The sequence below is a fragment of the Mycobacteriales bacterium genome (assembly GCA_036497565.1).
GTDB lineage: Bacteria > Actinomycetota > Actinomycetes > Mycobacteriales > QHCD01 > DASXJE01.
In genome coordinates, this window is the sequence record DASXJE010000306.1 from 1 (window position 1) to 42,850 (window position 42,850).

General features: G+C 69.5%; 42 protein-coding genes. 26 read left to right on the forward strand and 16 right to left on the reverse strand.

Annotation, left to right across the window (positions count from 1 at the left end; translation table 11 throughout):
• The 3 genes from VGH85_23345 to VGH85_23355 all read right to left on the reverse strand — a co-directional run.
• A partial coding sequence (locus tag VGH85_23345) for an SCO family protein (protein HEY2176757.1) occupies window positions 1-506 on the reverse strand: 506 nt, incomplete at its 3' end.
• A 277-nt stretch (window positions 507-783) separates the two neighbouring features.
• A complete protein-coding gene (bfr, locus tag VGH85_23350) occupies window positions 784-1,263 on the reverse strand; it encodes a bacterioferritin (GenBank protein ID HEY2176758.1) in 480 nt (159 codons plus the stop codon).
• Window positions 1,264-1,287: 24 nt separating this feature from the next.
• On the reverse strand, window positions 1,288-1,476 hold the full coding sequence (locus VGH85_23355; protein ID HEY2176759.1) for a (2Fe-2S)-binding protein: 189 nt from the start codon (window positions 1,474-1,476) through the stop codon (window positions 1,288-1,290).
• Between the two features lie 98 nt (window positions 1,477-1,574).
• Here VGH85_23355 and VGH85_23360 point away from each other — a divergent pair, with 98 nt between their 5' ends.
• A complete protein-coding gene (locus tag VGH85_23360) occupies window positions 1,575-1,913 on the forward strand; it encodes a hypothetical protein (protein HEY2176760.1) in 339 nt (112 codons plus the stop codon).
• On the opposite strand, the gene VGH85_23365 is transcribed toward VGH85_23360, so the two are convergent.
• The 3 genes from VGH85_23365 to VGH85_23375 all read right to left on the reverse strand — a co-directional run bounded on the left by VGH85_23365 (window position 1,910) and on the right by VGH85_23375 (window position 3,838).
• Window positions 1,910-2,443: a Type 1 glutamine amidotransferase-like domain-containing protein gene (locus tag VGH85_23365; protein HEY2176761.1), complete on the reverse strand. Its 534-nt coding sequence runs from the start codon at window positions 2,441-2,443 to the stop codon at window positions 1,910-1,912. The two genes, VGH85_23360 and VGH85_23365, sit on opposite strands and share 4 nt — an antisense overlap.
• Window positions 2,444-2,561: 118 nt before the next feature.
• Complete coding sequence (locus tag VGH85_23370) at window positions 2,562-3,236, reverse strand: acetolactate decarboxylase (GenBank protein HEY2176762.1); 675 nt, start codon at window positions 3,234-3,236, stop codon at window positions 2,562-2,564.
• A gap of 35 nt (window positions 3,237-3,271) precedes the next feature.
• Window positions 3,272-3,838, reverse strand: a complete 567-nt coding sequence (locus VGH85_23375; protein ID HEY2176763.1) for a phosphoglycerate mutase family protein — start codon at window positions 3,836-3,838, stop codon at window positions 3,272-3,274.
• 70 nt (window positions 3,839-3,908) lie between these two features.
• Here VGH85_23375 and VGH85_23380 point away from each other — a divergent pair, with 70 nt between their 5' ends.
• Genes VGH85_23380 through VGH85_23390 form a run of 3 tightly spaced genes read left to right on the forward strand, consistent with a single transcriptional unit; the run spans window position 3,909 to window position 6,277 of the window.
• Entirely contained in the window at window positions 3,909-4,301 is a 393-nt protein-coding gene (locus VGH85_23380) for a PPOX class F420-dependent oxidoreductase (GenBank protein ID HEY2176764.1), read from the forward strand.
• Between the two features lie 58 nt (window positions 4,302-4,359).
• On the forward strand, window positions 4,360-5,250 hold the full coding sequence (locus VGH85_23385; GenBank protein ID HEY2176765.1) for a bifunctional helix-turn-helix transcriptional regulator/GNAT family N-acetyltransferase: 891 nt from the start codon (window positions 4,360-4,362) through the stop codon (window positions 5,248-5,250).
• Between the two features lie 43 nt (window positions 5,251-5,293).
• Window positions 5,294-6,277, forward strand: a complete 984-nt coding sequence (locus tag VGH85_23390) for an ornithine cyclodeaminase family protein (protein ID HEY2176766.1) — start codon at window positions 5,294-5,296, stop codon at window positions 6,275-6,277.
• 1 nt (window position 6,278) lies between these two features.
• Here VGH85_23390 and VGH85_23395 read toward each other — a convergent pair whose 3' ends face one another.
• Complete coding sequence (locus VGH85_23395; protein ID HEY2176767.1) at window positions 6,279-7,019, reverse strand: tyrosine-protein phosphatase; 741 nt, start codon at window positions 7,017-7,019, stop codon at window positions 6,279-6,281.
• 99 nt (window positions 7,020-7,118) lie between these two features.
• Here VGH85_23395 and VGH85_23400 point away from each other — a divergent pair, with 99 nt between their 5' ends.
• Complete coding sequence (locus tag VGH85_23400) at window positions 7,119-8,309, forward strand: helix-turn-helix domain-containing protein (protein HEY2176768.1); 1,191 nt, start codon at window positions 7,119-7,121, stop codon at window positions 8,307-8,309.
• Here the strand turns inward: VGH85_23400 and VGH85_23405 are convergent.
• From VGH85_23405 to VGH85_23430, 6 genes are all read right to left on the reverse strand, one after another.
• Entirely contained in the window at window positions 8,266-9,675 is a 1,410-nt protein-coding gene (locus VGH85_23405; GenBank protein HEY2176769.1) for an FAD-dependent oxidoreductase, read from the reverse strand. The two genes, VGH85_23400 and VGH85_23405, sit on opposite strands and share 44 nt — an antisense overlap.
• Window positions 9,665-9,940 (reverse strand): (2Fe-2S)-binding protein, encoded by a 276-nt coding sequence (locus tag VGH85_23410; protein HEY2176770.1) that lies wholly within the window; start codon window positions 9,938-9,940, stop codon window positions 9,665-9,667. The genes VGH85_23405 and VGH85_23410 overlap by 11 nt, the downstream gene beginning before the upstream one ends.
• The gene (locus VGH85_23415; protein ID HEY2176771.1) at window positions 9,937-11,106 is read right to left on the reverse strand and encodes an FAD-dependent oxidoreductase; all 1,170 of its coding nucleotides are present in this window, start codon (window positions 11,104-11,106) and stop codon (window positions 9,937-9,939) included. Before VGH85_23415 ends, VGH85_23410 begins: the two co-directional genes overlap by 4 nt.
• On the reverse strand, window positions 11,103-12,116 hold the full coding sequence (locus VGH85_23420; GenBank protein ID HEY2176772.1) for a proline racemase family protein: 1,014 nt from the start codon (window positions 12,114-12,116) through the stop codon (window positions 11,103-11,105). The genes VGH85_23415 and VGH85_23420 overlap by 4 nt, the downstream gene beginning before the upstream one ends.
• The gene (locus VGH85_23425; protein HEY2176773.1) at window positions 12,113-13,009 is read right to left on the reverse strand and encodes a dihydrodipicolinate synthase family protein; all 897 of its coding nucleotides are present in this window, start codon (window positions 13,007-13,009) and stop codon (window positions 12,113-12,115) included. Before VGH85_23425 ends, VGH85_23420 begins: the two co-directional genes overlap by 4 nt.
• Before the next feature lie 62 nt (window positions 13,010-13,071).
• The gene (locus VGH85_23430; GenBank protein HEY2176774.1) at window positions 13,072-15,135 is read right to left on the reverse strand and encodes an ABC transporter ATP-binding protein; all 2,064 of its coding nucleotides are present in this window, start codon (window positions 15,133-15,135) and stop codon (window positions 13,072-13,074) included.
• 230 nt (window positions 15,136-15,365) lie between these two features.
• On the opposite strand from VGH85_23430, the gene VGH85_23435 reads away from it, so the two are divergent.
• The 9 genes from VGH85_23435 to VGH85_23475 all read left to right on the forward strand — a co-directional run bounded on the left by VGH85_23435 (window position 15,366) and on the right by VGH85_23475 (window position 26,034).
• Entirely contained in the window at window positions 15,366-17,123 is a 1,758-nt protein-coding gene (locus VGH85_23435) for a peptide ABC transporter substrate-binding protein (protein ID HEY2176775.1), read from the forward strand.
• Window positions 17,124-17,187: 64 nt separating this feature from the next.
• Window positions 17,188-18,909 (forward strand): DUF885 domain-containing protein, encoded by a 1,722-nt coding sequence (locus VGH85_23440; GenBank protein HEY2176776.1) that lies wholly within the window; start codon window positions 17,188-17,190, stop codon window positions 18,907-18,909.
• Complete coding sequence (locus tag VGH85_23445; protein HEY2176777.1) at window positions 18,906-19,793, forward strand: DUF1028 domain-containing protein; 888 nt, start codon at window positions 18,906-18,908, stop codon at window positions 19,791-19,793. The genes VGH85_23440 and VGH85_23445 overlap by 4 nt, the downstream gene beginning before the upstream one ends.
• Window positions 19,790-20,743: an ABC transporter permease gene (locus VGH85_23450; protein HEY2176778.1), complete on the forward strand. Its 954-nt coding sequence runs from the start codon at window positions 19,790-19,792 to the stop codon at window positions 20,741-20,743. Before VGH85_23445 ends, VGH85_23450 begins: the two co-directional genes overlap by 4 nt.
• Window positions 20,740-21,687, forward strand: a complete 948-nt coding sequence (locus VGH85_23455; protein HEY2176779.1) for an ABC transporter permease — start codon at window positions 20,740-20,742, stop codon at window positions 21,685-21,687. The genes VGH85_23450 and VGH85_23455 overlap by 4 nt, the downstream gene beginning before the upstream one ends.
• Window positions 21,688-21,709: 22 nt before the next feature.
• A complete protein-coding gene (locus VGH85_23460; protein ID HEY2176780.1) occupies window positions 21,710-22,939 on the forward strand; it encodes an amidohydrolase family protein in 1,230 nt (409 codons plus the stop codon).
• Between the two features lie 35 nt (window positions 22,940-22,974).
• Entirely contained in the window at window positions 22,975-24,453 is a 1,479-nt protein-coding gene (locus VGH85_23465) for a peptidase S10 (GenBank protein ID HEY2176781.1), read from the forward strand.
• Window positions 24,446-25,402 carry a D-2-hydroxyacid dehydrogenase gene (locus tag VGH85_23470; protein HEY2176782.1) on the forward strand — a complete coding sequence of 319 codons (957 nt, stop codon included), beginning with the start codon at window positions 24,446-24,448 and terminating at the stop codon, window positions 25,400-25,402. Before VGH85_23465 ends, VGH85_23470 begins: the two co-directional genes overlap by 8 nt.
• A gap of 50 nt (window positions 25,403-25,452) precedes the next feature.
• Window positions 25,453-26,034 (forward strand): TIGR00730 family Rossman fold protein, encoded by a 582-nt coding sequence (locus VGH85_23475; GenBank protein ID HEY2176783.1) that lies wholly within the window; start codon window positions 25,453-25,455, stop codon window positions 26,032-26,034.
• A gap of 9 nt (window positions 26,035-26,043) precedes the next feature.
• Here the strand turns inward: VGH85_23475 and VGH85_23480 are convergent, their stop codons facing one another.
• Both VGH85_23480 and VGH85_23485 read right to left on the reverse strand, forming a co-directional pair.
• Window positions 26,044-26,964, reverse strand: coding sequence for a ribokinase (locus VGH85_23480; GenBank protein ID HEY2176784.1), 921 nt, complete (start codon window positions 26,962-26,964; stop codon window positions 26,044-26,046).
• Entirely contained in the window at window positions 26,961-29,066 is a 2,106-nt protein-coding gene (locus VGH85_23485) for an ADP-ribosylglycohydrolase family protein (protein ID HEY2176785.1), read from the reverse strand. Before VGH85_23485 ends, VGH85_23480 begins: the two co-directional genes overlap by 4 nt.
• A 242-nt stretch (window positions 29,067-29,308) precedes the next feature.
• Here VGH85_23485 and VGH85_23490 point away from each other — a divergent pair, with 242 nt between their 5' ends.
• From VGH85_23490 to VGH85_23530, 9 genes are all read left to right on the forward strand, one after another.
• The gene (locus VGH85_23490) at window positions 29,309-30,334 is read left to right on the forward strand and encodes a LacI family DNA-binding transcriptional regulator (protein HEY2176786.1); all 1,026 of its coding nucleotides are present in this window, start codon (window positions 29,309-29,311) and stop codon (window positions 30,332-30,334) included.
• A gap of 195 nt (window positions 30,335-30,529) precedes the next feature.
• Complete coding sequence (locus VGH85_23495; protein ID HEY2176787.1) at window positions 30,530-31,894, forward strand: extracellular solute-binding protein; 1,365 nt, start codon at window positions 30,530-30,532, stop codon at window positions 31,892-31,894.
• A gap of 2 nt (window positions 31,895-31,896) precedes the next feature.
• The gene (locus VGH85_23500; GenBank protein HEY2176788.1) at window positions 31,897-32,832 is read left to right on the forward strand and encodes a sugar ABC transporter permease; all 936 of its coding nucleotides are present in this window, start codon (window positions 31,897-31,899) and stop codon (window positions 32,830-32,832) included.
• Window positions 32,829-33,704 carry a carbohydrate ABC transporter permease gene (locus VGH85_23505; protein HEY2176789.1) on the forward strand — a complete coding sequence of 292 codons (876 nt, stop codon included), beginning with the start codon at window positions 32,829-32,831 and terminating at the stop codon, window positions 33,702-33,704. Before VGH85_23500 ends, VGH85_23505 begins: the two co-directional genes overlap by 4 nt.
• Window positions 33,705-33,752: 48 nt before the next feature.
• Complete coding sequence (locus tag VGH85_23510) at window positions 33,753-34,163, forward strand: cupin domain-containing protein (protein ID HEY2176790.1); 411 nt, start codon at window positions 33,753-33,755, stop codon at window positions 34,161-34,163.
• The gene (locus VGH85_23515) at window positions 34,163-35,212 is read left to right on the forward strand and encodes a Gfo/Idh/MocA family oxidoreductase (GenBank protein HEY2176791.1); all 1,050 of its coding nucleotides are present in this window, start codon (window positions 34,163-34,165) and stop codon (window positions 35,210-35,212) included. Before VGH85_23510 ends, VGH85_23515 begins: the two co-directional genes overlap by 1 nt.
• Before the next feature lie 25 nt (window positions 35,213-35,237).
• The gene (locus VGH85_23520; protein ID HEY2176792.1) at window positions 35,238-36,302 is read left to right on the forward strand and encodes a Gfo/Idh/MocA family oxidoreductase; all 1,065 of its coding nucleotides are present in this window, start codon (window positions 35,238-35,240) and stop codon (window positions 36,300-36,302) included.
• Between the two features lie 43 nt (window positions 36,303-36,345).
• Complete coding sequence (locus VGH85_23525; GenBank protein HEY2176793.1) at window positions 36,346-37,605, forward strand: Tm-1-like ATP-binding domain-containing protein; 1,260 nt, start codon at window positions 36,346-36,348, stop codon at window positions 37,603-37,605.
• Window positions 37,583-38,407: a phosphoenolpyruvate hydrolase family protein gene (locus tag VGH85_23530; GenBank protein ID HEY2176794.1), complete on the forward strand. Its 825-nt coding sequence runs from the start codon at window positions 37,583-37,585 to the stop codon at window positions 38,405-38,407. The genes VGH85_23525 and VGH85_23530 overlap by 23 nt, the downstream gene beginning before the upstream one ends.
• A 9-nt stretch (window positions 38,408-38,416) precedes the next feature.
• Here VGH85_23530 and VGH85_23535 read toward each other — a convergent pair whose 3' ends face one another.
• On the reverse strand, window positions 38,417-39,721 hold the full coding sequence (locus VGH85_23535; GenBank protein HEY2176795.1) for an ADP-ribosylglycohydrolase family protein: 1,305 nt from the start codon (window positions 39,719-39,721) through the stop codon (window positions 38,417-38,419).
• A 178-nt stretch (window positions 39,722-39,899) separates the two neighbouring features.
• On the opposite strand from VGH85_23535, the gene VGH85_23540 reads away from it, so the two are divergent.
• The 3 genes from VGH85_23540 to VGH85_23550 all read left to right on the forward strand — a co-directional run.
• Window positions 39,900-41,042 (forward strand): ADP-ribosylglycohydrolase family protein, encoded by a 1,143-nt coding sequence (locus tag VGH85_23540; protein ID HEY2176796.1) that lies wholly within the window; start codon window positions 39,900-39,902, stop codon window positions 41,040-41,042.
• A gap of 76 nt (window positions 41,043-41,118) precedes the next feature.
• Window positions 41,119-42,417, forward strand: a complete 1,299-nt coding sequence (gene larA, locus VGH85_23545) for a nickel-dependent lactate racemase (protein HEY2176797.1) — start codon at window positions 41,119-41,121, stop codon at window positions 42,415-42,417.
• A 118-nt stretch (window positions 42,418-42,535) separates the two neighbouring features.
• Window positions 42,536-42,850, forward strand: a 315-nt coding sequence (locus VGH85_23550) for an SUMF1/EgtB/PvdO family nonheme iron enzyme (protein ID HEY2176798.1), incomplete at its 3' end; no start/stop codon positions are given.

The following is a 42,850-nucleotide window of genomic DNA, read 5'->3' on the forward strand; positions in this document are numbered from 1 at the left end:
GGAAGGGTCCACGCCGCCGGGTCGGGGTTCGTCACGTTTCGATGTCCGGCCGGATCCAGGAATCGGTCGAGCGTGCGGGGTAGCTTCGTGCCGGGCGCGAGGTGCGGGGCGCCGTCGAGCAGGAGACGTTCGTGCGTGCGCTGGTCGAGGAAGAACAGTTCGTCGGAGTGGGTGATGTCATAGGTCAGCGGCTTGCCTGTGAGCCAGTCCCTCGGGGCCGGCGGCTTGTCCGGCACCTTCTTGGTATAGACGCCGAGGTGCTTCCAGAGCGCGGCGAGCCCTGCCGGCGTTCCGGTGAGCGTGACCCAGTCCGCGGGTACGGGCGTGAACAGGCGGCGATAGGCGGCCAGCCGGGTCGGGGTGTCGCGAACCGGGTCGACCGTGATGCTGAGGAACTCCACCCTGCTCCCCAGCCCGGCCCGTTCGACGGCGCGGGCGGCTGCGACGACGTTCGCGGTGTCCAGCGGGCAGGTCTCCTGGCAGAGCGTCATGACGTCCGAGATCACGACCACCTTGCCGGCGAACAACCTCAGATTTACGTGCCTGCCGTTGTCCTCAACCAGGGTCTGATCCAGCAGCCGCGTCGGCAGCGGAGCGTCGAGGCGCTGGCCGACAGATGGCGCTGGCGCGGGTGGTGGCGCTGCCCGGGCAGGTCCGCCACACCCGGTCAATACGGCCGCGACGCCCACGACTGCAGCGACCAGCGCCCAGCAGCGCCGCCGCCGGCTACGGACCACCTGCACAGGACACCTCTCGCGCAGAACCACGCCGTCAGGCTTGGGATCAGTCTCCGGGTTGCTCGACGAGCTGGGCTAGGTACAGCGGCTCACCGAGCGAGCCGAGCAGACCAAGCTGGGTCTCAAGGTAGTCGACGTGTTCCTCTTCGTCGGCGAGGATGCGCTCGAAGAGTGTGGCGCTGGTGACGTCACCGACGCCGCGCATGTAGTCGATACCGCCGCGGAGCCGGTCGATGGCCTCGACTTCGACAGCCATGTCTGCCTCGAACATCTCCCCGATGGTCTGGCCGACGCGGACCCGGAAGAGCCGCTGGTAGTTGGGGAGACCGTCGAGGAAGAGGATGCGGTCGGTCAGCAACTCGGCGTGGCGCATCTCGTCGATCGACTCGTCGCGGGTGTGGGCGGCAAGCCGCACCCACCCGGCGTTCTTCTGCATCCTCGCGTGCAGGAAGTATTGGTTGATCGCGGTGAGCTCAGCGGTCAGTTGCTCGTTGAGCAACTCCAGCACTCGTTCGTCGCCACGCACGTCCGGCCGTCCCTTTCGCCGTTGTCAGGCGACGAGGCCGGCAATGGGACACGTCGCGCACGAGGTGATGATCTCTTCAATCGTGTCATGACACCCGCCGCACCCGGTGCCGGCGCGGGTTCTGTCACCCACCGCTTCCACCGTGGTCGCGCCGTCTTCGACGGCGGCGGTCACAGTCTCGTCGGTGACCGCGCGACAGATGCAGGCATACATGACGGCCCCTCCAGCCAGGATTAGGTTAGGCTACACTAAGTCCCGCGCCGCGGTGGCAGTGCGGGTTACCGGCCCACCCCCCGGGTAGGTTTCCATGCGTGAGCGATCCGACCCGGCCGGACGCGCGGGCGACCGCGACCGACGACTCAGCCGAGCGTCGAAGCGACGCCGGCCGGCCACGTCGGCGACGGAGCGGTCTCGGCGTACCGAGGTTGAGCCGATCATCAGCCAAGGGCGCCGCGTCGGGTCGCCGTCGACGGGATCGCGACGATGCGGCGTTGCCGGTGCATCCATGGATAGTGTGGCTTGTCGCGGTGCTGATGCTGGCCGGTGCGACGCTGCTGCTGGCCGGACTGTCGTGGATCGGTGCGGTGGTGGTCGCCAGTGCCGTGTTGTGCGTGGTCGCGTCGATCGTCCGGGCCCGTTCAGATACCTAGCCGGAGCAAGAGGCAAGGTAGAGCGGTTGGCCCCCGACCGACCGGACTTTGCGTCCGTGGACGACCAGCGCCATGGTGTCGTCGGGAATGCCGAGGACCACGCATTCAGGGAACGACCGTAGCCATGGCTCGATGTCGTAGCGGCCGAAATGCGGTGCGACAACGGTCCGCCGGATCAGCTCCCAGAATCGGCCTGGCCGTCGGTCATCCGCTGCGCCAACCGGCATTCCGGCACCGACGACGATCGCCCCGGCGCTGCAGCCTGCGATCACGGCGCCTCGGTCGGAGGCGACGCGTAATGCGTGAAGAGCTGGAGTATCGACGGTGCAGTCGTACAGACGTTCCGGTGACCCGCCCGTGATCAGAACGAGGTCGGCGGTCTCGAGTCGTCGAACCACACCCGGCTCGTACGCGTCCCGCCTGTTCACGAGGCCGGAGTCGTGCATCGCGATGTCGACGTCCTGTGTGCAGAAGTGTGCGTGGAGCGCGTCGACCTCGGCCTGGGAGGGGTCGCTCAGCGCTGTCTGCATCACGACGGCGGCGACTGGGCGACTCTGGTCCGGTTGGTGACACCGTGCCCACGCCAGAATCGTGCGTTCATGTGGCGACGGCGTGGTGCTGTAGAGAAACAGTGGACCGACCACGAGCTCAGTAGTACGGAGTGAGATCGAGGGCGCGGAATTCGTCGGTCCTCGGCACGTCGACCGCGTAGCCGGTCGCCTCGCAGACCTCGATGCTGGCGCGGAGGAGCCGGAAGTCAGCGACGTGGCCGCCTTGGCCATGGTCGTCGGAAAGCCAATGGTAGTGCGCGCCGACGAAGTCGGTGCCGGTCAGGAAGACCGGGCAGTGGAACGCGACGAGTGTTCCCGTCGTGTCGGTGTGGGTGAGGTTGTTGTACGTCGGCATGATCTCGGCGAGCGGCCGGTAGGGCGGGTGTTGTCGCGCGCTGGCCCCAGCGGTCACTCGCGAGAACTGGCCGTGGATGCGCAGCGCCCAGATCCGGTTGGCCAGCGGCAGCAGGCCGGCCAGCCGGCGTTCGAAGGCGGCTCTGTCGAGCGGATCGTCGATACCGAAGGTCTGCTCGACGCGGAACGGAATGACGGTCGCGTAGGGCGTGCCGACCACGCCGTCGAGTTCGGCGGTGGTCCCGTCTTCGGCGGTCCGGTAGGCGACACCACGATCGATGACGAGTTCCCCGTCGTTTCCGGCGAGCGCTCCGAGGCCGGTGTCACCGTGGGCCAGGACATCGGCGACCCGGTGGGACCCGGTGAAGTAGCCGGCCTGGTAAGCCGACCGGACGTTCGCGTTGAAGAGCACGGACACGCGGATCCTCGCTGTCGTTCTGCCGTTGTGGTCGGCTAGCCGGGCCAGGTCTGGGTGGCCGGTTCGGCCGGTCCGGAGAGCGAGAGCGCGGCCCGATGCGACGGCCCGTAGTGGGCCGTGGCGCGCGGGCCGGGATATCCGCTGAGGATCCACATCGCACCCTTGGCCGTCCGCGCGCCCACCGGGACGCGGGGAGAGCCGTCTGCGCGCCACCGATTGAGCAGACCGGTGAGCACCTCGCCATGCGTGCAGAGGGCGCAGCCGTCCGTCGACAGGTCGGTGATCAGGGCCAGCGTCTCCTCCAGAGTCGCATCCGGCGTCAGCGCCGCACTCAGCTCGATCGGCAGATCGAGGGCGGCCGCGATGGGCTCCAACGTCTGTCGGCACCGGATCAGTGGGCTGGAGATCAGCCGGTACGGCGGTTGCGCACGCATCCGCTGCGCGATCCCGTGCGCCTCAGCCAGACCACGTTCGGTGAGCGGGCGTTGCTCGTCCGGACCGGTCCAGCGCCGCTTGCTGCCGGCGTGTGCGTGACGTACCAAGGTGAGCACCATGGTCTCCCATGCAATCGCAGAGAGGTCATCGTCGACGTACGAGTTCATCCAGCATATTCGCCGCGGGTGCGTGCCGGAGCCGGCACCCTCGATTCCGATTGGACACCGGGAGGAACGGATGAGCGCCGAAGTCTCCGCCGAGGTCAACGACCTGTTGGCGAAGCCGCTGTTCGCGGTCGTCGGCCTGAATAGGCCGGATGCCGCGCCTCAACTCACCGTCGTCTGGTACGAGTGGGACGGCTCGACCTTCCGGTTCTCCACCACGCGATCGCGCGCGAAGTTCGCCAACATCCGGCGGGACCCGGCAATCTCGCTGCTGATCAACGACCCTGAGTCGACGTCCTACGTCGTGGCCTACGGCAGGGCGGAGGCCGAGGAGTCCGGCCATGCCGAGTTGAGCCGTCGCCTCTTCGCCAGATACCTGCCCGGAACGGATCCCGGGGGCCGCCCGACGGATCCCGATCGGGTCGTCATCGCCGTCACCCCCGAACGGATACTCGCCGGCCGGTAGCCCCGACCCGACGGCCGGTCCGACGTTGACCACCCGGCAGACCTCTGACTAAAGTCAGATGATGGACGCAGGGTTGGTCGGGCAGGTCCGTCGCTTCGACCGCATCGTCACCCAGCGGATCGGCGCTCTCGACGACGGATTCCTGGCCCGTAGTCGGCCGCTCGGGCAGGCCCGAGTGCTGTGGGAGATCGGTGCCGAGGGGACCGAGGTGCGGTCACTCCGCTCGCGGCTGGATCTCGATTCCGGCTATCTGAGCCGGCTGCTGCGCTCTCTGGAGTCCGACGGCCTGGTCGCGGTCGCGGCCGACGGGACCGACGCTCGGGTGCGAACGGTGCGGCTGACCCGGGCGGGTCGGGCCGAGCGGGACGAACTCGACCGGCGCTCCGACGACCTGGCCACCTCGATCCTCACACCGCTGAGCGATCAGCAGCGCAGCCGCCTGGTCGCGGCGATGGGTGAGGTCGAGCGTCTGCTGGTTGCCTCGATGGTGCAGATCGCCGTGGTCGATCCCCGCGAGGCGGCGGCCCGTCGTTGCATCCGGGCGTACGTCGACGAACTCGCGCGGCGGTTCGACTCGGGCTTCGATCCGGCCCGCAGTCTGTCCGCCGAAGACGCCGAGCTGACACCACCATCGGGACTGCTGCTGGTCGCCACCCTGCACTCGGACCCGGTCGGGTGCGGCGCGCTGAAGTTCCATGACCACGCCCCGGCAGAGCTCAAGCGGATGTGGGTGGCACCCGCGGCCCGTGGCCTGGGCCTGGGGCGGCGGCTGCTCGCCGAACTCGAAACCCGCGCGGCCGCCCACGGCGTACACACCCTGCACCTCGAGACCAACCGCGCACTCACCGAAGCAATCGGCCTCTACCGGTCGGCCGGTTACCGCCAGGTCGAGCCGTTCAACAACGAGCCCTACGCACACCACTGGTTCGAGAAGTCGATCGATCCCTGAGGTCGCGGCCGCTCCTCGCCGGTCCCGGTGCAGACTGGTGGGCGTGCTCGTGTTGACCGGAGCCGAGACCCGCGCGTTGCTCGACCTTGACGAGCTGCGCGCCGGACTTGCTACGGCGATGCGGGAGGTGAGTGAGGGACGGGCATCGATGCCGGCCCGGATCGCCGCGCTGGTGCCCGAGCGTGGCATGCTCGCCGCGATGCCGGCCTATGTCCAGGGCAACGGTGGGCTCGCCGCGAAGCTGGTGAGCCTGTTTCCCGGCAACGCCGGCACCGCGGTCCCGACCCACCAGGCAGTCGTCGTCGTCTTCGACCCGGACACGGGACAGCCGCTCGCGCTGCTCGACGGCACGTCGATCACCACAGTCCGGACCGCCGCCGGGTCGGCGCTTTCCGCCGATCTGCTGGCAGTTCCGAACGCAGCGATCATGGCAATTCTCGGCACCGGAGTGCAGGCCCGCGCCCACGCACACGCGATGGTCCGGGTACGGCCGATTCGCCAGATCCGGATCGCCGGACGGGATCGGGAGCGGGCAGCTGCGCTCGCCGCCGACCTACAGGCGGAGCTGCACATCGACGTGGAAGCACGGGACAGTTACGTCGCCGCGTGTGCGGACGCTGACATCGTCTGCGCCGCCACGCATTCGCCGACGCCCGTCGTACACCGCGATGCGCTCCGGCCCGGGGTGCACGTGACCTCGGTCGGCTACAACACGGCCGGGCATGAGCTCGACACGGCGACCGTGGCTGACTCCGTGCTCGTCGTCGAATCCCGCGACGCCGTCCTCGCACCACCACCGGCGGGCGCCCAGGATCTGCTTGTGCCGATCGAGCAGGGCCTCATCGGGCCCGGGCACATCCACGCCGAGATCGGAGAGCTGCTCTCCGGCGCCAGACCGGGGCGCACCTCCGCCGACCAGATCACGCTGTACAAATCGGTCGGGATCGCCGCGCAGGACGTCGTGGCCGCGAACCTCGTCCTGACCGCCGCCAGGTCCGCCGGGGTCGGCGTCGAGGTGGACCTCTAAGTCAAACGGCCAGGCGGTCGTGGACCGCGGCGAGCTGGCTGTCGTTCACCCCGGCGGCCACCAGGTAGGCCCGCACCCCGCCGTGCCGTTCGCGTATGTGGGCGAGGGTGTCGAGCATGACGGTCGGCGGAGTCGGCTGCAGGCCGGCGACGATGGTGCGCAGCTTCGGATCATCGATCAATTCGAGATACGCGGCACTGTCCTCGCGCAGCCGCTCCTCGGTCAGCGCGTAGTCGGCGGCGATGACGTCGTCGGCGACACCGGCGACGGACAGCGCGAACGCGGTGATGATCCCGGTGCGGTCCTTGCCGCCGGCGCAATGCACGACGACCGCTCCGGGCGGCGCATCCGCCACCGCCGCGAATGCCTGCGCAAACAGGTCCGGGCGCAGGTCGAGCATGGTGCAGTAGATCTCGGTGAGGGTCAGCCACTGGTGGTCCGGGTCGGCCGGGTTCTGGACCGGTATGTTGCGATAGACCGGGTCGGCGCCGAACGGGTGGGCCGCGCTCCCCGCCTCGGCCGGGCGCCGGAGGTCGATGATCCGGCTCACGCCGGCCGCCCGCGCCGCCGCCACACCGTCGTCGGTCAGCCGGCTCAACGCATCGGCCCGGATGAGTGCACCGCGCCGGATCACGCCGCCGTCCTGCGTCGGCAGGCCACCGAGGTCGCGGACGTTGAGGCAATCCGGCCAGTGCAGGTCGCGCTCGGCGTGCTCGACGATCTCGCGCCCGGTGTCCGTCACGGCGAGTCAGTCTACGGGTCGGCGGGAGCGGGGAGCAGGGCAGCAAAAACGTGCTCTCTCCGTAACGTCACCGACTCGATTCGCAGGTATCTTCCGGCGATGTTCTCCGGAGACCTGCAGGTGCTGGTGGACGACCTGGCCGAGCGGCTGGGCCGCTCGGCGACCATCGAGGACGACAATCACCGGGTCATCGTCTACTCGTCCCAGCAGCACCAGATCGACGACGTACGCCGTGATTCGATCCTGCAACGCAGGACCAGCCCCGAAGTCCGGACGTGGTTCCGGAAGTTCGGCATCGTGTCGTGCAACGACCCGGTGCGGATCCCGCCCGACCGGGCGCGCGGCATTCTGGGGCGGCTGTGCATCCCGGTCCGGCATCGTGACCGGCTGGACGGGTTCTTGTGGCTCATCGACGACGACGAGTCGTTGACGGCGCCCCAGGTCACCGTCGCCGAGACAACGGCCCGGCACGCCGCGATCCTGATGCACGAAGAGATGCTCGCCGAGCGGCTCGCGAGCACAGCCCTGGCCCATCTGTTGGTCCAGTCGGAGGAGGTCCGCACCCTCGCCGCCGCGCAGGTGGTCGACGACGGAATCGTTCCGGCGGGCTCGCCGGTCGTCGTCAGCGTTCTCGTTCCGGAGTCGACCGACGCCGGGACCAGGACGCTCATCGGCGACTGCATCCGCGATGTCAGCCGCCTGCATGTCCGCGGGGAGGTCCTCGGGGTCGCACACGCCGACCACGGCGCGGTGCTGACCTTCGCACCCGGGGGTGATCGTGCCGGGCACGCGATGCGGATCGCGCGGGAGCTGCGGGACTGCATGCGCCGGCGGACGGGCGACGTGCGGACCGTCGTCGGGATCGGCGAGGTGAAGGAACGGCTCGTGGACGCCCAGGTCTCCTACCGCCAGGCTCGGCTCAGCGCCCGGGCGGCGACGCGGCTGCCCGGTGTCGGCGACATCGCGGCGTGGTCCGCGCTGGGTGCGCTCCGTGCCGTCGTCCAGCTGCCGATCGAGGCGATGGTCGACTCGATCGACCCGAGGATGGCTGCACTCTTCGCAGCCGGAGACGATCGGATCCTCGACACGCTCGAGTGCTATCTCGACGGTGGCTGTGATGCGCAGGTGACGGCGGGCAAGCTGCACCTGCACCGCGGCACCCTCTACTACCGGCTACAGAAGGCGCAGGAGGCCGCCGACATCGACCTCCGCAACGGCGAGGACCGGCTGTCTGCGCACGTGGGTTTCAAGCTGGCTCGTCTGGCCGGCCGCTATCCGCTGCAGGCCTGACAGCGGCGCCGGCGATCACACCGAGCGGTGTCGGCGTCACGACGGTCCGCCATTGCAGGTCGCCGACGGCCGGCGAGGCCGCGCCGCGGTCCCGGGCGAGGGCGGCCTGCAGGGCGGGGCCGCAGATCCGGCCCTGGCAGTAGCCCATGCCGCACCGGGTGATGGCGCGGATCGCGCGGGCGGTCGCCGTGCCGGTGGCGGCGGACGTGACGGTGGCCCAGGACACCTCCTCGCAGCGGCAGAACGTCGTCTCGGGGTCGAGCCAGTCCAGCCAGCCGGTCCGCATGGGGTAGAGCCGGTCGAGTAGGTCGGCGAACCGGCGCCGCCGCCGGAGCGCGGGTCGCAGCGGACGTACGGCGGCGGCGTGGTCGCGGTTCGATATCGCTTCGAGCAGCCGGGCCGCGGAGAGGCCGGCGAGTCGTCCCTCGAGTTCGGCGATCTCGGCGCCGCCGACGCCGGTCGCCTCGCCGGCGGCGAAGACCCCGGCGACGCTCGTAGCCTGGTCGGCGTCGTGCCACACCGCGCCGGTCGGCCGCGCCGGGTGCGGGACGTCGCGGCAGCCGAGGTTGCGCGACACGTCCAGTGCGGGAGCGAAGCCGAAGGAGACGCAGACCGCATCGGCGGCGATCGTGCGCTCGGTGCCGGGGATCGGGCGCCATTCGGGATCGACCTCGGCGACCACAGCCGCCTCCACCCGGTCCGCCCCTTCGCACCGGATCACCACGCGACCACCCCGCGGGCGTACGCCGGCCCGGGCCAGTCGCCGTAGATACCCCGCCGCCTCACGGATCCGCGCCGGATGCGACAGCGTGGGAAGTGCCGCGCCGAGGACCGAACGCGGCCGGGTCGCCTCGACCAGCGCCTCGATCCGAGCGCCCGCGCCGGCCAGCCCGGCGGCCACCGGCAACAGGAACGGGCCCGAGCCGCCGACCACCACGCGTCGACCCACCCGCAGGTCGTGACCCTTCAGCAGCGCCTGCGCCGCGCCCGGGGTGAGCACGCCGGGCAGCGTCCAGCCGGGGAAGGGCAGCGCCAACTCCGCCGAGCCGGTGGCGACCACCGCGGCTGCGGCAGTGACTGTGTCGGCCCGCGGACCACCGACGTACACCTGCACCCGGCCACCGGCCCGCGCGGCATGCCAGACCCAGCTGTGCGCGACGACGGTCACCTTCGGGTGGGTGGCGACCCGGGCGAGGCGATCGGGCGGCCCGCTCGACCCGGTCCCGTCCAGTCGTCGGCGGTAGTACTGGCCACCGACCGCGGCGTTCCCGTCCACCAGGACGACGTGCAGCCCGGCGTCGGCGGCCGCTGCGGCGGCGGCCATTCCGGCCGGCCCGCCGCCGATCACGACGACGTCAGCGCGCACGACGCCCGCCTACCGAGCCCGACCGGCGTACGTCGGCGCCGGCCGCGAGCGGGGTGATGCAGGCGCGCACCGAGGTCTCCTCGTCGACGTCGACGAGACAGTCGAAGCACCACCCGATGCCGCAGAAGATGCCCCGCGGCCGATCGTCTGCGCGGGTCGTCCGGAACGCGGACACCCCGTTGGTGATCAGTCCCGTGGCGACGGTCGACCCTCGGGGGGCGGTCATCGGCACGCCGTCGAAGCGGAAGGACACCGGTTCGCTCACGCAGGCTCACCGACCGCAGTGGTCCGCGTGAACCGGGCCGGGGCGAAGGCCGCGGGATCGACGGCGTGCCGTGCGCCGGTGACGAACGCAGTGACGAGTTCGGCCGTCGCGGGGGCGAGGCCGATGCCGGCGCCTTCGTGTCCGCTGGCGTAGAGCAGGCCGGCCACTTCGGGATCGGGCCCGATGAGCGGAAGGTTGTCCGGGGTCGCCGGCCGGAATCCGGTGTAGGAACGGATCGCCCGGACGCCGTACAGCGCGGGGAACAGCGCGATCGCCCGCCGGGCCAGCTCGCCGAGCACCGCGACGTCGGGGGAGGAGTCGAAGCCGACGAACTCCCGACTTGACCCGATCAGCACGGTGCCGCTCAGCGTCGACTCGACGACCGCCGAGCACGACCTACCCTCCGGTGTGGCGATGGTGTCGACGTAGCCGGCTTCGTAGACCTTGTGTCGCACGATCGGGCGCACCGGCTCGGTGACGAGAATGTGGCCGCGGCGGGGGGCGACCGGGGCGTGACGTCCCAGCCGTTGCGCGAGCTCGCCGGTCCAGGCGCCGGTAGCGAGGACGACCGTGCCGGTGTCGATCGTCCCCTTGCCGGTGCGCACCGCCGTACATCGACCGGAGCGCACCTCGAGCCCGAGCACCGGCGCATCACTCACCACCGTCGCGCCGCGGTCGACGGCTCGGCCGAGGTACGCCGTCGCGGCGGCCATGGGCTGCACCTGGCTGTCCTGTGGAAACCACATCCCCCCGGGCAGATCGGGGGAGAGGTCCGGTTCGAGAGCCCGCAACGCGTCGGCGTCGCACGGCTCCGCACGGACCCCGCCGGCCCGTAGCCCTGCGGCGGCGGCGTCGAGGGCACCAAACTGCGTCTGGTCGGCCGCCACCACCAGACCGCCCTTGCCTTCGAACTCGATGCCGGGTCCCAGCTCCTCGGCCGCCGTGTGCCACAAGTCGAGGCTGCGCAGCGCCAGCTCCAGCTCCGGACCCGGTGCTTTGTCGGAGACGAGGATGTTGCCTTCACCGGCTGCGGTTGTTCCCGCCAGGGGACCCGTCCGGTCGACGACGCATACCCCCGCACCAATCGCCGTGAGTGCCGCCGCGGTGGCGGCTCCGATCATGCCGGCTCCCACGACGACGACATCGACCGAGCGCGGCACCGTCACCCGCGGGCGCCCATGAGGAATCCGCCGGGAAACGGATCGTCCGGGTCGAGCAGGTAGGTCGCGAGTCCGGTCAACCAGGCCCGCCCGCGGACGATCGGCAGGACGGCGCGTACGTCGCCGACGGACGACTCGGCGGACAACCGGCCCTCGAAGCGGGTCCCGATCAGCGACTCGTGGACGAACGGTTCTCCCAGGGATAGCCGACCGCGTGCGTGGAGGGCAGCCATCCGGGCCGATGTGCCTGTGCCGCAGGGGGATCGGTCGATCCACCCGGGGTGGATGACGACCGCTCCCCGGCTGCTCGCCCCGGCACCGCCGGGTGCGGTGAAGATGACGTGCCCGCAGCGGTCGACGTCGGGCATCTCCGGGTGCACGAAGGACAGTTGGTCATTGACGGCGTCCATGACGCGGAGTCCGTCGGCGACGAGCCGGTCGTGCTCGGCCGGCACCACGTCGAACCCCAGCGCCGCGCCCGGCAGGATCGCGTAGAAGTTCCCGCCCCACGCGACGTCGACGGTGAGCGACGGTGCGCCGGGCAGGTCGACGACGGCATCGGCCAACGCGAGGAAGGAGGGGACGTTGCGCAGTTCGACCGCCGTGGCCCGGCCGTCCTCGACGTCGACGCGCGCCTCGACGAGCCCGGCCGGGGTGTCCAGCCGGATCGTGGTGACCGGTTCGGCCACCTCGACCATGCCGGTCTCGACGAGGACCGTCGCCACCCCGATCGTCCCGTGCCCGCACATCGGTAGGCAGCCGGAGACCTCGATGAAGACGACGCCGATGTCGGCGTCATCGCGGGTCGGTGGCTGCAGGATGGCTCCCGACATGGCCGAGTGGCCACGCGGCTCGTACATGAGCAGCGTGCGCAGTTCGTCGCGCTTGTCGATGACGTGTCGCCGCCGTTCGGCCATCGTGGCACCGGGCAGGGTGCCGACGCCGGAGGTGACGACGCGGGTGGGCATGCCTTCGGTGTGGCTGTCGACCGCGGTGAAGGCCAGGCGGGCTCTCATCGACCGGCGGCGAGGAGGAAGTCGCGGGTCGCCTGCCGGACGTGCTTGTCGACGTCCGGAGCGAGCGGGAGCCGCGGCAGCCGGACTGGTCCGCCCGGCCGGCCGGCTTCTTCCTGCGCGGCCTTGATCGCCTGTACGAAGGTCGGGAGCGCGTCATAGCGCAGCATGGGCAGCATCTGCCGGTAGGTGGCGACGGCGTCGTCCCATTGGCCGTCGACGCACAGTTGGTACATCGCCACGGTCTCGGCCGGGATGGCGTTGACAAAGCCGGCGATCCAGCCGGTCGCCCCCATCAGCATCGATTCGACGAAGACGTCGTCGCATCCGCAGAGAACCTCCAGGCGCGGCGCGGTTTCCCTGATTGCGGCGACCCGGCGTACGTCCTGGGAGAACTCCTTCACCGCGGTGACGAGCGGCACCTCGTCGGCCACCCGCGCCAGCAGCGCCGGGGTCAGGTCGACCCTGGTGGAGAACGGGTTGTTGTAGACGACGATCGGCAATCCGGCGCGGGCGACCTCGGTGAAGTGTGCGACGACCTCCTCGGCGGTCGGCGCGTGCGAGGTCGGCGGGAGACACATGACGGCACCCGCGCCGGCCGCGCCCGCGTGCTCGGCCCAGCGCCGGGCCTCGGCACCCGATTTGCCCGAAACGCCCGGCACGACCGCGGCATCGCCGGCCGCTTGGACGGTGGCCTCGACGACCGCGATCCGCTCCATATCGGTCAGCGCCTCGTATTCACCCAGCGATCCGCAGGGGACCAACCCGGCGACGCCCGACTCGACCAGCCACCTGCAGTGGCTCGTGTGGGCATCGAGGTCGAGGTCACCCTGCTCGTCGAAGGTCGTCGTGCTGGCTACATAGACCCCGCCGAAGCGCGGTAGTGGTGCGGGCACCTGGGGCCCCCCTTTGTCGATATCTGGACGGATGACACGCGTGTGTGCCCCTGGCGCCGAAGCTACGCCGCAGGGGACTTCTCCATCTCCCCGAGCGGGAAGTGGCAGGCGACCGCGTGGCGCGGGTCGGCGGCCGGCTGCATCGGCGGCTCGACCTGGGCACAAATCTCCTGCGCCTGCGGGCACCGGGTGCGAAACCGGCAACCCGACGGGGGATCGGCGGCCGACGGAAGCTCGCCTCCGACCGCGACACCCTTCTTGGCCCGCTCGACGTCGGGGTCCGGTACCGGTGCGGCGTCGATGAGGCCGCGCGTGTACGGGTGCAGCGGTGCGTGGTAGACGCCGTCCCGCGGGCCGAGCTCGACCAGCTTGCCGAGGTACATCACGCCGATGCGGTCGGCGAGGTAACGGACCACGGAGAGGTCGTGTGAGATGAAGACGTAGGTGAGGTCGTGTTCGCGTTGCAGCGAGGCCATCAGGTTGAGGATCTGTGCCTGCACCGACACGTCGAGTGCCGAAACGGGTTCGTCGGCGACGACGACCTTCGGGCGCAGCGCCAACGCGCGCGCCAGCGCGATGCGTTGTCGCTGCCCGCCGGAGAATTCGTGCGGATAGCGCTCGATTGCGCCGGCCGGGAGTCCGACCTCAGCGAGCAGTTCGTCCACGACCTGCCGCTGGTGCGCCCGGGTGCCGGAGCGCTGCACGCGAAGCGGTTCGGCGAGGATCGACCCGACCCGCATCCGCGGGTCGAGGGCGGCGGATGCGTCCTGGAAGACCAGCTGCAGCTCGTGTCGTCTCGCCCGCAAGGCCCGGTTGCCGCACTTGGCCAGATCGGTGTCGCCGAGCAAAACCGACCCGCTCGTCGGCCGCTCCAGCGCGACCAGCAGCCGGCTCAGCGTCGACTTCCCGCAGCCGGATTCACCGACCAGGCCGAGGGTCTCGCCGCGGAGTACGTCGAGGGAGACGTCGGCGACAGCGCTGATCGTGGACCCGCCGCGGGTGCCGAACAGCTGTCCGCCCGATCGGTAGTCGCGTACGACGTGGCGACAGGAGAGGACGACGTCGACCGGACCGGCTGCCTCCTCGCCGGTCGCCGGTGCGACGTCCTCGACGTGGGCCGTTCGGGGCGTGGGTGTCGGTGGGTGGATGCAAGCGAACTCGTGCTCCGGCCCCAGCGCGTCGGTGTCGGCACCGTCCACGACGGACAGCAGGGCCGGTTCGCTGCTCACGCAGTCGTCGGTGCGGTGGGCACAGCGCGGGGCGAACCGGCAGCCCGCGGGCGGATGAGCCAGATCCGGCGGCAGGCCGGGAATACTCGTCAACTCCCGCTCACTGCGGCGTACGCCGTCGGGCAGCGCGCGGAACAGTGCCTCGGTGTAGCGGTGGCGCGGATCGGCGAAGAGGTCGGAGGCATCCGCCGTCTCCACGATCTTCCCGGCGTACATGACGTTGACCCGATCGGCCCGCCCGGCGATCACGCCGAGGTCGTGGGTGACCAGGATCATCGCCATCTGCAGAGTGGTCCGCAGCTCGTCGAACAGCGTGAGCAGCTGCTGCTGGGTGGTGACGTCGAGGGCTGTGGTCGGCTCGTCGGCGATCAGCAGATCGGGTTCGCAGGCGAGCGCCATGGCGATCATGGCCCGCTGCCGCATTCCACCGGAGAACTGATGCGGATAGTCACCGAGGCGCCGCGCTGCGGACGGGATCCGCACCAGGTCGAAGACGTCCTCCGCCCGCTTGCGGGCCACCGACCGCGCCACGTTCTGGTGCAGGAGGACCGCCTCGATGATCTGGGCGCCGACCGTCATCGTCGGGTTGAGCGCGGCCAGCGGATCCTGGAAGACCATGGCGATCCGGGCGGCCCGGATCGCCGCCATCTCCCGCTGGGAGCGCCCGGTGAGATCCTCGCCGTCGAAGACGACGCGACCTGAGGTGATCTCACCTCCCGGCGGCAGCAGCTGCATCACCGATAACGCGGTCATGGTCTTGCCGCAGCCCGATTCGCCGACCAGGCCGAGCACCTCACCCCGGTCGACCTTGAGGGACACGCCGTCCACGGCATGAACCGCGTCGTTGCGGCGTCTGATCCGCGTATGCAGATCGGTGAGCTCGAGCAGCGCTGACATAGTGCCTTCACTGGGCCAGAAGAGGAACCGGTAGCAGCGCGAGCGTAGAGGCCGCTGGGTGCGACGACTGTCTTATATGGGCGGCGATCTCTTCGACAGATGTGGATACGACTCGGCCGATGTCTCGTCTAGCGTCGTCCCGTCATATGGGGACACGTGTCGGGTCGGGAGGCAGCGCCTTGATGAAGAACGCCGGACTACGGCACAGGGGACAGCGGTTCGGTGTCGCCGTGGCGGCAATCGCCTTGGCCGCAGGCGGTGTGGCCGCCTGCGGGAGTTCGACGTCGTCGGCGAACAAGGACGTCATCCGATTCGCCGAGTTCCCCGGCTCCATTCCCAACTGGATCTTGCCGATCACCGACCCCGGGCACACCGGCTCGCCCAACACCGAGCAATTCTCGTATCTCATGTGGCGTCCCCTCTACTGGGAGGGCAAGGGCGCGACGCCGCCGGTCGACGAATCGTTGAGTCTCGCCGGCGCGCCGACGTACGGCGACGGCAACCGCACCGTGACGGTGAAGCTCGGCAACTACCACTGGTCGGACGGGAAACCGGTGACCACGCGAGACGTGGAGTTCTGGTACGACCTGATCAAGAACAACACCGACCAATGGTCGAGCTACGTCGCCGGCAACCTCCCGGACAACGTCGCGAAGTTCACGGTGGTCAATGACAAGACCTTCACGCTCACCCTGAAGAAGCCGACCTCACCGCAGTGGTTCACCGCCAACCAGCTCACGCTCATCACCCCCATGCCCCAGCACATGTGGGACAAGGACAGCGACGGCGGCACCGTGGGCGATCTCGACCGCTCGAGCGCCGGGGCGAAGAAGGTCTTCACCTACCTGATCGACAAGTCGAAGAAGTTGGCGGCGTACGACAAGGATCCGTTGTGGAAGACCGTCGACGGGCCGTGGAAACTGTCCAACTACGACACGGACGGCCACATCACCTTCGTGCCCAACACTGCCTACACGGGCCCGACCAAGGCGACTGTCAAGAGGTTCGAGGAGGTGCCGTTCGCGACCGACGACGCCGAATTCAACAGCCTGCTTGCGGGCAGCGTGGACTACGGCTACCTCCCGTTCAGCGACCTGAAGCAGAAGAGCCGCGTCTCCTCCCAGGGGTATCACTTCTCGGCGTGGAACCTGTGGACGGTCAACTACATCGCGATCAACTACAACAACGCGACGACGGGCCCGCTCGTCCGGCAGCTCTACCTGCGCAAGGCGCTGGAATCGCTGGTCAATCAGCAGCAGATCATCAAGAACATCTTCCAGGGCCAGGGCGCGCAGAACTACGGACCGATCGCCTTGGATCCGCAGAACCCGTATGTCACGGTCAAGGCCAACCCCAACCCGTTCGACCCGAAGGCCGGTGCCGCGTTGCTGCGGAGCCACGGGTGGACCGTGAAGCCGGGCGGGGTGAGTGTCTGTGCCAGAGCCGGCTCGGGCCCGACGCAGTGCGGCGCGGGGATCAAGGCCGGGACGAAGCTGTCCTTCTCGCTCCTGGTGAACAGCGGCAACCACCCGGTCAATCTCGAGATGCAGGCGCTGAAGTCCCAGTTCTCCCAGTCCGCCGGTGTCGACCTGCAGGTGCGCCCGCAACCGTTCACCCAGGTCATCTCCGACGCATTCGCGAGCTGCACACGCAGCAAGGCGGCCAGTTGTCCCTGGCAGATGGCTGACTGGGGCGGCGGTTCCAACCTTCTTCCGTACCCGACGGGTGAACAGCTCTTCGCCTCCGGTGGCGCCTCCAACGCCGGGCACTACGCCGATCCGCAGGCGGACAAGCTGATCGCGGCCACGCAGACCGGTGGTCCGGGGGCGCTGGCCGCCTACGAGCGCTACGTCGTCCAGCAGGTACCGGAGATCTGGGTGCCCAACCTGACCTATCAGCTGTCGATGATCAGTAACAAGCTGAAGGGCGCCGACGCGCAGAACCCCTACATCGGGATCACCCCGGAGGACTGGCACTGGCAGGGCTGAGCCCGGTCCGGCACGGTCCGCCAGTCCGACGTCCAGTCCGACGCTCAGGAGGCAGTACACAGTCATGCAGGACACCCCGAGCGCCGCGCTCCGAGACGACGCGGCCGGAATGCTCGACGCCGCGGCCCAGGAGATGTTTGATCAGGATCTACGGTGGAACCCCCTCTACGCCAGCCAGCGCGGGTATTCGCAGTTCATCGCCGACGTTCCCGATCTGAGTACGGAGGCGCGTGACGCCCGCCGCCTGGAACTCGAGCGGCTCGCTTCTGATGTGCGGCAGATCGATCCCTCGGCGCTCGACGCAGAGCGCCGGATCACGCGGGAGATCCTGCTCCGCAAGGTCGGCGACGCCCTGCTCGGGCTGACCGTCGGTGCATACGACTTCACCGTCACCCCCATCCCGCAGACCGGGATCGGTGCATCGGTGATCATCGGGTTCCCGAAGGCCGCTCTCCGCGACGCACGCGACGCGGACCGCTACGTGCAGCGGTGCCTGCGCGTGGCCGGCCTGTTGAAGCAGGCCTCGGTGCAGTTGGGTGACGGTCGGGCTGCGCATCGCACCCCGGTCCGGCGGCTCGTCGAGCGATCGATCGAGCAGCTCGACGCCTATCTGAACGCGCCACTGGCGAGCGATCCGCTGCTGGCGATCGCGGATCCGGCCGAGGACGCCGACCCGGGCTGGCGGGATGGGCTGGCGCGGGTGGTCCGCGACGACGTGCGGCCCGCGATCGCGGAGTACCGCAACGAACTGGCCGATGTCGTCGCTCCCGGTGCCCGCCCTGACGCCGAGGTGGGTCTGGCCCATCTGCCCGGCGGTGTCGAGCTGTATTCGCGGCTCGCCGCCGAACACACCACGACCGACGTCCCGGTCGAGGAGATCCACCGCACCGGCATCGAGCTGGTCGCGACGCTGACCGACGAGATGCGGGAGCTCGGGGAGAAGACGCTGGGTACGGCGGACTTCGCCGAGATCATCGGGCGCCTGCGGAATGACCCCGACCTGTATTTCCGCACCCCGGACGAGGTCGCCGATGCCGCGCGCGACGGCTTGCGGCGCGCGCAGGAGGCGCTGCCACAGTGGCTCGGCCGGTTGCCCAGGGCGGAGTGCGTCGTCGTACCGATGACGCCGTACGAGGTGGAGAACGGCGACCTCGGCCACTACCAGTGGCCGACCCGGGACGGCTCCCGGCCGGGTACCTACTGGATCAACACCTACCGGCCGACCACCCGGCCGCGGTTCGAGTCGCAGACCCTCGCCTTCCACGAGTCGGTGCCGGGGCACCACACGCAGCTGGCCCTGGCGGGCGAGCTGAGTGACCTGCCGGAGTTCCGCCGGCACGTCCATGTCACGGCCTTCAGCGAGGGTTGGGCGCTCTACTGCGAGCGGCTCGGCGACGAAATGGGCCTCTACAGCGGCGATATGAACCGGCTCGGCATGATCTCTTTCGACTTCTGGCGCGCCTGCCGACTGGTCGTCGATACGGGCATGCATGCCATGGGGTGGTCCCGCGACCGGGCTGTCGGCTACATGGCTGAGCACAGCGCGCTCACCACGAAGAACATCGAGAACGAGGTCGACCGTTACATCGGCTGGCCCGGGCAGGCGTTGGGCTACATGATGGGGCGGCTGGAGATCGCGCGGATCCGGGCGGAGGCGGAGCGGCGGCTCGGTGACCGTCTCGTGCTCCGGGACTTCCACAGCGAGCTGATCGGCCACGGCTCGCTGCCGCTGTCCGTGCTGCGGTCGGTCATGACCGACTGGATCGACCGGCAGGTGACGGCGTGACCTACTCGCTGACCGCCGTCGATCCGGCGACCGGGCGATTCGGTGTCGCGGTGCAGAGCTGCGTGTTCGCGGTCGGCACGAGGGTGCCCGCGCTCGCCGACCCGCACGGCGCGGTCGCGGTGCAGGCGGGTTTCGCCTCCTGGTACCGGCGACCGGCGACCGAACTGCTGTCCCGGGGCATGTCCGCCCCCGATGTGGTGGCGGCGATCGCGGCTCTCCCGGGCGCCGACAGCGGCCAGGTGGCGGTGGTGAGCCAGGACGGCCGGGCCGCCGCGCACACCGGCGGCTCGTGTATCGATGCCGCCGGGCATGTGGTCAAAGATGGCGCCGCGGCTGCGGGCAACCTGCTCACCAGATCGGCGGTGTGGCACGACATGCTCGACGCGTACGACGGCGCGCAGGGCAGGTTCGAGCAGCGCCTCGTCGCGGCGCTGCAGGCGGGTGAGGCCGCCGGCGGCGATGTCCGCGGCCGGCAGTCAGCGGCGATCCTCATCTCCGCCGCCGCCGACCGCACGACGCTCGAGGTCGACCTCCGGGTCGACGACTCACCGGCGCCCGTGGACGAGATCGAGCGTCTGGCGAACGTCCGGGCGGCCCACGACGAACTGCGCCGGGTCCTCTCCGACGAGTCGGTGGACGCCTGGACCCCGGCGGCGGCCGAGCGGCTCGTGGCCGCGGCGGCGACGGTGCCCGGCGATCCGCTGCTCACTGTCTGGACCGCGATCGCGGCCGCGAGCGCCGGCCTCGACGACCACGCCGCGGCGCACCTGGCCCGGGCGCGTACCCAGAACGCCTCGCTGGAGGACTACCTGATGCGCGAGCCCGCGCTGTCGGTGGACGACCGGCGGGACCGCGTGCTGCGTCTGCTGGGCGGACCGAGGTGACGAGTTTCCTGCTGCGCCGTGTCCTGCAGGCGATCGCCGTCGTGCTGCTCGTCACCATCATCGTCTTCATCCTTTTGCGGCTGCTTCCCGGCGGGCCGGCCCGGGCAATTCTCGGGCAGCAGGCGACGGCGGCGCAGGTCACGGCGTTCAACCACCAGCAGGGTTACGACAAGCCGATCGTCGTGCAGTACGGCCACTACCTCGTGCGGTTGCTGCACGGCGACCTCGGCTACTCCTACAAGCTCAACCAGAGCGTCACGTCACTGCTGGCACAGCGGCTACCCAAGACCCTGGTGCTCACCGTGCTCGCCACCGTCGTCGCCCTGGCCGTCGCGATCCCGCTCGGCCTGCTCCAGGCGACCCGGCGCAACAAGCCGACCGACTACGTCGTCACCGGCCTTGCGTTCGTGCTCTACGCCATGCCGATCTTCTTCCTCGGCCTCATTCTCATCATCGTCTTCGCCCAGACCCTGCACTGGTTCCCGTCCGAGGCCCCGCAGGGCAACTCGGTCTCCGCGGTGCTGTCCCAGGGAAACGCCCTGGTGCTGCCGGTCGCGACCTTGTCGCTGATCACGATTGCGGCGTTCAGCCGCTACGCCCGGTCCGCGACGCTGGACAACCTCGGTGAGGACTACGTGCGTACGGCGCGCGCCAAGGGTGCGCTCGAGCGCCGGGTGCTGGCCAGGCACGTCGCGCCCAACGCCCTGGTGCCGGTCGTCACCCTGCTCGGCCTTTACGTCCCCTACCTCTTCGGCGGGTCGCTGGTGACCGAGGCGATGTTCAACTACCCGGGCATGGGGCTGCTGTTCTGGAACGCCGCCCAGACCCGCGACTACCCGATCCTGCTCGCGGTCGCCCTCATCGTCGCGATCGCCACGGTGGCCGCCTCCCTCGTCGTCGATCTGATCTACGCGGTGCTCGACCCGCGGGTGAGGTATGTGCCGGCATGACGATCGAACGATCGGCCATCAGCGGCCCGCCCTCCGGGGGCGGCGCACCGCCCGACGCGCCTCCCACGGCCGAGATCGAGGGAGCCGCCCCGCCGACGAGCAACGCCAGGCTTCTGATCGCGACCTTCGTCGACGACAAGTTCGCCATCATCGGCCTGGCCATCGTCGTACTGCTCGCGCTGTTCAGCTTCGTCGGTCCGCTCGTCTACCACACCGACCAGGTGCACACGAACCTGTCCGCGGTCAATCTGCCCCCTGGCACCGGCGGCCACCCGCTGGGCACCGACCAGGTCGGTTACGACCAGCTCGGCCGGCTGATGGCCGGCGGCCGGACCTCGCTCGAGATCGGTCTCGGAGCCGGTCTGCTCGCCACCGTGGTGGGAAGTCTGTGGGGCGCGGTCGCGGGCTACTTCGGCGGTGTCGTCGACGCGGTCATGATGCGCGTGGTCGACGCCCTGCTGTCGATCCCGGCCCTCTTCCTGCTGCTCGTGGTCGCCGCGATCTGGACCCCCAGCGTGCCGCTGCTGGTCGTCCTGATCGGGCTGATCGCCTGGCTGGTGCCGGCCCGGCTGGTCCGCGGCGAGGCGCTGACGCTGCGCTCCCGCGAATACGTGCAGGCGGTGCGGCTGATGGGCGGCGGCCGCTGGCGCGTGGTCAGCCGGCACATCGTGCCCAACACGCTCGGCACGATCGTGGTCAACGCGAGCTTCCAGGTCGCGGATGCGATCCTCTACGTCGCGTACCTGAGCTTCCTGGGGCTCGGCCTGCCGCCGCCGGACACCAACTGGGGTGCCATGCTCACCGACGGTGTGCAATATTCCTATGACGGCTACTGGTGGCTGATCTACCCACCCGGTGTGGCGATCGTGCTCGTGGTCATCGCCTTCAACTTCATCGGCGACGGGCTGCGGGACTCGTTCGACGCCCGGTTGCGCCGTCGCTGACCGACCCTGGCAGGGAGCAGACGTGAGCGTCACGATCTTCACGAACACCACCATCGTGCCGTGCACGGGCGCCGAGCCGATCGAGGGATCCGTCGTCGTCGAGGACGGCGTGATCCGGGAGGTCACTGCGGGCGGGGCGGGCGCGGTCACCGGCGACGTCGTCGACTGCCGCGGACGCACCCTGATGCCCGGCCTGATCGACGCGCACGTGCACGTCTCCTCCCTCGACGTCGAGATACCTCGCCAGCGCCGGGAGTATCCGACCAGCCTGTTGGCCTTCGCCATCGGGCGGGTCATCCGCGAGACCCTCGACCAGGGCTACACCACGGTGCGGGACGCGGGCGGCGCCGACTGGGGGATGAAGGAGGCCGTCGCCCGCGGGCTGCTCGCCGGACCCCGGATGTTCGTCAGCGGTCGCCCGCTGTCGCAGACCGGCGGTCACGGCGACGGTCGCGCCCGGGCCGAGGACGACGAGGGCTGCGGCTGCGGCGCGCACATCGGAATGGTGCATCACATCGCCGACGGCCCGGACGCGGTCCTCCGCGCGGCGCGGGAGGAACTCCGCCGCGGCGCCGACGCCATCAAGGTCATGGCCGGCGGTGGTGTGGCCTCACCGACCGACAGCCTCGAGTCGATCCAGTACACGCCGGAGGAGTTGCGCGCCGCGGTCACCGCGGCCGAGGGCGCGGGCACCTACGTGCTCGCCCACGCATATACGCCGACCGCGATCCGCAACGCGGTCGAGGCCGGGGTCCGCTCGATCGAGCACGGCAACTTCCTCGACCCCGTGACGGCCGACCTGATGGCGCAGCGCGGCACCTATCTCGTCCCGACCTTCGTGGCCTACGAAAAGCTGCACGAGGAGGGCCGGCAGCACGGCTTCGCCCCGGACAAGCTCGACAAGCTGGACCGGGTCCTGGGTGAAGGGCTCGACAGCCTCAAACGCGCCAAGGACGCCGGCGTCGCGATCGGTTCGGGCTCGGACCTGCTGGGCCCGCTCGCCCGGCACAAGACCCGCGAGCTCGCGATCAAGGCGAAGGTGCTGGGCAACCACGAAACCCTCATCGCCACGACCCGGACCAACGCCGAGCTGCTCGGGATCGCGGGGGAGGTCGGCACCATCGAGCCGGGCAAGCGCGCCGATCTGCTCCTCGTCGACGGCGATCCGCTCACTGACATCTCGGTGCTCCAGGACCGCGACCGCCTGCACGCGATCGTGGTCGGCGGCCGATTCCACACCCGCCGGATCTGATCCGGCCCGACCCAGCAACAGGAGACGACCCACCCGTGAGCTCGCCGGACGCCGCCGCCCGTGACGACACCCACGCCGACCGCGAGAAGCCGGTCGACGACACCACCTCGACGCATCACACCCTGCATACGGCCGACGGCGAGCTCGCCTACACCGCCACCGCCGGACGGGTCGTGCTGCGCGAGGAGGTGCACACCGACGGCGCATTCGACGGCCACGTGCCCAAGGCCGAGCTCTTCGTGGTCTCCTACGTCCGCGACGACGCCCCGGTCGACCGGCCGGTGACCTTCGCCTTCAACGGCGGCCCTGGATCGTCGAGTGCCTGGCTGCACCTCGGCGTGCTCGGGCCGCGCCGGGTCGTGATGGGCGACGCCGGAGACCTGCTGCCGCCGCCGTACGGCATCGCGGACAACCTGGAGACCCTGCTCACCCACTCCGACCTGGTCTTCATCGACCCGGTGTCCACCGGCTACTCACGTATCACCGAGGGCGGCAAGCCCGAGGAGTTCCACGGATTCCAGCGCGACATCGAGGCCGTGGGGGAAATGATCCGGCTGTGGACCACGCGCCACCGGCGGTGGCTGTCCCCGAAGTACGTAGCCGGGGAGTCCTACGGCACCGTCCGGGCGTCGGCGCTCGCGGCGCACCTGCAGCGGCGCTACGGGCTCTTCCTCAACGGCGTTGCGCTGATCTCCTCCGTGCTGGACTTCGGCACGATCCGCTTCACCGAGGGGAACGACGTCGTCCACGCGTTGTATCTGCCGACGTACGCCTGCCTCGCCCACTACCACGGCCTGCTCGGTGACCGGTCGTTGGACGAGGTGCGGGCAGAGGCGGAAGAGCTCGCCACCCGCGACTACCCCTACGCACTGGCCCGGGGCAGCCGCATGTCGGTCGTCGAGCGAGCCGACATCGTGCGCCGGATCGCCGGGGTGACCGGTCTGTCGCCGGATTACGTCGACCGGGCGGATCTGCGTATCGAGCACAAGCGGTTCTTCCGGGAACTGCTCCGCGACCGTGGGCAGGTCATCGGCCGGCTCGACGGCCGCTTCACCGGGTGGGAGAGCGACGACGTCGGTGAACAGACGAGTCACGACCCGAGCGAGGTCGCGATCCGCGGGCCGTATTCCGCGGCGATGAACCACTACGCCAACGCCGAACTCGACTACCACAACGAGTTGCCTTACGAACTGCTGACCGGACGCGTGCAGCCGTGGAGCTACCACGAGTTCGAGGGCCGGCACGTGAGCGTCGCAGGTCAGCTCTCCGAGGCGATGCGGCACAACCCCCACCTGCGGATCTACGTCGCCTGCGGCCGGTACGACGGCGCCACGCCGTACTTCGCCGCCGAGCACGCCCTCGCCCACGTCGCGTTGCCGGACGAGCTCAGGGACAACGTCGCCTTTCACTACTACGATGCCGGCCACATGATGTACGTCCATGAACCCAGCAGGCTCCGGCAGTCCGCCGACCTCGCCGAGTTCGTCACCGCGACGGAGACCCGACATGGCTGAGGCGGCACCCACCTCGGTCTTCCTGGTCGGCCCGCTCCCGGCCGCCCGGGTCGACCGGATCCGCGCGCAGGCGCCCGCCGGGGTGCGGATCGAATACCTGGACGAGCCGGGGGAGTTGCTGGACCGGGTCGGGGACGCCGACGTGGTCGCCGGCCATGTGCCGGCCGAGGCGCTGGCGAAGGCCGGCCGGCTCCGGTGGCTGCACACCTGGGCGGCCGGGCCGGACCGGGCGCTGTACCCGGAGATGGTGGCGAGCCCGGTGCTGGTCACCTGTTCGAAGGGCAACGGCGCGGTCCCGCTGGCCGAGCAGGCGATGCTGCTCATGCTCATGCTCAACCGCGACGCGCTGCGGTGGGTCCGGGCACAGCAGGACCGGCGGTGGGAGCGCTTCACCCATCCGGAGCTCGCCGGCCTGACCTGCGGGATCATCGGGCTCGGATACTCCGGCGTCGACCTCGCCCTGAAGGCCAAGGCATTCCACATGCGGGTGCACGGGCTGCGCCGTACCTCTGCGCCGGCCGAGCACGTCGACCGGATGTTCTCCCGCGACCAGCTGCACGAATTCCTCGGGTCCTGCGACGTGGTGGTCGTCACGGCACCGCTGACCGGCGAGACCCGCGGCATGCTGGGCGAGCCGGAGTTCCGGGCGATGAAATCCTCGGCGCTGTTCATCTGCTTCTCCCGCGGCGGGATCGCCGACGACGCGGCGCTGCTGCGAGCCCTCGAGGAGGGGTGGATAGCCGGCGCCGGCCTCGATGCGCACGCGACCGAGCCACTGCCGCCGGACAGCCCGTTCTGGACCGCGCCCAACACGATCGTCACGCCGCACAACGGCGCGACGAGCCCGCAGACTCCGGAGCGCGGAGTCGACATCTTTCTCGACAACCTGCGCCGCTTCACCGCCGGGCGGGAGTTGATCAACGTGGTCGACAAGGACGCCGGGTACTAAGGCGCAACCGCCCCTTCGTTACGGTCAAGGCGGAAGGAGCGGTGATATCGGTGCGGGTTGCGTTGTTCACCGGCTCGAGGGACGGCCCGGCCTCCCACCAGCGGGCCGCCCGCGAGTTCGCGAGCGGGCTGGCCGAGTCCGGGGTCGGCGTGGTCTACGGCGGTGGCCGGGTCGGGCTGATGGGAATCGTCGCCGATGCGGCGTTGGCCGCCGGAGGCGAGGTCATCGGGGTGATGCCCCAGCACCTGGTCGACCGGGAGATCGAGCACCCCGGGCTCACCCGCTTCGACATCGTCACGACGATGCACGAGCGGAAAGCTCGGATGGCTGACCTCTCCGATGCGTTCGTGGCGCTGCCCGGTGGGGCGGGGACGCTGGAGGAGTTGTTCGAGGTGTGGACCTGGGGACAGTTGGGTCTGCACAGCAAACCGACCGCACTGCTCGACGTCGACGGCTTCTACGGCCCGCTGCTCGACCACCTGCGGCAGGCCAGCGATGCCGGCTACATCACGCCGCCGTACCTCCGTTCCCTCGGAGTGGTGCACACCGCCAAGGAGTTCCTCCGCTTCGTCGCCGACTACCGCCATCCGGCGCGGAAATGGTCCGAGCGCGGACCGGAATCACCCGCCTGAGCGGGTCGGTCAACCACCGCCGATGAGACGGTCGATGTCGCGCGGGCCCGGGAGGCTCGACCGGGCACCGGTGGCGCGGGTCGCGAGGGCTCCCGCCGCCGCACCGACCAGTACGGCGCGATCGACGTCGTCACCACGGGCGAGCGCCCACGCCAACCCGCCGCAGAACGCATCACCGGCTCCGGTCGTGTCCGCCGCGTCGACGGGGAATGCCGCCTGGTGATGAGGCTCCCGGTCGGCACGCCACACGTCGGCACCGCGGCGGCCGTGGGTCACGACGACGACTTCGGGCCCGGACCGTAGAAGTGCTGCCACGTCGACCACTCCGAGGTAGTCGACCTCGTGCTGGTTGGGGACCAGGATGTTGCACGCGCGCAGCAACTCCGGGGCGAGCGGGTGAGCCGGCGCCGGATTGACGACGACCGTGAATCCGCGTTCGGCGGCGCGGACGGCGGCGGCGATCGCCGTCTCGGACGGAATCTCGAGCGAGATGAGGACGACGGCATCGTCGAAACGCTCGAGGACGTCGCGGACGTATTCGGGGGAGAGCAGGGCATTGGCCCCCGGGTCGACGACGATCACGTTCTCCCCGTCGTCGGCGACGAGAACCGTGGCGGTTCCGGTACGACGGTTTCCAACCTGCAGGGCCGAGACATCCACGCCGGCGGCCCGCAGGCCGGCGTCGGCGTCCTTGCCCGCGTCGTCGGCGCCGACGCATCCGATCATCGTCGTGGGCGCCCCGAGCCGGGCGGCCGCGCAGGCCTGGTTTCCGCCCTTGCCGCCATCGCGGGTCTCCACCGAGGTCGCAAGAACCGTTTCGCCCGGACGGGGAATGGCCGGCACCCGCATCACGACATCAGCGTTGAGGGAACCGACGACGACCACCGGCAAGGTCGTCGTCGTCGGCAGGCCGGACGCGGTGTTGCTCACCTCTGCGCAGCGGGTTGAGCGCGTACGTAGTCGCAGCCGACCCGGCCCTCATCGCAGATCAGGGCGATTCCCCCACCGTCGAGCGGCCGCTGCGCGTCTTCGACGTCGAACAAGCTCTGCCCGTCGACCGATGCCTGCACGCGGGAACCGTGGACCTGAACGGTCAGGGTGTAGCTGCGGCCGAGCTCCCAGTCGAGGGACGACTCCGCGAGTACGCGCTCCCCGTCGAGTGACTTGATCAACTCGACGCGGCCGGTGTTCCGGACGACCAGCGCGTAGTAGCGACGCAGCCCCTGGACCCGCGCGGCGAGACCGAACGCCTCGGCCATGTGGGGCGTGAACGTCGCCGTGACCTGGTAATCCCGCCACTCGCCGGTGCCATGGAGGAGCAGCCCGCGTCCGTCGTTCTGGATCAGGCGATACGCCTCGGGCCATCGGGGACTGAACTGGTCGAGGCCGTCGACCCATGCGCGCCGCCACATCGTGCCGCCGTCGGCGGGTCGGGTGAGTGTGACATCGGGCGCACCCTGCCAGCTCACCTGATCGAGGTAGATCGCCCCCGGTGTGCTGGCGCCGCCCTCGAGGACCAGGCCGACCGACTGGATCGGCTGACCGGCCGTGTCGGGGACCGACCAGGTCACCTCACCCACCGCTCCGGGCCGCAGGGTCATCGCCGGGCCGTCGATCGCGACCAGTTCGTCGTTGCCGTCGTAGTGCCTGATCGTCAGCCGGCATACGGTGTCGTGCTCGTTGCCGGCGTCCGCGGATAGAACGGCCCGGACGCGCTGCCCGCTGTAGAGCGTCGGCGACGCCAGCAGCTGATAACCCGGCATGTTCGCCGCCTCGGGCGGGATGAAGGTCGGCGTCGAGACCTCGACCGCCGCGCTGCCGGACGAGGGACGGATCGCCAGGCTCCGGTCGCCGTCCGAGCTGTGTCCCTCGACGTTCTCGAGATCGGCGCTGCCCCGCTCGACATGGAAGCCCTGCACCGAGCCCGGCAACTCGAAATGGAATCTGGCGCCGTCCTTCGGACGGCTCGGCGGTTCACCGACCAGGGCGCGGCCGACGTTGGCGATGTGGACCGCCTCGGTGGCAATGTCGGTGATGGATCGGCCGCCGTCCGCGGTGGGCAGGTAGATCCGGTCGGCGACCGGACCACGCCAGTCGCGGTCACTGTCGAAACCGCTGAGGCCGTTGCGGATCCCGAGCAGGCAACCCAGGTTGCCGGAGTTGCAGTCGGTGTCCCAGCCGCAGGTGTTGACGATCATCATCGAGCGGTCCCACTCGCCGGCGCCGTAGAGCAGCGCAAGGACGATCAGACCGTGGTTCGGAATGACGTGACAATTTCCGCCGTAGACGTCGTAGCCGTATTTCGCGGCGAGAAGCTCCCGCGCCTTGCGCCAGTCCGGTTCGCTCGCATGCCACCCGCGGATGTCGCGCACCATCGTGGCGATGATGCAGTCGGCCGGGATGACCGACAGTCCCGTGTCGAGAAGGAGATCGATGTCGCTCTCGACGAATGCCTGTGCCTCCATCGCCGCGAGAGCCTGCGCCGCGTAGACCGCCTCGCCGTCATGACTCACGGTGCCCGCACGGCGGGCCAACTCGGCCGCCAGCTCGGGGCGGCCGGGGGCCACCATCGCCCACCCGTCGATGAAGATCTGTGCCCCGATCTGCTCGGCGACGATCTGGCCGTTCAGCTCCATCGCCCCGCTGCGGGGAGCCTCGATACCGCGTTTGAGCCGGAGAAACGCGGTGTGCTCCGTCGAGTTGCCCAAGCCTCCCCACCAGAGGATGGCGCGATTCTCGACGATGTAGTTCAGCCAGGTCTGGCCGATCTGAGCCGGGGTGATCCCGACGTCGTTGCCGTAGTCGGGGAGTGCCCGCAGAAACGTGAAGGTGCCGGCGATGTCGTCGTCGGTGACCAGCAGCGGCACGCCGACCTTCTCGTGGACGTAGTAGTCGATCTCGCCGAGCTGGGCCATGATGCGCTCGTAGGACCAGCCTTCGAATGGCCGGCCCAGGTACACACCGAGGGACTTGCCGAGAGCACCGGAATACACGCGGTCGGCGTAGTCGGCAGGAAGCGAAGTCTGAGCCACGCGGCGACGCTCCAATCACGGGTCGGCCGGCGCCCGCATGCGGCCCGGCCAGGTTGACGAGCTATGGTCTACTCGTGTAGCTGATCGTCCGAAAGTAGCCGGTAGGGGCTGCCGCCACAAGACCGAACGGCGGACACGTCGGGGAAACCCGTGTGATACCGGCCCGCGGTACTGTCCCGGCGGCCGAAGGAATTCCGGCCGAATCGTTTGGTCGGTGGCGGCGCCATGCCGAAGGAGGCGCGGTGATCACGAGGAACGACGTGGCACGCCGCGCCGGCGTGTCTACCGCAGTCGTGAGCTATGTGCTCAACGACGGGCCGCGGCCGGTCGCCCCGGCCACCCGCGCGCGGGTTCTCGAGGCGATCAGCGACCTGGGCTACCGGCCCAATGGTGTGGCGCGGTCCCTGCGGACCAAGCGCACCCGCGCCGTCGGGCTGATCCTCCCCGACATCGCCAACTCCTTCTTCGCCCAGCTCTCCCGCGAGGTCGAGCTCGCCGCATTCTCGCGGGGATTCACCCTGCTGGTGGGCAATGCGATGGACGACAGCGCGCGGGAATTGCTGTATGCCCACGCCTTCGTGGAGCGTCGGGTCGACGGGGTGGTCGTCGTGTCGGCCGGCGAGGACGTCGGCGCGATCAAGGTTCTGGCTGCGGCCGACATGGCGCTGATCACCATCGACCGGAGCATTCCCGGCGCCGGGGTCTCGTCCGTGCACGTCGACAACCGGCACGGTGGTTTCCTCGCCACGAAGCACCTCATCGAGCACGGGCACCGACGAATCGCCTGCCTCGCCGGCCCCGATACCGTGAACAACGCGGTCGAACGCCGCCGAGGCTGGGAGGCCGCGCTGCAAGAGGCCGGACTGAGCGCTCCAGACGGGCTGGCGATGGCCTCGGAGAGCTTCTCGCGGGAGGCGGCCTACCGATCCACCCGCAAGGTCCTCGGTCGACGTAACCCGCCGACGGCGATCTTCGCCGGCGCGGACGAGCAGGCGCTCGGCGTATACCGTGCCGCGGCAGCCACCGGCCGGCGGGTTCCCGACGATCTGGCCGTCGTCTCCTTCGACAGCGCCGAAACCGCCCCGTATCTGGTGCCCGGCCTCACCGCCGTCCGGCAGCCGGTGGCGCTGATGGCCGGTCTTGCGATGGACCGCCTCGTCGCGCAGCTCTCCGACCTGTCCGGACCACCCACCCAGGACACCCTCTCGGTCGATCTGGTCGTCCGGGGTTCCTGCGGCTGCCCTGACTCCGAGCCCCGCAGCAGCTGATCTCGATTCGGCAACCCCCTTGCGGCGCGCCGGACACCGGCCTAATCTACGTTTCGATCTACTCGGGTAGATCGGCAGGTGTGTCCGGGGGAGTGGCTCCAGCGCGGAACCGCAACCGATTCCCCTCCGCCCTGGCGATGCGACCCGACGGACCGACTCTCCCGACGAGCTCACCGATTTATGCGGAGGTCCCCAATGCAGGTGCCACCCGGCTTGTCACGTCGGCGCTTTCTGGCGGTCTGCGGCCAGGCGACTGCCGCCACCGGCCTGCTCGCCGCCTGCGGGAGCGGAGGACTCGGCGGCGACAGCATCGCCACCTGGGCCGCCTTCAGCGACAGCGCGACTCAGAAGTACTTCCAGTCCCACACGATCGACGACTACAACAAGACCGCCAAGACCAAGATCGAGCTGTCGGTCAAGCAGACCGCCACGATCAATCAGCTCATGCAGACCTCGCTCGCCTCGGGCCGTGGACCGGACGTGATCGGCAGCGACGGGCCGACGATCGTCGTCGACTTCGCCGACGCCGGCTATTTGATGCCGCTCGACGCCTACAGCAAGAAGTACGACTGGACGTCGAAGGTCCAGAAGTGGGCGCTACAGACCGGTGTGACCGGTGGGAAGCTCTACGGGATCCCCACGTCGTACGAGTCGATGGTCATGCTCTACAACACGAAGACCTTCAAGAAGTACGGCTGGAGCCCGCCGACGACTAGGGCCGACTTCGAGAAGATCGCCAACGAGGCGAAGGCAAAGGGGATGACACCGGTCGCGGCCGGCAACGCCGAGTTCCGGAAGGCCACCGAGTGGCATGTGACGGCGATGTTCAACAACTACGCCGGTCCGAAGGCGGTCTACGCGGCGCTCAAGGGGCAGAAGTCGTGGACCTCACCGGAGTTCGTCCAGTCGATCGCCCTGCTCCAGAAGTACTTCCAGGAGAACTGGTACGGCGGGGGCACGGAAAACTACTTCACCTACAAGTTCGCCGATCTCTATAACCAGTTGGCCGAGGGCAAGGCGGCCATGATGTTCACCGGATCGTGGGGCTTCGACGAGATCGGCCCGTACTTCGGCAAGGCAGCGGGCAACAACGCGGACTGGAACTGGGCCCCGGTGCCGAGGTTCTCGGCGACCGCGCCCACGGACAGCTTCGTCCTGGCCATCGGTGGCGACCAGTCGATCAACAAGAAGTCCAAGCACGCCGATGACGCCGCGGCTTTCCTGAACTGGACGCTGGACCCGAAGCGGGCGACCGCCGCGGTGGCCGCCGTGTCTGCCCAGCTTCCGCCGATCAAGGTTCAGCCGAGCGACTTCCCGGCCGGCGTGGACCCCCGGCTCAAGCAGTTCTACCTCGATCTGAACTCGGCGAAGAACGTCGGCTACGCCACCTGGTCGTCGTTCCCGCCGCAGACCGACACCTACATCTACCAGTCCATGGACAAGGTGATCACCGGCAAGATGACCCCGCAGGCCTTCTGCGCCGGTCTCGACCAGGTGTTCAAGCCGGAACTCAAGGCGGGCAAGGTGCCACCACTGGCGTTGCCCACCGCGGGTGCGTGACGGTGGCCTTCCCAGGAGGTGCGTCGGCGACCGTCGAGCCCCCCGCGACGGCGCCGGCGCGGTCGGACCGTCGGCAGGGCTCCAAGAAGGGCGGGTCCAGACGGGGTCTGATCGCCTGGCTGTTCATGCTGCCGCTCATCGTGGTCAACCTGCTGGTGATCGCGGGCCCAGGCGTCCTGAGCGTGTACTACTCGTTCACCGACTGGAGCGGCATCGGCGGTTCCCACTTCATCGGGATCGCGAACTACCGGAAGATGTTCACTGACAGTGCGTTCGGGGACGCTTTCCTGCACAACGTGTGGTGGACGCTGTTTTTCCTGATCGTGCCGATGGGGATGGGGCTCTTCGGGGCCTATCTGCTTTCCCGGCTCCGCCGCTTCGTCACCCTCTTCCGCGTCATCTACTTCGTCCCGTACATCGTCGCCAGCGTCGTGAGCGCGAGCATCTGGCAGTCGCTGCTCTCTCCTGAGCACGGGATCGGCAAGTTCCTCGGCGTCAACTTCCTGGGCAACAGCAGCACCGCACTGCCCTCGGTCGCGGTGGTCAACACGTGGTCGTGGTGGGGATTCCTGGTTATCGTCTTTCTCGCGGCGATGCAGGGCGTCAACCCGTCCCTCTACGAGGCCTCGGGTCTCGACGGCGCGAACTCATGGCAGCAGTTCTGGCACGTCACGCTGCCGTCCATCCGGCCGACGCTGATGTTCCTCGGGCTCATGACGATCATCTGGTCGTTCCTCGTCTTCGACTACATCTACATCCTCACCCAGGGTGGCCCGGCGGGCGCCACAGAGGTCCTCAGCACCCTGCAGTACCGGGACGCATTCGAAAACCAGCAGGCCGGCTACGCGGCCGCGATCGGAGTTGTGCTCGCCTTGATCTCGGGAGTCGTCGTCGCCTCGTACCAGATCCTGCGCCGGCGGAGGGACTGGGACATATGACCGTCGCCGCGCCGTCGATCCCGCGCAACGTCCGAAGCAGTCATCCCAGCCGCTCGCGGGCGCCGCATCCGGCGTTCTACCTCGTCCTCATCGTGCTGTTCGCCTTCGCGCTCGGCCCGATCGTCATCTTCGTCTTCGATTCGCTCAAGTCGCAGAGCCAGCTCGCGGCCGACCCGCTCGGCCTGCCCTTGCACCCGCAGTGGCACAACTTCAGCGATGCGTGGAGCCAGGCCGCGATGGGTGCGGGATTCGTCAACAGCGCGGTCATCGTCGTGGGAACGATGGTCGGCGTGTGTGTCATCGCCGGCTCCGGCGCCTACGCGATGTCCCGCCTCGACCTGCCCGGCTCCGGCGGGGTCATGGCCTACCTGCTCGTCAGCAGCTCCCTGCCGATCCAGCTCTTTCTCGTGCCGCTCTTCTTCCTGTGGACCCGGCTCGGGCTCTACGACACGCTCTTCGGCCTGATCATCATCTACTGGGCCATCTTCTCGCCGTTCGCAACGTTGCTGCTCCGCTCGTTCATGATCAGCATCCCGCACGACTACGACGACGCGGCCCGCATCGACGGCGCCGGCGAGTGGGCCGTCCTGTTCCGGATCGTGCTGCCGATCGCCTGGCCGGGATTCCTCACGGTCGCGCTCGTGTCGGCGCTGTCGGCGTACAACGAGTTCCTGCTCGCGGTGACTTTCATCCAGACGAATGGCAAGATGCCGATCTCCACGACGTTCTTCGCCTTCCAACAGGGCTTCACTCAGAACTATGCTCTGATCAGTGCCGCGGGAGTGATCATGCTGGCGCCGATGGTGATCCTCTTCCTGCTCCTGCAGCGCCGCTTCGTCGACGGCATCACCGCCGCCGGACTCGGCGGCTAGCACTGCCGAAGCAGTCAGGTCCGTCCCACGCGAACAGGAGGACACCGGGTGAGCGTCGAGCCGCAGGCCGACAAGAACATCGATGGGGAACCCGCCCACACCACCTCGATCGACACCGCGGCCGCGGAGGAGTCCGAGTGGGGGTCGATCCGCTGGCTGTGCAACGACGCGATCCGCCCGGGCGCGGGCCTCACGGTCGGCTTCGTGCAGATCAACCCGGGCATGGCCAATCCCCGGCACTACCACCCCAACACCGAAGAATTGCTGTTCCTGATCGAGGGTGAACTCGACCACGCGGTCGGCGACGACGTCGTCCACCTGACCGCCGGGACGACCGTGCACATCCCGGCGGGGGTCGAGCACCAGGGGGTCAACCGCGGCACATCGGTCGCCCGCATGGTGGTCTCCTACCCCACCGGCGACCGGCAGACCGTCGTCCGCGGCGGCGGGAGCGAGTAGTGGCCTACCAGCGGGAGTACGACCGCAGGTTGCGGGTCGGTCTCGTCGGCGCCGGGAGCCACGCCTACCGCAACGTCCTTCCGGCGCTGCACCATCTCCCCGTGACCCTGTCCGGGATCTGCGACCTCGATCGTCAGCTCGCCGAGCGCACCGCCTCCGAGTACGGCGTGCCAGCCTTCTCCGGTGCGGCGGAGATGTATGCCGCGGTCGATCTCGATGCGGTCCTGGTCTGCGCCGGCCCACGCCAGCATCCCGACCTCGCCGTGGAGGCGCTGAGTGCCGGCCTCCACGTCTGGATGGAGAAGCCGCCCGGCCTGTTCGCGGCCGACGTCGAGAAGATCATGGCCGCCAGGGGAGACCGGGTCTGCGCCGTCGGCTTCAAGAAGGCGTACCAGCCCGCGGTCCGCAAGGCCAAGGAGCTCATGGCGTTGCCCGAGTTCGGAGCGCTGCGATCGGTGCTCGCCGTTTATCCCATGACGATGCCCGCCGACGGTGCGGGCGTGCTCAGCCGGCGGGAGACCACCAACTGGCTGAACAACGGATGCCACCCGCTCTCCCTCATGATCGAGGTCGCCGGCGACGTCGAGTCGGTCCGCACGGTCGTCGGACCCGGTGACGCCGCCGTGGGGTCGGTGAACCTCACCTTCGCCGGCGGAGCGGTCGGCACTTTCTTTCTCGCCGGCGGCGCACCGCACGGCTACCCGATCGAGCGTTACGACCTCATCGGCGAGGGTCGGTCGATCACGATCGACAACAGCGCGCGGGTGTCCTTCCACCGCGGGATTCCGTTCGACTACACGCGGCAGACGGACTTCACCGGGCCGGGCACGGAAACCGGGAGTGTCGTGTGGGAGGCCGAGCATCGGCTGGCGACGCAGGAGAATTCCGGCCTCTTCGTGCAGGGCATGTTCTTCGAGCTGTCCGACTTCTGCGGCGCAATTCTCGATCACCGCCCGCTCCGCAGCGGTGATCTGCCTTTCGCCCTTCAGGTCATGCGGGTCTACGAAGCCGGCTTGCGGAGCACCGGCGACGTCGTACCCGTCGGGTGACGGTGCCCAGCCCATCGGAGGACACGTGACCGACCTCACCTTCGCCTACGAGGCCAAGCAGCCGCTGCGGGTGGCCTTCCTCGGCACGTCCGGGCACGCATACCGCAACTTCCTGCCGTCGCTCGCCTACGCCGCGGTGGATCTGGTCGCCATGTGGGACCCCGATCCGGACCGGGCCGAGTCCTTCGCCCGCCAGTTCGGAGCCGGGGACGCCTACACCGACCTCGACCTGCTGCTCCGTGACGTCGAGCCTGATGCCGTACTGATCGGCGTCGACGGCTACCTCGACGGCGATCCGTTGAACACGTCGCTGATGGCCCGCTGCCTCGAGGCGGGCTGTCACGTGTGGACGGACAAGCCCGTCGCGGCCAGCTCGGCGAGCGTGGAGAAGCTCATCGATCTGCGTGACCGGGCCGGTCGGGTGGCCGCGGTCGGCGCGAAGACCATGTACAACCCCGCCCACCTCAAGGCGCGGCAGATCATGCGCGGCCCGGACTTCGGGCGACCCGCATCGTTCTCCGGTCGCTACCCGCTGCACGTCCCCCGCCAGCCCGGGCTGCCGCTGTCCGACCCCCAGGTGCGCAGCTGCCTCAACCACATCTGGCATCCGGTCGGCGCCGCACTGGTCACGGTCGGCGAGGTGGCTGCCGTCTCCTACGTGCCCGCGCCGGTCGGCAACGGCGGGGTGGCGATTGTGACGTTCGCCGACGGCACCGTCGGCACCTTCCACTTCAGTGCCGGTCAGGCGGCGACGAGTCCGCTCGAGCGGGTCGAGATCGTGGGCGAGGGCTCGAACATCGTCATTGACAACGGCGCCCGACTGACCTGGTACCGGCGCGGAGATATCGGGCCTTACGGCAGGACACCGAGCTACATCACCGATGACGAGACCGCGCCGCTGCGGTGGGAGCCGGAGATGAGCCTCGGCCAGCTCTACAACAACAACAACTTCGTCCAGGGCTACGCCCAGAGCATCATCGCCTTCGTCGATGCCGCCCTCGGGATCGCGCCGCTCGAATTCGGCACGCTCGAGGACGCGGTGTCGATCGTGCGGGTCTTCGAGATGTTGGCGGAGCCGGCGACCGCCTAGCCGTGCGCGGTCCGAACGTCGAGCGGGAAAGGGTGAGGTAGCGGTGCCAAACGTGGTGCTCCTGGGGACGCTGGATACCAAGGGCCAGGAATACGCATTCGTCCGTGACCAGATCGCGGCTGCCGGGGTCACCACGACGGTGGTCGACGCCGGAGTGTTCGACAGCCCATTCCTCGAACCGGACGTCCGCCGCGACGAGGTGGCGCAAGCGGCCGGCGTCGACCTGCAGACGCTCGCGGACGCCGGAGACCGGGGCAGCGCGGTCGAGAGCATGTCGCGCGGAGCCGAAGCGGTGGTGCGGCGGCTCCACGACGAGGGACGGCTCGACGGGATCATCGGTCTCGGGGGCACCGGTGGGACAACGCTCGTCACGCGGGCCATGCGGGCCCTGCCGGTGGGCGTGCCGAAGGTGATGGTGTCGACCGTCGCGTCGGGGGATACGCGGCCCTACGTCGGCGCCCTCGACATCACGATGATGTATTCCGTCGTCGACATCGCCGGCGTCAACAAGATCTCGCGTCGCATCCTCACCAACGCCGCGGGCGCCGTCTCCGGGATGGTGCTGGCACCGTCGGCCGACGGCCCGGCCGGAGACGACCGGCCTCTGATCGGTGCGACGATGTTCGGTGTCACGACACCGTGCGTGCAACGGGCCCGGCAACGGCTCGAGGACAAGGGCTACGAGGTGCTGGTCTTCCACGCCACCGGCACCGGGGGCCAGTCCATGGAGGCCCTCGCCCGGGCCGGACTGCTCGCCGGGGTGCTCGACATCACGACGACGGAGCTCGCCGACGAACTGGTCGGTGGCGTCTTCTCCGCCGGGCCGGAGCGCCTGACCGTGGCCGGGGCAGCCGGCATCCCACAGGTGGTGAGCCTGGGGGCGCTGGACATGGTGAACTTCGGCGCCCGGGACAGCGTGCCGGTCCAGTTCGAGGACCGCAATCTCTACCAGCACAACGCGACGACCACCCTGATGCGTACCACGCCGGAGGAGACGGCGGAGCTCGGCCGCCGGGTCGCCGAGCGTCTCAACACTGCGACCGGGCCGGTCACGCTCTTCATCCCGCTGCGCGGTATCTCGATGATCGCCACCGAGGGATCCGCCTTCTACGACGACGAGGCCGATCGCGCGCTCATCGGCGCCGTCAAGGACAACCTGACCGAGCGGATCGTCCTGTGCGAGGTCGACACCGACATCAACGACGAGGCCTTCGCCGTCGCGATGGCCGACGCGCTCGTCGACCAGCTGGCCGGTACGCCGGCCGAGGAAGGGACCCCAGGTGGACGCGCAGACCGCACGTGAACGGTTGATCGCCCAGGCTGCCAAGGGAAATGCCATCGTCGGCGCCGGTGCCGGGACCGGCCTCTCGGCCAAGTGCGCCGAGGCCGCCGGCGTCGACCTGATCATCATCTACAACTCGGGTCGCTACCGGATGGCCGGCCTCGGTTCGTTGGCCGGCCTGCTGCCCTACGGGGACGCCAACGCTGTGGTCGTCGACATGGCACGGGAGGTGCTCCCGATCGTCGAGTCGACACCGGTGCTGGCGGGAGTCTGCGGGACCGACCCGTTCCGCACCATGCCGGTATTCCTCCGGCAGCTGCAGGACCTCGGATTCGCCGGTGTGCAGAACTTCCCGACTGTCGGTCTTTACGACGGGCGCTTCCGGCAGAATCTCGAGGAGACCGGGATGGGTTACCACCACGAGGTGGAGATGATCCGGGTCGCACACGAGATGGACCTGTTGACGACCCCCTACGTGTTCGACGCCGAGCAGGCGGTCGCGATGACCGCGGCCGGCGCGGACGTCGTGGTCGCTCACGTCGGTCTGACGACGTCGGGCACGATCGGGGCGCAGACCGCCGTCAGCCTGGACGAGGCCGTCGAGCTCGTCCAGGAGATCAGGGACGCCGCCGTGAGTGTCCGCGACGATGTGCTGGTCCTCTGCCACGGAGGGCCGATCGCCATGCCCGACGACGCCGCCTACGTGTTGCGGCACACCACGGGGGTGGCCGGCTTCTTCGGCGCATCCAGCATGGAGCGGCTCCCGACCGAGGTGGCGATGACCGAGGCAATCGCCAAGTTCAAGGCCGTGACGGTGGACTGACGCCCGCCGTCACAGCCGGTCGCGGAGCCGTACGGTCCGGTCGGCGAGGTCGCTGATCCGCGAGGAGTCGAAGCCGAACACCGCCGACTGCACGGAGTCGGCCAGCGGATCGACCCAGTGCGCGGGCAGGTCGGCGGCGCCGGCGAGGACACCGGCGACCGAGCCGACCGTCGCCCCGTTGGAGTCGGTGTCCATGCCGGCCTGGACGGTCAGCCCGATCGCCCGGGTGAAATCGCCGTCCGCCCACAACAGCCCGACCGCCACCGCCGCGGCGTTGTTGATCGTGTGGACCCAGTGGTAATGGCCGTAGCGCTTGTCGATCTCGGCCTGTGCCCGGTCCCACGACAGTCCGTCGGAGTGCCAGTCGAGTACGTCGCGCAGGGCCTCCGCCAGGCGGGACTGCGGCGGGATGTGCCGCACGGACTCCTCGATCGCTGCCCGGGCGCTGCCGGCGGTGAAGGCCGCGGCATTGAGGGCCGCCGACCACATCTCGCCGTAGATGCCGTTACCTACGTGGGACAGCGCGGCGTCGGCGTAGGCGAGCGTCGCCGCGCGGCGCGGATCGCCCGGGTTGACCCATCCGAAGATGTCGGCCCGGATCTGGGCGCCGATCCACTCGCGGTAGGGGTTGCGGTAGGTCGCCGTCTCCGGCGGCTGCAGGCCGTGGACGAGGTTGCGGATCGCGACCCGCTCGGCCGTGTAGGTCTGCAGGAACGGCAGCAGGGACAGCCATTCCTGGCCGACGTCGCGCGACGCGAACCCGGTCCCGTAGGTCTCGAGCAGGTGCAGGTTGAGGATCGGGTAGTCGATGTCGTCGTCCCGGGCCGAGCCGTGGATGTTGCCACGCGTCGTCTGCGGCCAGTTGGGCCGGAAGACGAAGCCGTCGGGCATCGGGTCCAGGACGGGGAAGTAGTCGGTGAGCGGGTAGGACTCGGCCCGCTGCAGATAGTCCCGGATGTGTGCGCGGGTCCAATGATCGCCGTTCTCCACGGGCTTACCGAGATTGCAGCCGGCACACCGGCCGAGCCAGGCACCGAGGATGCGGTTGCGGTAGTCGGTCGCGGACAGTGTGCCGACCGGACCCGCCGCGGGGAGGGTCGCCTCGATCTCGCCGAGGGCGTCCGGCTCCTCGTACGACCAGCCGTCGCGACGGGGCGCGTCGGCGAGCCGATCGACGAGCGACCACAACCGGGCCGAGTCGTCGGGATCGGTGCGGGCCGCCTCGGCCGCGACCTCGTCGACCTCGTAACCGGTCTCGCGCCGCTGGGCCAGCTCGTCGTGCAGCATGTCGGCCGCCGACAGTGCGTCGTGCATGCGTCCTCCGTGGTGGCAAAGATCTACGCGAGTAGACGATGCGACCGTAGGCCGTTTCCCACTGCCCCGTCAACGGACGTCGTTGACCAATCCCGCGCGTGGATTGGTCGTTGACGTGATCATCCGGCGATTCTAGAGTGTGCACCTCTACTCGTGTAGACACAGGGGTGCGGTGGCGATGACGACGCTGGCCGATCGCGCGGCGGGCTGCCTTTCCGGTGCGGCCGTCGGCGATGCGCTCGGGGGACCGACAGAGGGCTGGACCACCGATCAGATCCGCCAGCGCTATGGCGGATTCGTCGAAGACATCGTGCCGCCGTACTTCGCCGACTGGCGGGGCGCCCGGCCCAATTCGCCGTACCACAAGGGCGACGGCCACGTCACGGATGACACGTTGATGACACAGGCCTTCGCCCGGGCCTATCTGCGTAAGCAGGACCACCTCGATGCCTACGACGTCGAGAGCCTGCTGGTGCCGCAGATGGTTGACGACTCAAGGTGGATTCCTGAGCTCGAGACCGAAGCGCCGTTGTTGCGCCGGGTCTTTCTCGCGGAGAAGTGGCTGGTGCTGCGGCTGGCCTACGGTCACGTGGATCCACGTGAGGCGGGGACCGGAAACATCGTCAACTGCGGTGCGGCCATGTACATCGCGCCGGTCGGCATCGTCAACGCCGGCGACCCGGACGGTGCCTACGCCGAGGCCATCGACGTCACCGGAGCCCACCAGTCCAGCTACGGCCGGGAGGCGGCCGGGGTGCTGGCCGCCGCGGTCGCCGCGGCGCTCGACCCCGATGCCACCGTGGAATCGGTCGTGGCCACTTGCCTCCGAGTGGCCAAGGACGGCACCCGCGCGGCGATCGAGGCCGTGTGCGATGCGGCGGCGTCGATCACTGAGTGGTCGGCCGCCCTCGGGCCGCTCCGGGACGCGATCCGGCCGTTCGATACCGTCGCCGACGACTACCGCGAGCCGGGCCTGGCCGCCCGCCGGCCGAGCCGGCTCCATGCGATCGAGGAGTTGCCGGTGGCCCTCGGCATGCTGCTCGTGGCCCGCGGCGACTACGTCCCCACCGTGCTCGGTGGCGTCAACTACGGGCGCGACGCCGACTCGATCGCGTCGATGGGTGGCGCACTCGCCGGTGCGCTCGGCGGGCTGGCCGCGGTGCCGGAGAAATGGCGCACCGAGGTCGCCGCCGCGAGCCGCCTCGACATCGAAGGCCAGGGGCGCCAGCTCGCCCGGCTCGCGGTCGACATCTTCACCCGCGACGACCGGAGGCATCGGGATCGGGCCGCCCGGCTGTCCCGCCTGACCGCCGACACGTAACGCCCCGGTCGTTCGCCCGGGAGGCGGCGAGTGGCACGCTGGATCAGTCGCGTCACCACCGACTCGAAGGAACCGCATGCAGGTGTCGCTCGCCTACGGGCAGACCAGGCTGGCGGTCGACCTGCCGGACGCCGCGACGACGGTCGTCGAACCGGCGTACCAGCCGGCCGCCGCGGACCCGGCGCGGCTGCTTCGGGAGGCGGTGCGCAACCCGGTGGCCGGCAAGCCGCTGCGGGCCATCGTCCGTCCCGGCCAGACCGTCGCGATCTCGCTGTGTGACGGCACCCGTCCCCAGCCGCGGCAACTGATGATTCCGGCGGTGCTCGAGGAGCTCGAGGGCATCGTGGGCCTGGACGACGTCGTCCTGCTCGTCGCGACCGGCACCCACCGGGGCAACACCGACGCCGAGCTGCGGGCGATGCTCGGCGACGATCTCGTCGACACCGTACGGGTCGTCAACCACGATTCCCGTGACGCCGGCGACCTGGTCTGGCGCGGTCACTACGGCAACGGCGTGCCGGTGTGGCTCAACCGGGAATGGGTGGCGGCCGACGTACGGATCACCACCGGCTTCGTCGAACCGCACTTCTTCGCCGGATTCTCCGGCGGTCCGAAGCTGATCGCGCCCGGCCTGGCCGCACTCGAGACCGTGCTGACCCTGCACGACGCGACCCGCATCGGCCACCCCGACGCCACCTGGGGCGTCATCGACGGCAACCCGGTGCACGACGACGTGCGGGCCATCGCCGCCGGTACTGGGGTCGACTTCGCGTTCGACGTGGTCCTCAACCGCGATCAGCAGATCGTCCAGGCGTTCGCGGGCGAGATGTTCGCGATGCACGCCGCCGCGTGCGCGGCGGCGAAGAGGGTGGCGATGCGTCCGGTGCCGGCGCCGTACGACGTCGTGGTCACGACCAACTCCGGCTACCCGCTCGACCAGAACCTCTACCAGGCGGTCAAGGGCATGTCCGCGGCCGCCAAGGTCGTGAAGCCGGGTGGGCTGATCGTCTGCGCCGCCGAGTGCCGCGACGGCTTCCCCGGCCACGGGTCCTACCGGCAGGTGCTCGCGTCCCGGCCCTCGCCCCGCGCCCTGCTCGATGCCATCGAGTCAGCCGACACGGTGACCCCCGACCAATGGCAGGTGCAGATCCAGGCCAGGATCCAGTGCCACGCCGAGGTCGTCATGCACACCGGATACCTCTCCGACGAGGAGCTGCGTACGGCGCACCTGACGCAGACCGACGACATCACCGGCACCGTCGCCGACGCGCTCGCGAAGGCCGGACCCGGTGCCCGGGTGTGCGTGCTCCCAGAGGGTCCGCAGACCATCCCCTATCTCGCGCCCGCCGCCGACTCGACCGCGAGCCCGGCATGACGGCGGTGACCAGGTGAGCTCCTGTTGCGCGCCCAGCTCACCGTCGGCCGGCTCGGGCGAGTCGAGACAGCAGACCTTCGACGTGCCCCGACGAGATCCGGCCACGGTCCGCCGAGGCATGGCGGTGATCCCCGCCGGGACGTTTCTCATGGGTGGTGCGGATCCGGACGCCTTCGCCGACGACGGTGAGGGGCCGGTGCGCCCGGTGCAGCTGTCGTCGTACTGCATCGACACCACGGCCGTCACCAACCGGCAGTTCGCGGCATTCGTCAAGAACACGGGCTACGTCACCGACGCCGAGCGGTTCGGCTGGTCCTTCGTCTTCCACGCGCTGGTCACCCCGCAGGCCCGATCGGCGCTCCAGGACGGGGTCGTGCGTGATGCGCCGTGGTGGCTCCCGGTCGGGGGAGCGACCTGGAGATCTCCGGACGGC

Coding starts and splice junctions, on each gene's coding strand:
- VGH85_23355 (HEY2176759.1), bottom strand. CDS start 1,476: ATGTATGCCTGCATCTGTCGCGCGGTCACCGACGAGACTGTGACCGCC.
- VGH85_23365 (HEY2176761.1), bottom strand. CDS start 2,443: ATGCAGACAGCGCTGAGCGACCCCTCCCAGGCCGAGGTCGACGCGCTC.
- VGH85_23375 (HEY2176763.1), bottom strand. CDS start 3,838: ATGAACTCGTACGTCGACGATGACCTCTCTGCGATTGCATGGGAGACC.
- VGH85_23380 (HEY2176764.1), top strand. CDS start 3,909: ATGAGCGCCGAAGTCTCCGCCGAGGTCAACGACCTGTTGGCGAAGCCG.
- VGH85_23385 (HEY2176765.1), top strand. CDS start 4,360: ATGATGGACGCAGGGTTGGTCGGGCAGGTCCGTCGCTTCGACCGCATC.
- VGH85_23400 (HEY2176768.1), top strand. CDS start 7,119: ATGTTCTCCGGAGACCTGCAGGTGCTGGTGGACGACCTGGCCGAGCGG.
- VGH85_23420 (HEY2176772.1), bottom strand. CDS start 12,116: ATGAGAGCCCGCCTGGCCTTCACCGCGGTCGACAGCCACACCGAAGGC.
- VGH85_23430 (HEY2176774.1), bottom strand. CDS start 15,135: ATGTCAGCGCTGCTCGAGCTCACCGATCTGCATACGCGGATCAGACGC.
- VGH85_23440 (HEY2176776.1), top strand. CDS start 17,188: ATGCAGGACACCCCGAGCGCCGCGCTCCGAGACGACGCGGCCGGAATG.
- VGH85_23455 (HEY2176779.1), top strand. CDS start 20,740: ATGACGATCGAACGATCGGCCATCAGCGGCCCGCCCTCCGGGGGCGGC.
- VGH85_23470 (HEY2176782.1), top strand. CDS start 24,446: ATGGCTGAGGCGGCACCCACCTCGGTCTTCCTGGTCGGCCCGCTCCCG.
- VGH85_23495 (HEY2176787.1), top strand. CDS start 30,530: ATGCAGGTGCCACCCGGCTTGTCACGTCGGCGCTTTCTGGCGGTCTGC.
- VGH85_23505 (HEY2176789.1), top strand. CDS start 32,829: ATGACCGTCGCCGCGCCGTCGATCCCGCGCAACGTCCGAAGCAGTCAT.
- VGH85_23535 (HEY2176795.1), bottom strand. CDS start 39,721: ATGCACGACGCACTGTCGGCGGCCGACATGCTGCACGACGAGCTGGCC.
- VGH85_23540 (HEY2176796.1), top strand. CDS start 39,900: ATGACGACGCTGGCCGATCGCGCGGCGGGCTGCCTTTCCGGTGCGGCC.
- larA (HEY2176797.1), top strand. CDS start 41,119: ATGCAGGTGTCGCTCGCCTACGGGCAGACCAGGCTGGCGGTCGACCTG.